The organism is Kitasatospora sp. NPDC049285 (assembly GCF_040678815.1).
Classification (GTDB): Bacteria; Actinomycetota; Actinomycetes; order Streptomycetales; family Streptomycetaceae; genus Kitasatospora.
Genome location: NZ_JBFAQR010000046.1, coordinates 1 through 56496, shown reverse-complemented (window position 1 = coordinate 56496; position 56496 = coordinate 1). Strand labels below are relative to the sequence as shown.

Sequence of the window (56496 nt, the reverse complement as noted above, 5' to 3'; positions counted from 1 at the left end):
CGGCGCGCAGCCCCGCACCACCGCGTAGTCACTGCGGTACACCCGGGCCACCAGCACCGGCGCACCGGTCAGCCAGGCCAGCCGGGCCACCAGCGGATCGTCGACCAGCTCCTCGCCGTACGGGCGCACGGTCAGCACCCGCCAGCCGTCCGGGCAGTCCACCGGGTCGCCGACCCACATCTCGACCGACTCCGGCACCGCCAGCAGCTCGGTCGCGCTCGCACGGGTGCGAGCCAGGATCAGCGAACCGTTGAACCCCATGAAGTCCCCCTCCGGACACGTCGGTTGACCCGAACCCTATCGACCGCCGCCCACATCCGGGTCGCTCCGACGCAGCGCCAGGGTGACGAAGCCGAAACCGCTCCGGTAACCCGTCAGCCAGTCCTCGCGGTGCGCCGCGGAGGCGGTCAGCGCCTGCTCGCGCTCGGGGCCCGGCGGCCGGTCGAGCGCCCAGTCGGCGAGCGAACCCGTCCACGCCCACTCGTACGCGTCCAGCTCGGAGCGGGACGAGGTGTGCCCCGCGACCGGCAGCCAGCCCGCCGCGGTCACCCGCGCGACCGTCTCCGGCAGGTCGGCGATCCCCTCGCCGAACCACTCCCGCGCCCGGGCGTCCGGCTCGCCCTCCCAGTACGCCTCCCCGACCAGCGCCACGCCGCCCGGCGCGAGCAGTCCGCCGATGTGCGCCAGCGCGGGCGCCAGCCCGCCGAAGGCGTACGCGGCGCCCACGCAGAACACCGCGTCGAACGGCTCCCGGTCGGTGAACGCGCCGGCGTCCAGGTGGTGCAGGCCGAGCCGCCGCACCACCCCGAGCCGCTCCGCCGCCGACCGCGCCGCGGTCAGCGCCCCCGCGTCGAGGTCCACCCCGACGGCCCGCAGCTCCGGGTGAGCGGCCAGCGCCCGCAGCAGCCACGCGCCCTCCCCGCACCCGAGGTCCACCACCCGCCCGGCCGGCCGGTCCCGCAGCACCCGCGCCAGCAACCGGGCCACCGACTCGTCCGAGAGCGGCGCCGCCACGGGGTGGTCGCGGTGCGCGATCCGTGAGATCTCCTGACGTTCCATTGCCCGATCATGCCCGCCCGCGGGCGGATTTCACCCCGGATTGTCGACAGATCGTCAGTTCTGCTGCGGGCGCGGGTACGTCCGGCCCTTCCACGCCGCGCCGCGGCCGCGCCAGTGCTGCACCGCCGAGTCCACCGTCATCAGCAGGTACAGCAGCGCGGTGAACGGCAGCGCGAGGGCCGCCACCGGAGCCTGGCCGTAGTAGCGCAGCATCGGCAGGTAGGTGCCCGCCATCAGCGCCCACGCCGCGAGGCCCGCCGCCGCCGTCCCCCACGACCCGGTCAGCAGCCCCGCCACGGCGGCCACCGGCGGCACCAGGTAGACCAGGGCCAGCCCCAGCACCGTGCCCGCCAGCAGCAGCGGCGAGTGCTTGAGCTGCGCGTACGCGCTGCGCGACACCATCCGCCACAGCGGCGCCAGACCCGGGTACGGGCGCACCGAGTCGACCCGCTCGGCCAGGCCCAGCCAGGTCCGGCCGCCGGTCCGCTTCACCGCGCGGGCCAGCGACACGTCGTCGATCACCGCCCCGCGGATCGCCGCCACCCCGCCCGCCCGCTCCAGCGCCGTCCGCCGCACCAGCGAGCAGCCGCCCGCCGCCGCCGCGGTCCGCGCCCCGGGCCGATTGCTCCAGCGGAACGGGTAGAGCTGCGCGAAGAAGTACACGAAGGCCGGCACGATCAGCCGCTCCCAGCCGGACGCCACCCGCAGCCGGGCCATCTGCGACACCAGGTCCAGGCCGTTCGCCTCGCCCGCCGCGACCAGCGCCCGCAGCGACCCGGGCCGGTGCGCGATGTCCGCGTCCGTCAGCAGCAGCCACTCCGCGTCGCCCGCCAGCGCGACCCCGTGCCGCAGCGCCCAGAGCTTCCCCGTCCAGCCGGCCGGCAGCTCCGGGGGAGTGGTCACCGTCAGCGGCAGGCCGCCGCCACCGGCCAGCGCCGCCGCCAACCCGCCCGTCCCGTCCGCACTGTGATCGTCCACCAGCACCACCCGGGCCGGGCCCGGATACTCCTGCGCCAGCAGGCTCGGCAGGCTCTCCGGCAGCACCTCGGCCTCGTCCCGGGCCGGCACCACCGCCACCACGGACGGCCACCGCTCGGGCTCCCCGCCGGTCCGCGGCAGCCGCACGTCCGTCCGCCAGAACCCGCCCTGCCCGATCGCCAGCCACACCCAGGCCGCCAGCGACACCACCGACACCCACCAGAGCACCGTCACCCCGGCAGTCTGCCCCACCGCGCCGGGCCCGCACCGCAACGCGGCCCGGGTGTCGGCTCAACCCTTCCCACCCCTCGGCGGCCGGCGTCCGGACCGGGCGGCGCGAGGCGGGGGAGGTAGAGTCGTTGCTCGTGAAGATCGCCCTCGTGGACTCCGGAATCGGACTGCTCGCCGCCGCCGCCGCGCTGCGCCGCATGCGGCCGGACGCGGACCTGATCGTCTCCTGCGACCCCGACGGCATGCCGTGGGGACCGCGGACCCCCGAGGACATCACCGAGCACGCCCTGGCCTGCGCCCGCGCGGCCCTCGCCCACCGGCCCGAGGCGCTGGTGGTCGCGTGCAACACCGCCTCGGTGCACGCGCTCGCCCGGCTGCGCGAGGAGTTCGAACCGGACCTGCCGGTGATCGGCACCGTCCCGGCGATCAAGCCCGCCGCGGCGCTCGGCGGCACCGTCGCCATCTGGGCCACCCCGGGCACCACCGGCAGCCCGTACCAGCGCGGCCTGATCGCCGAGTTCGGCGGCGCCGCCGAGGTCCACGAGGTCGCCTGCCCCGGTCTCGCCGAGGCGGTCGAGCACGCCGACGAGCAGGCGATCGCCGCCGCCGTCGCCTCCGCCGCCGCCCGCACCCCCGCGCACACCACGGACGTCGTCCTCGGCTGCACCCACTACGAACTCGTCGACGAGCGGATCGCCGCCGCGCTGGCCGGCCCGGCCCGCCTGCACGGCTCCGCCGACGCGGTCGCCGCCCAGGCCCTGCGCCGCCTCGGCCCCGACGCCGCGCCTGGCACCGGCAGCCTCACCGTCCTGCACACCGGCCGCCCCGCCACCCTCCAGCCCGCCGCCCTGCACTACCCGCAGGGCCACCTGCTCACCGCCGCCACCGTCTGAGACTCCCCGCCACGGTGTGAGACCCCGCCACCGCGGTCCGGGGTCCCTGACCTCGTGCGTTGCGATAGGCAGGCAAACACCTGCATAATCGAGGAGTGAGCCCCGACCCCACTCCCACCGACCTGGACGCGGCGTTCAAAGCCCTCGCCGACCCCACCCGCCGGCTGCTCCTGGACCGGCTGCGCCGGCAGAACGGCCAGACGCTGCGCGAGTTGTGCACGCAGCTGGCGATGGCCCGCCAGTCGGTGACGCAGCACGTCGACCTGCTGGTCGCCGCGAACCTGGTCACCGTGGTCCGCCGGGGGCGGGAGCGCCTGCACTACCTCAATCCGGCGCCGATCCACGAGATCGAGCAGCGCTGGATCGCCGACTTCGACCGGCCCCGGCTGGACGTGCTCGGCGCCATCAAACGACAGGCCGAGGAGTACGCCATGGACAGCGCAGCGGAGACCGTCCCGACCTACGTGTACGTCACGTACATCCGGGCCACCCCGGAGCAGGTGTGGCGGGCCCTCACCGATGCCGACCTGACGGCCCGTTACTGGGGCCACGCCAACGTCTCGGACTGGCAGCCCGGCTCCACCTGGGAGCACCGCCGCCTGGACGGCTCCGGCCAGTCGGACGTCACCGGCCGGGTGCTCGCCGCCGAACCGCCGACCCGACTGGTGATCACCTTCGAGGACCGGCCCGACCTGGCGGGCACCGAGGACGCGGCGACCGTGACCTTCCTGGTCGAGCCGCACGAGGAGATCGTCCGCCTGACCGTCACCCACGAGAAGCTGCGCGACCGCACCGCCCTGGACGCGATCTCGCACGGCTGGCCGGCCGTCCTGGCCAACCTCAAGTCGCTGCTGGAGACCGGCGAGACGCTCCCGCAGGCGCCGTGGGAGATGTCCCCGCGCCACGGCTGAACCGCGCCACCGCTGAACCGCTGAACCGCCGAACCGCTGAACCGCCGAACCGCTGAATCGCCGAACCGCACGCCGCACCGCCGCTCACCCGTACCGCTTCCGACCGAGCCCGAGGAGACCCGCGCGATGTTCGACCCCGCCCCGCTCCGCCAGGCGTACCGGGACCTGCTCACCGGTGCCGAGGAGATCGCCGACGCACCGCCCGCCCCGCTGCCGCCCGGCGAGTGGACCGCCGAACAGGTCCTGGCGCACGTCGCCCTGGTGACCTCCGGCACCCTCGCCGCGGTGGCCACCGTCGCGGCGGGCGCCCCCGCCGGGTACGACAACCGCGCCGCGCTGGACACCTGGACCATCGACCGGGTCATCGCCCGGACCGGCGGCGGGGCGGCGCTGCGCGAACGGGTCCGGGCCCAGGGGGAGGCGCTGTGCACCCTGGCCGCCGCCCTGGACCGGGCGGAACTCGACACGCCCGTCCCGGCGCTGCTGCTCTCCGGCGGCAGGCTGATGTTCGAGGGCCAGCTGCCGGTCGGCGACCTGGTCGGCGGCCTGGCCGCGGTCGAGCTGCCCGCCCACACCGCGCAGCTGCTGGCCACCGCGGCCCGCTGACGCCCCGCCCGCCGGCTTCACCCTGACCTTCCGGGCGCGGAACCTGATCGCGCCGCCGGCCGACGACTTCGACAGGACCCTGCACATGTCATCCGGGTCCCGCTCGGCGCGCTGACGGACCGTTACGGCGCGCTGCCGGCGGTCGGGTTCCTGCTCGGCGTCGGCGGCACCACCTTCGCGATCGGCGCGCCGCTGGCCCGACGCGGGTACCAGGGCCGCCGGGTTCGCGCCGGTCACGGTGGTGTTCCACCCGAGCGGCGGTCGGCTCTCCGACCGGATCCACCCGGCGGTCGTCACCGCCTGGGCGGCCGGAGACCTCCTCGGAGACCGCTCAGGCGTACGCGCCGAGCAGTCGCTGGACGGCGGGTTCGAGGCCGGAGAGGATCGTGTCGAACCGGCGGGTGCTGGTCGACGAGTCGACCTGCAGGCGGCTGATCCGCAGCGGGTGCGCGGGCAGCCGCGGGCCGAGCCGGTGGTCGGACAGGAAGCCCAGCCGGTAGCCGAGCTGGCGCAGGACGGAGTCGGCGCGCTCGTCGTAGCCGCCGTCGGGGTAGGCGAACGCCGACGGGGGCTCGCCCAGCCAGCGGGTCAGCGCGCCGTGCGCGCCGGTGATCTCGGCGTGCACGGTGGCCTCGTCGCAGCGGCGCAGCGACGGGTGCCCGAGGGTGTGGTTGCCGATCGCGACGTCCGCGTCGCGCAGGGTCCGCAGGTCCTCCGGGCGCAGCTGGTCCTGGGCGGGCGCCCGGCGGGTGGCGGAGACCCGCAGTTCGTGGAGGCTGCGCCGGCGGTCGGGGTCGGGCATCGCCTTGAGCAGGGCGAGCACCCGGGCCGGGTCGGCGCCGGTGGGCACCAGCCGGGCGCGGCCGCCGTTGCGGGCCAGGAACGCGGCCTCGTGCCACCAGAACGGCTGCTCGGTGCCGATCAGCTCGGCGATCACGAAGGCGGCGGCGGGGATCCGGCGGGCGACCAGCTCGGGCAGGGCGTGCCGCAGCACGGTGCGGTCGGTGTCGTCGAAGGTGACCAGGACGGAGCGCGGCGGCAGCGGACGCCCGTCGGCGAGGGCGCGTTCCACGTCGGTGAGGGAGACGGGGGTGGCGAGCCGGCGCAGGCGGTCGAGCTGGGCGCGGAACGAGCCGGCGTCGGTGACGCCGTGGTACGCGAGGACGGCGAGCCGCTGGGCGGCGCGGGCCCGGAACAGCGGCTGTGCGGGCGAGTAGCGCAGCCAGCTGCCCCGGTCGCGCGGTTCGCGCGGGACGGCGGCGGACGCGGGGATGGCCAGGGGATGGGGCGGGGCGCAGACGGCAGCGGCAGTGGTGGCGTACGACACGGTTCCCCCCTCGGTCGCCGACGAGCGGCGTGGCGGTACCGTCGGCAGGCGGAGCCCGGCCTCCGACCCCGGGCGCGGCGGCTCCGCTCCCGAGTGATCTAGCCCGCGGCGGGGACTCCCAACCCCGCTCGTCGGACGGCTCCTGGATCGCTCAATGTAGTGGAGACCTCCGACGCCCCGGGATGGTTGTACGCCGGACGGCGAGTTTTCGCGGGCATTCGGGAACCGTGTCGGTGCGTGCTCGAACCCTCACTTTGGGGGTGTGGCCCGGCCCCGGGTGGCGGGTTACCGTGGATGGCATGGCAGACACCCGAGGTGACCGAACCGCTACCCGCCGGTCCGGCCTGTGGAGCGGCTGCGGGCTGCGCCGTCACCAGGCGCTGCTCGCGCTGGTGGCCGCCGGGTGCCTGGCGCTGGGCATCGTGGTCGCGGTGCTGGTCCCGGAGACCGACGGCCCGGCCTGGGTGATGGCGGTGGCCGGGTGCCTGTCGGCCGGCGTGCTGCTGCTGGCCCGGCTCGCGGTGGGCCTGCTCCGCCCGGGCGGCGGCGCCACTCCGTGATCTCCGGCGGGTTGCCGGGAAACGTCCACCAAACGGACAGGACCGGTCGGACCGGCTGATTTTCGGCCTACCTTCGCACTTCTTTCACGTTTCCACGGCCGTAGCACCACAGTTCCCCCTACTGTGAGTCGCGCCGCCCACCGGGGCGGGCGTTCCGTGTGCGGGTGCCGGGGGGCACCGCGAGGGGGAGCCATGAGTACCACCGCCGTTGCAGCCGGCGGCATCAGGGCGAAGGTCAAGCAACAGCTGGCCCGCGCCGCGGGGAAGGTCCCGGGCGAGGGCGCCACCGTCCTCATCTACCACCGGATCGGCGGCGGCACCGCCGACGAACTCGACCTGGCCACCGCCGACTTCACCGCCCAGGCGGACCTGCTGGCCCAGCTCCCGCCGGGCCGGGTGGTCTCCCTGGACGAGGCCACCGACCGGTTGGCGGCCGGCCTGCGCACCCCGAGCACCGTCCTCACCTTCGACGACGGCTTCGAGGACGTCTACCACCACGCCTGGCCGCTGCTGAAGGAACGCGCCCTGCCGTTCACCGTCTACCTCGCCAGCGGCCACGTCGGCGGACCGATGGCCTGGGAAGGCTCCACCGCCAAGGGTCCCGTCGCACCCGGCCTCAGCTGGGAGCAGCTGCGCGAGATGGCGGACTCCGGGCTGTGCACCGTCGCCAACCACACCCGCAGCCACGCCCGCCCCGAACGACTCACCACCGCCGAACTCGACGCCTGCGGCGACGACGTCGAGGAGCACCTCGGCACCCGGCCGCGGCACTTCGCCTACACCTGGGGCACGCCCGTCCCGCACCTGGACGCCGCGCTGCGCGCCCGGTTCCGCACCGCCGCCACCGGCCAGGTCGGGCGCAACCTGCCCGGCTTCGACCCGGTGCGCTTCCACCGCGTCCCGGTCCGCCGCACCGACCCGATCGACTTCTTCCGCGCCAAGCTGTACGGCCGGCTGGTCCCCGAGCGCGCCTACGCCCGGATCGTCGCCACCGCGAAGGCGGTGGGCGCCCGTGCCTGACCGGCTCCCGCTGAGACTGCGCGGCGAGGGCGGCCGGCCGCTGCGGGTCGCCCACCTCACCACCGTCGACATGTCGCTGCACCTGCTGCTGGCCACCGAACTCACCGTCGACGTCGAGTCCGGGTTCGAGACCTACGGCATCAGCGCCCCCGGCCCGTACCTGGAGCGGATCGAGCGGATCGGTGTCCGGCACCGCGCGCTGCCCTCGCTCACCCGGGCCTGGCAGCCCGCCGCCGACCTCGCCGCCGCCCGCGAACTGCTCGCCGTGCTGCGGGAGCTGAACCCGGACGTGCTGCACACCCACAACCCGAAGACCGGGGTGCTCGGCCGGGTGCTCGGCCGCCTGGCCCGCGTCCCCGTGGTGGTCAACACCTGCCACGGACTCTGGGCGCAGGCCCACGACCCGCTCGCCAAGCGGCTGCTGGTGCTCGGCGCCGAGGCCTTCGCGGCCCGCTTCTCGCACGCCGAGCTGTACCAGAACGCCGAGGACCGGCAGACCCTGTCCCGGTGGTTCGTGCCGGCCCGGCGCTCCCGGGTGGTCGGCAACGGCGTCAACCTCGACCGGTTCCCCGCGCCCGGCCCCGAGCGGGACGCGCTGCGTGCCCGGCTGCGGGCCGAACTCGGCGTCGGCGAGGACGAGTTGCTGGTCGGCGGGGTGGGCCGACGAGTCGCCGAGAAGGGCATCCGGGAGTACGCCGAGGCCGCCCGCGCGCTGGCCGGCAAGGCCCGCTTCGTGTGGATCGGCCCCGACGACCCCGACAAGCCCGACGCCCTGCGCGCCGCCGAACAGGGCCTCGAGTTCCTCGGCAGCCGCGACGACATGCCCGCCGTCTACGCCGCACTCGACGTCTTCGTCCTCCCCTCCTACCGCGAGGGCTTCTCCCGCTCCGGCATGGAGGCCGCCGCCAGCGGCCTGCCCATGCTGCTGAGCGACATCCGGGGCTGCCGCGAGATCGGCGACCACGACGAGCACCTGCTGCTCGCCCCCGCCGCCGACGCCGACGCCCTCACCCGCGAACTGGCCCGGCTCCTCACCGAGCCCGACCTGCGGATACGCCTGGGTGCGGCGGCCCGCCGCCGCGCCCTGGAGGAGTTCGACCAGCGCTCCGTCGCCCGGATCTCGCTGGAGACCTACGCCGCCGTCGCCAAGTCCCGCGGCCTCGCCTGGGTCACTGACTGAGCAGCGCGTCCACGCGCCTTGCAGCGGCGCGTGCCCACAGACAACACCACAACGCACCAACCCAGTTGGGGGAACAATGAAGCGAGGGGGGGACCTCGCGGTCGCCGCACTGGCCGGGATCATCGCCGTCCCGCTCGGCCTGGTGATCGCCCTCCTGATCCGCGCCACCATGGGCGGACCGGTGATCTTCCGTCAGACCCGCTCCGGCCGCCACGGCCGCGAGTTCCAGATCCTGAAGTTCCGCACCATGCGGGACAGGCGCCACCCCGACGAACCGGACGCCCCGCGGATCACCCGCCTCGGCGCCCTGCTCCGCAAGACCAGCCTCGACGAACTCCCGCAGCTGTGGAACGTCGTCCGCGGCGACATGGCCGTCATCGGACCCCGCCCCACCCTGCCCGAACAGGTCGTCCACTACTCGCCCCGCCAGCGCGGCCGCCTCGCCATCCGACCCGGCCTCACCGGCTGGGCCCAGGTCCGCGGCCGCAACTCCATCACCTGGCCCGAACGCATCGAACTCGACCTCTGGTACATCGACCACCGCGGCCTGCTGCTCGACCTGCGCATCCTGGTCCTCACCGCGGGCATGCTGCTGCGCCCCACCGGCATCACCGCCGCCGGCGGCGTCAACCCCGGCTTCCCGATCCCCGCGACGCCCGAACCCGCCGCCCAGCAGCGGATCGTGCTGCCCCGTCAGGCGACGGCCACCGCGCCGCGCCTGGCGGCGGAGGAACTGCGGGGCTGAGCGAGCCCCTCACCGGCACCCCGTCCGTCCGGGCGGGGTGCCGGGCCGTGTCCGGCGGCGCCGATGCACCATCATCGGCGCTGTCGCCATCACGACTGACGCTGTGACGACCTGACGACCTGACACCCGCCGGGCGGCCGCGCCCACGGAGCGAGGAGTGCGGAGCATGCTGTGGATCGCCGGAGCCGGCGGCGTCGGCCGGGAGGCCCTGGACACCGCGATCGCGGCGGGCGTCGAGGTCGCCGGGTTCCTCGACGACCGGTTGGCCGGGGGAGCGGTCCGCGGCCTGCCGGTCCGCGCCCCCGCCGACCTGCCGTCCGGCGCGCGGTACCTGATCGGCATCGCCGACCCCGCCGTCCGGGCCCGCCTCGCCGAACTGCTCGACGGCCGCGGCGGCACGGCCGCCACGCTGGTCCACCCACGCGCGATCGTCGCGCCGGAGACCGAACTCGCCGCCGGCTGCCTGGTGATGGGCGGGGCGTACGTCTCCAGCGACGTCACCCTGGGCCGGCACAGCCAGGTCCACTACAACGCCACCGTCGGCCACGACTCCCGCCTCGGCGAGCGGGTCACCGTCTACCCCGGCGCCAACGTCTCCGGCGCGGTCGTCCTGGAGGACGACACCACCGTCGGCTCGGCCGCCGTCGTCCTGCAGGGCCGCACCATCGGCCGGGCCGCGTTCGTCGGCGCCGCGGCCGTGGTCACCCGCGACGTCGCCCCCGGGGCGGTGGTGGTCGGCTCCCCGGCCCGCCCCCGGCCGTAACCCCGCAGCTCCCGGCAGGACATAGGGTCGGGGCCATGGGAATTCCTGCGTTTCTGGCGGAACTGCGCCAGGTGGTCGGGCAGCGGCCGCTGTGGCTGTCCGGGGTGCTGGCCGTGGTGGTCGACGACGACGGCCGGGTGCTGCTCGGACGGCGGGCCGACAACGGCCGCTGGTCGGTGATCAGCGGGATCATCGACCCCGGCGAGCAGCCCGCCGACGCCGTGGTGCGCGAGTGCCTGGAGGAGACCGGCGTGACCGTGCGGCCCGAGGCACTCACCTCGGTGACGGTCTCGCGGATGCTCAGCTACCCCAACGGCGACCAGGCGCAGTACCTCGAACTGACCTTCCGCTGCCGGCCGCTGGCGGGCGAGGCCCGGGTCAACGACGACGAGTCGCTGGAGGTCGGCTGGTTCGCCCAGGACGCGCTGCCCGACCTGGAGGACAGCATCCGCGAGCGGATCCGCCTGGCCCTGGCCGGAAACGACGCGGCGCACTTCGAACTGACCGAGGTACCGGCGACCTGACGAGGCATCGGCAAGTGCGCCGGGGCACGCGGATGCGCCCGCCCCGGCGCACTGCGCCGACGATGCGTCAGAGCGTCCGGAACCAGGCGGCGGTGCGCTGCAGGCCCTCGGTGAGCGGGACCGGGGTGATGTCCGGGAACAGCTCGCGCAGGCGGGAGTTGTCGGCCTGCGAGTCGCGGACGTCACCCGGGCGGGGGTCGACGTGCTCGGCGGCGACCGGCTCGCCGAGCACCTCGCCGAGCCGGCCGATCAGCTCCAGCAGCGTGGTGCGGGTGCCGAAGGCCAGGTTCACCGGATCGGCGCTGACCACCCGGCGCAGCACCGCCTCGGCCAGCACCTGGGTGACCGTGCCGACGTAGGTGAAGTCCCGGCTCTGCCCGCCGTCCCCGTGCACCGTCACCGGCCGGCCGGCCAGCGCGGCGTCCAGGAACGCCGGGACGACCGCCGCGTAGGCGTGGCCCGCGGGCTGCAGCGGGCCGAACACGTTGAAGAAGCGCAGCGGCAGCACGCCCAGGCCGTAGCAGTGGTGGTAGGCGCCGAGGTACGCCTCGGTGGCGAGCTTGGAGACCGCGTACGGGCTCATCGGGGCGGTGCGCATGGTCTCGCGCTTGGGCAGCTCCCGGTTGGCGCCGTACACCGAGGACGAGGAGGCGGCGGCCACGTACAGGTCGCCGGCCCGGCGGGCGGCCTCCAGCACCTCCAGGGTGCCGGTGGCGTTGGCGTGGTGGCTGGCGAGCGGTGCCGCCACCGAGCGCGGCACCGAGGGCAGCGCGGCCAGGTGGACCACCGCGTCGGCGCCCGTGAACGCGGCGTCCAGCAGCGCCGGATCGAGGATGCTGCCCTCGAAGAACGTGACGTCCACCCCCGTCAGGTTGGACTTGCGGCCGGTGGACAGGTCGTCCACCACCCGCACCTCGGACACCTCCGGACGGGCCGTCAACTCCCGTGCCAGGTTGGCCCCGATGAAACCGGCTCCGCCGGTCACCACCACTCGCATCTCCGCCGCCACCCCTCAGTCCGCGCCCGGGGGCTCCCCCCACCGGTCGACTGGCCCGACAATAGCGGCCGCACCGGCCCGGATGCGGGGGAAAGATGGCGATTCGGGCCCAAACCATCCCATCGGCCACATCTCCCGCACCGACCGCCGAGCCGTACTAGCGCTTCGGCTGACGGCGGGTCTCCTCCGCCGCGTCGAGCACCGCCGCGAGGTCGCCGCCGGCGGTGGCGGTCACCACGGCGGCCACCGCGCCCTCGACGAACGGCGCGTCGGCGAAGCGCACCGGGAAGGGCAGGCCGTGCTCGTCCGCCCGGTCGAGCAGCGCCAGCACCGTCTGCACCGCGCCGTCCAGGTCGCACAGCACCGCCACCCCGTGGCCCTGGTCCACCCGCCGGGCTGCCGCCGCGACCAGCACCGCCGAGGTGCCGAGCCCGTCCGCGATCGCCCCGCCCGCGGCCGCCACCGGCGCGGGATTGTCCGAATCCGCCACCGCCAGCGCCACCGACCGGACCGCGTCGGCCAGTTCGTGGCTGTGCGACACCAGCAGCACCCCCACCCGCCCGTGCCCGGCCGGCCGGGACGGCCGCGGCACCGCGGGCACCGGCGCCACCGCCGTCCCGGCCGACGGGGCGGACGCCGGCGCGGACGGCGCGGTGCTGATCGGGATGACGTCGGCGCGGCTCCGGTCCGGCTGGCCCATCGGCTGCTCCCTGCGGCGAGGCGGCGAGGCTGAGTACTCGTCACCCATCCTCGCCCACCGGCCCCCCGAGGTGCGGTAACCGCCCCGCACCGGGCGCCGCAATAGCACAGCGCCCCGCCCGGCCGGGCCCGATCGCCGCATCTGCGCCACCCCCGGGGCACACCGCGCCGGATCCGCCGATCCCGTGCCGACCCGTGGCTAGGCTGGCGTTCGAACGGGGCTGGACGATCGGGAGGAGCAGCGGCGATGACGGCCGAGACCATCGGGACCGCCGGGGCGGCGGAGCGGCGCAAGATCGAGCTGGACGTGACCGGAGCCGAGTGGCAGTCGGCCGGCGGAGCCGCCGACGGCGTGCAGATCGCCTTCGTCGAGGGCTACATCGCGATGCGGGACGGCACCGACCCGCAGGGCCCGGCGCTGATCTTCACCCCGGCCGAGTGGCGGGCGTTCGTCCTCGGTGCGCGGGACGGCGAGTTCGACCCGGTCTGACGGCCGGATCCGGCCAACCTCGGCGGCGGGACCTCCGCAGACCCGGCGGCCGCCCGCTGAACCGCAGGTGACGGCACGGCATGCACCAGGGCATGCACCGAGGTCACAAATGAATTCTGATGGGCCGAAACTTGTTGACTGTTCGACAAGGGTGACAGCACAGTATGAGCAGGCAGACGCCGTGCCGACCGCCCCCACGCGGTATCGGCACGGCGCCCGCTGTGCTGCCCGTCATCGGCGCCGACGACGAGCCCTCCCGCCCTTCGCCGCACAGGGTGCGGCAGCCGTCGCCATGGGAGCAGTGACCCTGACGGGGAGAGCTACTCCTCGCCCGGGTCGGAACCCGGATTCCGCACGCCCCCACGCGGCGGTGATCCGGGCAAGGTTCGCGAACGCGACGGCACGGGCCCCCGCGAACCTGGTCTTTGGGTTATGTGGATGTGGATGGTGCGTGGACCGCTCTAGGCTCTGCTGGTAGTCATCGGCAGGCTCCCGGAACCGTCGAACAACCATTGAAGCAGCATGTGGAGCTCGGAGTTCGCACGACCGTGTGCGCGGTGAGGGAATACGCGCAACGCACGCTGCGACAGACCGCTCCCTGTGGATCTCGCCCCGGAGCGGCCGTCGTGCTGAACCGAACGTAGCCCGGACGGTTGCTCAGAGTCAACATTGGTCCCTGAGCGTAGATCTCGGCCTGATCGCGGACCCGCCCGCCGGGCCGTGCCCGACAGGCACGTACGATGGTTCCATGTCATTTCTCCGCCGACGCTCCGGCCCGCCCGCCGGCCCGGACTTCGACGTGCTCGCGATGGACCCGGGCGACTGGCCCGGACTGTTCGGGGCCATGATGATGACCGGCTCCGACGGCTCCTGCCAGGGCATCTTCCTGCGCTACGACCTGCTCGGCGGCCGCGGCCCGGCGATGCTGATCGGCAACCTGCCGCAGGGATCGCCCGCGCGCGAGACCGAGGACGAGGTGCCCTTCGAGGTGCGCCAGCTGCTCGCGGCCCTGGAGAACGACGAGCCGGTGGAGTTCGTCTCCGCCGAGGACTTCCCGGTGATGCTCGGCGACGACCTGCTGATCGTCCGCAAGGTCAAAGTAAGCGAGGAGCGGCTCTACTGCTCCCAGTTCGGCCGCAGCGACGACGTCCAGGTCACCATCGCGTCCTGGGACCGACCGATTTCGGACGACCTCTACCAGCTTCTCAAGCCGCTTCCGGCGGAGATGTTCCAGCAGGGCTAGGCGAGATGACCCGGCCGCTGCTGACCCGTCGCCTGCACGTGGACCTGCGGCGTACCGCCGGCGCGGCCTGTCCGGGGTTCTGAGCACCCACGCCCGGACCACCCCGCCGCTCCGACCGGAGGCCAGCCCGCCATGCCGCGTCCCACCGCCCAGCGTCCCGCCGACCAGCCGACCGTTCCGCACCCGGCGGTCGAAGCCCGCGACCCGCTCGCCGAGGCGCTCGGCCGGCTGCCCCGGGTGGTCGACCTGCTCGCCGCCCGCGCCGAGGAGCACGACCGCGACGGCACCTTCCCGTACCAGGGCTTGGAGGCGGTGCACGAGGCCGGACTGCTCACCCTGACGGTCGGTCAGCGCTACGCCGGGCCCGGGGCCTCGCTCGCCGACACCGTCGCGGTGCTCGCCCGGCTCGGCCGCGGCGACGCCTCGGTCGCGCTGCTCACCGCCCTCACCCTGCTGCACCACGCCGAACAGGCCAGGACCGCGCCCTGGCCCGCCGCGCTCTACCGGCGGCTGCTCACCGAGTCCCGGCGCGGGCCCGCGCTGGTCGGCACGCTGCGCGCCGAACCCGGCCGCCCGCCCGCCGTCACCGCCCGCTGGGAGGGCACCGCCTGGCGGCTCGCCGGCCGGGCCGCGCACTGCCCCGGCGCGGAGGCGCTGGCCTGGCTCGCGGTGGAGGCCCGCACCGCCGAACAGCCCTACCGCACCGGGGTGTTCCTGGTCCGCGGGGACAGCCCCGGGCTGGAGATCGACCCCGCCGCCGACCAGCTCGGACTGCGCGCCGCGGCCGGCCACGACGTGCTGTTCGCCGACGTCCAGGTCGGCTCCGACGCAGCGTTGCGGCTCGCCGCCCCCGGCCGCGCGGACGACGAGGCCGCCCGCACCGCCCGGTGCTGGCGGCTGCTCGCGCTCTGCGCCGTCCTGCTGGGCACCGGCCGGGCCGCCCTCGACTGGGCCGCCGGACGACTGCCCGCCGCCGGGCACCGCCGCCCGCTCGGCGAACTCCACGCCCGACTGATCGGCGCCGAGGAACTCGTGCACGGCCTGGCCGCCCGGGTGGACGACGGTCCGGCCCCCGCCGAACGCGTCGCCGCCGCCCAACTACTGGTCGCCCGCACCGTCGGCGACACCGTCCAGCGGGCCCTCACGCTGACCGGCAACGCCGGGCTCAGCCGGCGCCACCCGCTGGAGCGCCACCTGCGCGACGCGCTCAGCCTGCAGGCCCACCTGCCGGCCGAGGACGCCGTGCTGGACGCCCTCGGCGGATCGCTGCCGGAGGCCTGACCCGCCGTCAACGGGCCCCGTGCCGGGCCCGGATCAGCGGGTGCCGACCGCCGCCCGCACCGCGCGGCGGGCCAGCGCCGCGTCGTCGTACAGCCGGCGGATCATGATCCGCTGCTCCTCGCCCGCTCCCGGGACGTCGTGCAGCCGGATCTCCCGCATCAGCACCAGCACCAGGTTCACCAGGAACGCGTCCCGGGCCAGGGTGCCGCCGGACTGGGCGAGTTGGCTGATCTGCCGGCGCGCCGCGGTGTCCCCGGACAGCACGCTCCACAGCACCGCCAGGTCGTAGCCCGGCAGGTACCAGCCGGCCTGCTCCCAGTCCAGCAGCACCGGGCCGGACGGCGCCAGCAGCATGTTGCCGAGCAGCGCGTCGCCGTGGCACAGCTGCCACGGCACCGAGGCGAGGCCGTGCATCAGGCCGCGCAGGTCGCCGGCGTCCCGGTCGGTGAGCAGGCCGACCGAGTGGAACCGGGCGACCTCCAACTGGTAGTCCAGCGGCTTGCCGAAGACGTCCGTCGGCGGGCGCCACAGGTTCAGGGTGCGCACCGCGCCGAGCACCGCCCGCACCTCGCCGGGGGTCGGCGCGTTCACCGGGTGCCGCTCGCGGGAGGCCGGACGGCCCGGCACCCGCTCCAGCACCAGCACGCAGCGGTCGTGGTCGGCCGCCACCAGCCGGGGCAGCCGCACCGGCGGACGGTGCCGCACGAACGCCCGGTACACCGCCACCTCGTGGTGGAAGCGCTCCACCAGCTGCTCCGCCTGCGGGCCGCGCAGCGCACCGGGGGCCAGGCACTTGGCGACCACCGGCGCGCGGCCGATGGTGCCGGCGATCAGGATGTGCCGACTTCCCTCGCGCAGCACCTGGCGCGGCAGGAAGGCGGGGCATATCCGCGCCACGTTGGCGAGCACCGCCCGGACCGCGGGGGTCTGCAGCGCCGCCGGGTCGACCCGGTCGACGAAGGAGTCGACGCCGCGCGCCGGCGCGGGGCGTCCGATGCGCCCCGCCTGCTCCGGCACCGCGCGGGTGACCAGAGTGGTGCGCCCGCGCGGGTCGCGGAGCTCGGCGGCGCGCGGGGCGGGCCGGCCGGAGCCCGCGGTCGGCGGGCGCAGGCCGGTACGGGACTGGCTGGAATGGCGTCCGGCGGCGTCGGCCCCGAGCGGGTTCGACGGGCGGGTACCGGTGCTGGCTGTGGAGTACATGGGTGGGTGAGGGTCCTTCCTGGCCGGCGGCGTGGCTGCGTGGGGCCCGGATGCTGGGGGTCGGGCCGCCGGGTGGGGCGCGAGCGCCGGGCGCGGAGCGGTTCGGCGGAGCCGTTCGCACCCTGGGGAATGCGTCCCGCTCCGACTGTCGTGCCGTGCCCGGCGCCCCCGCGCCACCCGGTCGCGCCACCCCCCGTTCCGCTCGGCCCGGACCGTCCGCTGACGGGCCGTCGGGTCGAGGTCCGGGCCGGTCGTGGACGGATCCGACGCGAAGTCGGGGTGGCGCATTCCTACCTGACACCCGGTCGGCACTGGCACACCACGTAGCGGACCCTGGCGAACCATGGCGAATGGTCGCTTGGCATGTGACAGAGCCATTAGTGTCGAATCAGCCGAGGAACCTGGGGGCTTCAGTTGAGCAAGGGGCCGAACACCAGACTGGCCGACCACTTCGCCCTGACCGGATGGTCGAAGGGCGAGCTGGCCCGGTTGGTCAACCGGCGGGGTGCGGCACTGGGCGAGCAGCAGCTGTCCACCGACACCTCCCGGGTCCGGCGCTGGATCGAGCAGGGCGAGATCCCGCGCGACCCGGTGCCGAGGGTGCTGGCCGCCGTGTTCACCGAGCGGCTCGGCCGTGTCGTCACCACCGAGGACCTAGGTCTCGAACGACACCGGCCCACCAGGTCCGGCAGCAGCACGGCTACTCCGCCGACCGACCCCTGGGCACCGGATCGGACGGCCGCGGTCCTCACCGAGTTCACGGGAATGGACCTCATGCTGAACAGACGTGGACTGGTCGGCGGCTCCGCAGCCGTCGCCGCCGGCGCCGTGATCGCCGACAACCTGCACGACTGGCTGACCGGCGGCTCCGTCGCCGAAGCCGTCGGCCGCCCCGGCCCCCGCCAGGTGATCACCCAGGGCGGCCCCCGCCCGGTGATCGACGTGTACGAGGCCGGCCCGGTCGGCAACGACGAGGTGACCGCGCTCGAACGCTCGGTCGAGGTGTTCCGCGCCTGGGACGCCTCCCGCGGCGGCGGCCTGCAGCGCAAGGCCGTGGTCGGCCAACTCAACGAGGTCGGCGGGCTCCTCACCCACGGCCACCCGCCCGCCCTGGAACGCAGACTGTGGACGGTCGCCGCCAACCTCGCGGTGCTGGCCGGCTGGATGTCCCACGACGTCGGCCTGGAACCCACCGCCCAGCGCTACTTCGTGATCGCCGCGCAGGCCGCCCGCGAGGCCGACGACCGTCCCCGGGCCGGCGAGGCGATCTCCCGCGCGGCCCGCCAGATGCTCCACCTCGGCCGCGCCGACGACGCCCTCGAACTGATGCAGCTCGCCCGCGCCAGCGCCGGCCCCGAACACGGCGCCCTGCCCCGCACCCAGGCCATGCTGCGCACCGTCGAAGCCTGGGCGCAGGCCTCGGTCGGCCGGGCCGAGGCCACCCGCCGGGTGCTCGGCGAGGCCGAGGAACTGTTCGTCCAGGACACCCAGGAGCCCACCCCGAGCTGGATGCAGCTGTTCAACGAGGCCGAGCTGCACGGCATGCAGGCGCTGGTCTACCGCACCCTCGCCGAGCACGACCCGGGCGCGGTGCCGCTCGCCACCCGGCACGCCCAACTCGCCATCCGGCTGCGGCAGAAGACCGGCCGGGAGCGCTCGGCCCTGCTCGACCGGATCACCCTCGCCTCGATCTACTGGATCTCCGGCGAACCCGACGAGGCGCAGGTCCAGGCCAAACTGGCGCTGGCCTCCATCAACGACACCTCCTCCAAGCGCACCTGGGACCGGCTGCGCGAGATGTACCGGCTCTCCGGCCGCTACCAGGGCCTGCCGGCCGTCGCCGAACTCCGTGAGCAGATCCACTCCTCGCTGCCCGGCCGGCCCGGACCGGTCTGACGCACCCCGCTCCCACGGCACGCCCCACCCGGCACCGTCTACCCGGGTCCGCGGGCCGTAACCGACATCACGCACGATTTCGGCCGATGTCAGATTCGTGAAATCCGGCCGGTCCGGGCCGTTGCGGAGTGGTTCGATCCGATACGGACGGGCCGGGCCTGGCGGGGGCCGACCGGTCATTTCCGTCGCCCTGTGTGCGGATCGTGGCCCCAGGCGGTAACCTTCGGTGATTCCGGCGCCCGGGCGCCTGAGCTGTGCCAACCGACCCCGGCGACGGAAATCCCGTTGCCACGACGACCGCCGCAACGGATGCTGACCTCATGTTCGAGCCAGTGATAGCGCCCAGCGCCAGCCTCCTCGGCCTCCTGCAGAGAGGCCGCGGAGACGGGCAGCTGCATGCGTTGGCCGCAGACCGCGACGAGGCGATCGCCGCCGTCGAGACCTGCGTGACCAACGACCCCCGCGCCGACTGGCAGGTCGAGAACCGCTCCTTGTACTACGCGCGGCTCTACATGGAGCTGGAGGCCCCCCTCACCGGCCTCGAGCTCCACCTCCACTCGATCGAGGACGCCACCGACCCCGACGAGGCCCGCACCGGCCTCGCCCTCTCCGTGCTCGGCCACCTCGCCGGGTACGGCCGCCGGGACGCCCTCGACCTGCTGCGCGGCTACACCGCCACCGGAACCAACTGGGCCTGGGCCCTCGACGAGCTCGCCCTGCGCGACGGCGACGACGCCCTGCTCGCGCTCGCCCCCGCCGTGCTCGGCCGCTTCCCGGCCACCGCCGAGGGCGACGCCGAGCTGCGCGCCGCGATCCGCTCCGCGTACGAGCCGAAGCCCTGGCGGCTGTGGGCCGCCCACCACCCCAGAGTGGCCGCCGCGAGTGAGCAGTCACCCTTCGACCTGTGGCAGCGGCAGATGAACCGCCCCGGCGTCACCCCCGGCTGGTCCACGGCCGACGTGCTCGCCTGGGCCGACCAGGGCGAGAGCCCGGAACCGGCCGCCATCGCCCGGCGGGCCGCCGCGGCCGCCCGCTGTCTGACCGCCGTGGTCCGCCCCGAGGACGGACCGCTGCTGCACCGGGCCGCCGCCGAAGGACCGGTCGGCGCCCGCTCGGCCGCCCTGCGCCACCTCGTCGAGCAACGCGACCCGGCCGCCGCCGGACTGATCGAGACGGCCGCCACCGACGTCGACCACCGGGTCGTCGACGCCGCACTGGAACTGCTCGGCCGGATGCGCGGTCCGGAGGCCCTCGCGCACGCCCGCCGCTGGGCCGACCCCGCCACCGGCGGCGCCGACAGCGCCCTCGGCGAGGCCGCGGTCCGCCTGCTCGCCGACGCCGGCGACCCCTGCGACTCCCCGCTGGTGGTCGCCGCCCTGCACCACTGGATCTCGCTGCGCGGCGTCGAGGGCGCCGGACTCGCCAGCCTGGTCGACGGCGCGGGCCGGCTGCGCGCCCACACCGCCGTCTCCGCCCTGCGGCACGTCTACGGCGAGACGGTCTCCTCCGAGCTGCGGGGCCGAGCGGCCCACGCGCTGGCCGCCACCGACCCGTACTTCGGGCAGGGCCCCGCCGTCGAATGCCTGTGGGACTGCGAGGAGTCCACCCGCGAGCTCGCCGCCACCCACGTCACCACCACGGGCGACGCCCGGGTGCTGGAGCGACTGCGCCGACTCGCCGCCGACCCGGCCGAGGAGGCCGAGGTGCATGCCGCCGTACGCGGCCGCCTGACGGCCCGTGAACGGTAGGGTTCCGCTCATGCAGCGATCCCGTGTGCTCCGTCGTGCCCTCCCGCCGGTCCTCGCCGTAGGGCTCGCCCTCGGGGCGGCCGGCACCGCCGCCGCGCACGTCGAGGTGGAGTCGACCACCGCGCAGGCGCTGGCGGTGGACGCCCAGGTGAGCTTCTCCGCCGAGGGGGAGTCCTCGTCCGCGGGGATCACCGACGTCAAGGTCGCGCTGCCCGCGGGCATCGCGCCCTCCGACGTCACCCTGGTCAAGGCGCCCACCGGCTGGACGCTCGCGGTCACCGCGGACGGCTACGCGGTGGCCGGCCCGGCCCTCGCGCCCGGGGCGAGCGCCGACTACAGCGTCAAGGTCCGCCAGCTGCCGAACGCGCAGAGCGTCGCGTTCAAGACCCTGGTCGACTACTCGGACGGGCACACCGACCGGTGGATCGAACTCCCGCAGGGCGACACCAAGCCCGAGCACCCGGCCCCGGTGCTGGCCCTCCGCCCCGCGGCGGCCGGCGCCACCCCGCTGGCCCCGGCGTCCGCCTCGCCCGCGGCCTCCGCCTCGCCGTCGGCGTCCGCGTCCGGGTCGGCCTCCGCCTCGGCCGCGCCGTCCGTCACCGCCCCGTCCAACCCGCCGTCACCGTCCCCCGCCGCCAAGGCGGATGACGGCAACGGCGGCAACACCACCGCGATCGTGCTCGGCGCCCTGGCCGGCGTCGCCGTCCTCGCCGCGCTGATCGTGCTGGCCGTACGCCGCTCCCGCCGCCCCGCGCGGTAGCCGCCGCAGGCGGACGGCGGCCGGGGACGGCCGCCGTCGGCGGGCCGTGCCAGGATGCGGGCCCGTGAGCGTGATTGGCAGCTACTTCCGGCTCAAGGCCGCCGACCTCGACCGCGCCCTCCGGGAACCCGGTTGGGCCCGGGAGTTCATGCGCGAGCAGGCCGTCGACGAGCCGCGCCGTTCGCCGTCCGAGCGACGCTTCCACGACACCGAGAAGTCCTGGGCCGCCCTCGCCCACCTGCTCGCCCTGCGCGGTCTCCCGTCCGAGATCGTGCACGGCGACCGCCCGCTGCCCGGGGACGAGGACTGGGGCTACGGCCCGCCCCGGACTCTGACTTCCGATCAGGTCGCCGCCGCAGCCGGGCAGTTGGCCGACGTCCGGTTCGCCGACCTGGCCGCCGACGTCACCCCCGCCGACCTGGCCGCCGCCGAGGTCTACCCGACCGGCCTGTGGTCCGACCCGTACGCCCTCGACTACGTCGGCGCCCACTACGGCGAACTGCTGGCGTACCTCACCCGCACCGCGCGGTACCGGCACGGGCTGCTGGTCTGGTACTCGTAGCCCCAAGGCCCCGCGCCGTGGAGGCGGACCAGGTTGACGGTGCGTCAGGCGGCGCAGAACTCGTTGCCCTCGGGGTCGCGCATCACCCACCAGTGGCCGACCGGGCCCTGGTCGTGTTCCTGGACGCGGGTGGCGCCGAGGGATTCGAGGCGGGCGACCAGGGCGTCGAGGCCCTCCTCGCCGGAGTGCACGTCGATGTGGAGGCGGTTCTTGCCCGTCTTGGACTCGGGGACGTCCTGGAAGAGGATCCGGCGGCCCTTGCCGATGTCGCTCGCCGGGTCGAACGGGTCGTCGGGGTGGCGGACGGCGGAGTAGCCGCGGAACAGCTTGCGGCCGCCGTGCTCGGTGACCGACTCGGCGGGCAGGCGGCCGGCGGCGAGCAGGGAGTCGATCAGGGCGGTGGGGTCCTCGACCCGGTAGCCGAGGGCGGCGGCCCAGAACTCGGCGATGGCCGGGGCGTTCGCGCTGTCGATGACCAGCTTCCAAGCGAGTGTCATGGCAACCGATCCAATCGGACCGCGGATCGGCTGACAATCATCCCGGCGGCCGGTGTGTCGCAGCCCGCCTTGCCTCCAGCCACGACGAAGGGGACGGGCCCCGGCCGCTGCCGGTACCCGTCCCCTTCGCCGAGGCGTTCGCGTCGCGCTAGTGCACCGCGCCCGCGTCCGGGGCGAGGACGCCCGCGGTGACCAGGCCGATGATGGTCAGGCCGAGCAGGACGCGGTAGATCACGAACGGCATGAAGCTGTTGTGCGAGATGTACTTCAGGAACCAGGCGATCGCGGCGTAGCCGACCACGAAGGCGATCAGGGTGGCCAGGATGGTCGGGCCCCAGGCGGGGGCCGGGCCCTCGCCGATCTTGAGGAGCTCCAGGCCGCCGGAGGCCAGGACGGCCGGGATGGCGAGCAGGAAGGAGTACCGGGCGGCGGCCTCGCGGCTGTAGCCGAGGAACAGGCCGGCGCTGATGGTGCCGCCCGAGCGGGAGACGCCGGGGATCAGTGCCAGCGACTGCGCGGCGCCGTAGATCAGGGCGTGCGGGAAGGTCAGCGAGCTGATCTGGCGGGCGTTGCGGACCGCGCGCGAGCGGTCGGCGACGGCGAGGATCAGACCGAAGACGATCAGCGTGGTGCCGATCAGGCGCAGGTCGCGCAGGGTGGTCTCGATGGTGTCCTGGAACAGCTTGCCGAGGATGCCGATCGGCAGGGTGCCGACGATCACGTACCAGCCGAGCTTGGCGTTCGGGTCGCCCCGCCACTCCTTGCGGAACAGCGACAGCGTCCACGCCTTGATGATCGCGCCGATGTCGCGGCGGAAGTAGATCAGCACCGCGGACTCGGTCCCCAGCTGGGTCACCGCCGTGAACGCCGCGCCCGGGTCGTCCCAGCCCATCAGGGCGGAGAACACCCGCAGGTGCGCGCTGGAGGAGACCGGCAGGAACTCGGTGAGGCCCTGCACCAGGCCGAGGACGGCCCCGTGGATCCAGTTGATCACCGGGCACCCGCCGCGGATATGGCTCGCTGGCTGCGCATCGCGTCTTTCCTGTTCGTTCGTGGGGTGGCCCGGGGTCCTCGGGGGCGCCGACCGGTCTGCCAGATGATAAAGGGTCAAGGTGTCCCCGCGTTCGCGGCAGGTCACCCGGAGGCTCGCAGCAGGTGCGAAGGTCTTCGCGCCGTACGGGAGTTCACCCTTCGGGCGGCCCTTGAGCGGCGGCCGGGGGAGGAGCAGAATGCGGGCGGACCAGGGGGGAAGCATGATCGGAACGATTCGTCGTGCCGCGGGGGCGGGCCTGGCGGCACTGCTGCTCGCGGCCTCGGCGGCCTGTACCTCGGACGGGACCGCGCACCAGGTGGTGCTCACCGTCGACAACGCCACCGCGGACAACACCACCGCGCTCGCCGACCAACGGGTGCACCTGCGGGTGACCGGGCTGAAAGCCGACCAGCCGGTGACCCTCACCGCCGAGGCGGACGACTACGGGGGCAACCGCTGGAGGTCGACCGCCGACTTCCGTGCGGACGGTGCCGGCGACGTCGACCTCGACCGCGCGGTGCCCACCGGGGGGACGTACCACCAGGCGGACGGGATGGGCCTGTTCTGGTCGATGAAGGTCGACGGGGCCGCCGGCCTGTTCCAGCCCGGCCACGTCGGCTCGACTGACACCAGCCGGATCCGGATCACCGTGCGGGTGGCCGACCGGGCGGTCGCCGACCGGACGGTGATCCGGTCCTGGGTGGGCGACGGCGTCACCGTCCGGCAGTTGACCATGGCGGCCGACAAGATGATCGGCCGGCTCTACCTGCCGCCCGCCGGGTCCGCGCCGAAGGCCCCGGTGCTCCTGCTGGGCGGCTCCGAGGGCGGGATCGGCCTCGGGCCCACGGCCGAGCTGCTCGCCGCGCACGGCCACCCGGCGCTCGCGCTCGCCTACTTCGGCCTGTCCGGCCTGCCCCCGACGCTGCAGGACGTCCCGGTCGAGTACGCGGCCGCTGCGGCCGGCCTGCTCGCCGCCCTGCCGGGCACCGACCCGTCCAAGCTCGCCGTGATCGGCTACTCGCGAGGCAGCGAACTCGCCCTGCTGACCGCCCAGAACCGGCCGGACCTGGTACACCGCGTGGTGGTGTACGCGCCGTCCGCGCAGGTCAACCCCGGGCTGGGGGGCGGGGTCGCGTGGACCCTGGGCGGTGCGCCGGTGCCCGCCGGACCCATCCCGACCGACCGGATCGGCGGCCCGCTGCTGGCTCTCGCCGGGGCGGACGACCAACTGTGGCCCTCCGAGCGATGGGCCAGGCAGCTCGGCGCGCCCAGCCCCGCCGCACCCCTCCGGCAGGTCGTCGTCTACCCGGCCGCCGGCCACTCGGTGGGCACCTACCCATACCTGCCCTCGCCCACCACGGTGACCACCATCCAGCGCCAGGTCCTTGCCCTCGGCGGTACCGACGCGGGCAACGAGGCCGCCCAGGTGGACGGCTGGGCCAAGGTCCTGGCGCTGCTGGACTCCTGACGGGCCGACGGCAGGCGGCCGGGGCGGGTGCTTCGGATGGTGCCGGGCGGTCGGCGCCGGGGCACGCTCCTCGAACGCGTCTCGTCAGTTGCCCCGGCCCCGGCCCCGGCCGCCATGGCGCTGGCGAGGCGCCCGCCGGTCCGAAGCGGTCCGACGAGACACGCCCTTGCTAGGCCCGCTCGGCGCGGGTCAGGCGGTACACCACGTCGCCGTGCTCGGTGCCGGGGATCGGGTCCGGCCAGTCGGCGAAGAAGGTGTCGACGTGGCGCAGCCCGGCGCGTTCCAGCACCCGGCGGGAGGAGGTGTTCACCGCCATGGTGGTGGCGACCACCTGCTCGGCGGCCAGCTCGTCGAAGGCGGCGGCGACCAGCGCGCGGGCGCCCTCGGTGGCGTAGCCGTGGCCCCAGGCGGCGGGCAGCAGCCGGTAGCCGAGTTCCAGCCCACCGTTCGGGCCGGTGTCCAGGCCGAGCGAGTGCGCCGGGCGCAGGGCCAGCCAGCCGAGGAACCGCCCGTCGTGCTCGGCCGCCCAACAACCCAGCCCGGCCGGCAGCTCCCCGTACTCGCGCAGGACGGCGGGCAGGACCTGCGCGGCGACCTGGTCCGCGGGCATGGGACGGCCGTCCTCCAGGTACCGCATCACCGCCGGATCGCCGCACAGCGCGGTGACGGCGGGCAGGTCGGCGGGGGTGAAGCGGCGCAGAACCAGGCGCTCGGTGCACAGCCGGAGGCCGGGGGAGAAGTCGTCCATGGATCGAGCAGAACACCCCGCGCACGCGTCCGGCAAACGGTTTCCGCATGCGCGTGGCAAGCGGTTTCCGCAGCCATCGGGCAAGCGGTTTTCCGTACCTGTGCGGCAAGCGGTTTCCGCACGCACCCGGCAGACGGTCTCCGCACCCGTCCGGGCGGCTCCGGGGCCGGCTGCGGCCGCCCGTACGGCGGTTGACACTCCGCCAGCGGTTGCCGATCATCCGTCGCCGCCATCGACTGGCAGCAGCCGCCGCGATACACCCTCACCACCGGAGCGCCGCCGTGCAGCCAGTCGCCCTCTCCCCGCAGGCCCGTCAGGACGCGCTCGACGCGCTCGGCTCCGGGCGGGAGCTGGACGTGCTGGTGGTCGGCGGCGGCGTGGTCGGCGCGGGTTGCGCGCTGGACGCGGTGACCCGCGGCCTGACGGTGGGTCTGGTGGAGAGCCGGGACTGGGCGAGCGGCACCTCCAGCCGCTCCAGCAAGCTGATCCACGGCGGCCTGCGCTACCTGGAGATGCTGGACTTCCGGCTGGTCCGGGAGGCCCTGCAGGAACGCGGCCTGCTGATCCAACGGCTCGCTCCGCACCTGGTCCGCCCCGTCCCGTTCCTCTACCCGCTGACCCGCCGCTTCGTCGAGCGCCCGTACGTGGGCGCGGGCGTGCTGCTGTACGACACCATGGGCCTCACCTCCGGCACCTCCCGCGGCCTGCCGCTCCACCGCCACCTGACCCGCCGTCAGGCTCTGCACGAGGTTCCGGCGCTGCGCCGGGACGCGCTGGTCGGCGCGGTGAAGTACTACGACGCGCAGGTGGACGACGCCCGGCACACCCTCACCGTGGTGCGCACCGCTGCCGCGTACGGGGCGCAGGTCGCCAACCGGGCCAAGGTCGCCGGGTTCCTGCGGCAGGGCGAGCGGGTCACCGGGGCGCTGGTGGTGGACCTGGAGAGCGGCCGCGAGTACCGGGTGCACGCCAAGCAGGTGATCAACGCCACCGGGGTGTGGACCGACGACACCCAGGCGCTGGCCGGCACCCGCGGCCAGTTCCACGTCCGGGCGTCCAAGGGCGTGCACATCCTGGTGCCGCGGGACCGGGTGAACGCCCGCTCCGGGCTGATCCTGCGCACCGAGAAGTCGGTGCTGTTCGTCATCCCGTGGGGCCGGCACTGGCTGATCGGCACCACCGACACCGCCTGGGACCTGGACAAGAACCACCCGGCGGTCAGCTCCCGCGACATCGACTACCTGCTCGACCACGTCAACGCGGTGCTCGCCACCCCCCTCTCCCGGGACGACGTCGAGGGCGTCTACGCCGGCCTGCGCCCGCTGCTCGCCGGGGACGCCGCCGACACCAGCAAGCTCTCCCGGGAGCACCTCGTCGGCCACCCCGTCCCCGGCCTGGTGGTGATCGCCGGCGGCAAGTACACCACCTACCGGGTGATGGCCAAGGACGCGGTCGACGAGGCGGTCCGGGTCCGCGACGGCCACCGCCCCGGACCGTCCGTCACCCACGACATCCCGCTGCTCGGCGCCGAGGGCTACCGGGCGCTGTGGAACCGCCGCGAGTCGCTGGCCGCCGAGTCCGGACTGCACGTCGCCCGGATCGAGCACTTCCTGCAGCGCTACGGCTCGCTGATCGGCGAGGTGCTCGACCTGGTCGCCGCCGACCCCGCGCTCGCCGAACCGCTGCCCGGCTCCGACGACTACCTGCTCGCCGAAGCCGTCTACGCCGTCACCCACGAGGGCGCCCGCCACCTCGACGACGTGCTCACCCGGCGCACCCGCGCCTCCATCGAGTCCTGGGACCGCGGCCTCGCCGCCGCCGACCCCGTCGCCCGCCTGATGGCCACCCCGCTCGGCTGGGACGACGAGCAGATCGCCCACGAGATCGAGCACTACCGCAAGCGCGTCGAAGCCGAACTCGAGGCCCAACGCCAGCCCGACGACGCCACCGCCGACGCCGCAAGGCTCGGCGCCCCGGACATCGTCCCCCTGCACTGACCCCCACCGGTGCCGGGAACACATCCGGGTCGGGAACACATCCGGGTCGGGAACACATCCGTCGAGCATTCTGTTGGTCTGTGCGGTACATCCTGATGTACCGTTCCGGTCGTCCGCTCGACCCTCGGGAAGCTCTCATGATCGCTCTGCTGCTGGCGCTAGGCAGCTCGCTCGCGTACGGCTGCGCCGACTTCCTCGGCGGTCTAGGCTCCCGTCGGGCCCACGTGCTGCGTACGGTGCTGGTCGCCGCGCCGGCCAGCCTCGCGGTGGAGCTCGCCGTCTGGCCGTTGCTCGGCGCCTCGTTCGGTGCGGGGGCGGTCGGCTGGGGTGCGGCTTCCGGGCTGGCCTCGGCGGGGGCGTTCGCGCTGCTGTACCGGACGCTGGCGATCGGGCCGATGAACGTGCTCTCCCCGGTGACCGCCCTGGTCTCCGCCGTGCTGCCGGTCACCGTCGGGCTGCTGCAGGGCGAACACCTGGGCGCCGCCGGTCTGTTGGGCCTGCCGCTGGCGCTGCTCGCGGTGGTGCTGGTGAGCGCGGGCGGCGCCGGCGACGGCCGGGCCCGGGTCACCCGTACCGCGCTGCTGCTGGCATTCGGTGCGGGCGCCGCCATCGCCGTGCAACTGGTCTGCCTGCACCAGGCCCCGACGGGCAGCGGCATCGCCCCGCTGATCGTCGGACGGACCGTCACCTCCGCGGTCACCGTCGTCGCCGCCGTGCTGCTGCGCCGTCGCCTCGGACCCGAGCGCCCCGCGTACGCGTTGTCCGTCGCGGCCGGGGTGCTGGACTCCGCCGCCAGCGTGCTCTTCCTGCTCGCCGCACACAGCGGCGACCTCACCGTGGTCGCCGTGATCACCGCGCTCTACCCGGCCGGCACCGTGCTGCTGGCCCGCGCCGTCCTGGCCGAACGGATCCACCGCGGCCAACTCGCCGGCCTCGGCGCCGCCGCCGTCGCGGTCAGCCTGCTCGCCCTGGCCTGACCCCACCCGTCCGGCCTCCCGCACCCGTCCGGCCTCCTCCACCTGCCGACCCGACCCCGCCCCCGCCGCGCCCTGCCGACCCCGCCCGGCCGAGCCCGCACTGAACGGAGCCCCGCCCGCCATGCCCCTCCTCCGCCTCGACGCCGCCGTCGCCGACGCCTTCCCGAACACCCTGATCGCCCTGGTCGTCGCCGAAGGCATCCGTGGCACCGAACCCTGGCCGCGGACCGCCGCCGCGCTCGACCTGTTGGAGCGTCAGCTCGCCGAGGGCTCGTGGCGGCCCGCCGACGAGAGCGACCCGCGGATCGACGCGTGGCACGCCGCCTACCGAGGCTTCGGCACCAACCCCCGCCGGATCCGCCCGAGTGTGGACGCGCTCGGCCGCCGCCTCGCCAAGCAGGGCGCGCTGCCCCGGATCAACCCCGCCGTGGACTCGTACAACGCGGTCTCCGTCCGCCACGGGCTGCCCGCCGGCGCTTTCGACCTCGACGCCGTCGAGGGGGACGTGGTGATCCGGTACGCCGACGGGAGCGAGGAGTTCACCCCGCTCGGGGAGCCGGACGCCGTCGAGCGGCCCAAGCCCGGCGAGGTCGTCTACGCCGACGCGGACGGCGTCCTGACCCGGCACTGGAACCATCGCGACGCCCACCGCACCCGGGTCACCGAGCACTCCACCCGGGTGGTCTTCGTGCTGGAGACCCTGCACGCCACCCGCGACGGCCACCACCTCGACGCGGCGGCCGAGGAACTCCGCGCCCTGCTCGCCCCGCACTGCGCGCGGGTGACGGTGCGCCACCTCGGGGCGGGGGAGCGGGAGGCCGTGCTCTGACTACAGGTCAGCCACGGTCCACGCGTTCCGCCTGCCACCCGCGAAGCCGCTCCTCGACGGCCTCGGCGACGCACTCGCGGACCGCGGCGTTACCGAGACGGCGGCGCGTGCAGCCCTCGAACTCGGGGCGGTCCAGCTTCACCGACACCACCGCGGTGAGGCCCGCCCGCTCGGCAACGGCCGAGTCCGAGACGGTGGCCAGCCCGGTGGCCAACCCGTCCCGGAAGCCCTCCAGGTGTGAACCCTCGTCCGTGGGGCGGCCGTTGACGAAGGTTCGGATCCGCTCCTCCGGTGCCCCGGACCAGCCGAACGCGACCTCCAGGCGGCCCGCCATCCGGGAGTCCTCCCGCTCGACGGCGACGATCTCTGCGGAGCGGCCACCCAGCTGGGCGACGAAGTCCCGTACCCCGCCCGGGAAGTGCAGCCGCTCGTTGCGCGCCTCGGCCGAGCGGCGGTCGGTCAGGGTGAGGTCCAGGCCGGGGTAGAGGAAGGCCAGTTCGCGCAGGCGCTCCACCAGCCTCGGGTACGAGACCTCCACCGTTTCGAAGACGGCGGCGTCCGGCCAGCAGGTGAGGCTCGTGCCGGAGCCGTCCGCGGCCCCCTCGTCGGTGTGCGGGCCGACCGGGACGCCGCGCACGTACTCCCGCCGCCGGCAGCGGCCGTCCCGCCGCTCCACTGCGATCAGGCGGCTGGAGAGCGCGTTCACGACGGCCAGGCCCACTCCGTGGAGAGCGGCGAGCCTGGTGCGGTGCTCGGCCCTCGAGCCGCCCTGCAGCACGGTCAACTCGACTTCCAGGTCCGTCCCTTCATCGGCGTCCCCGTCGTGGTCGACCTGGAAGCCGCCGTCCGGCAGCAGCGTCACCTCGACCGCCCGGGCCCGCCCGTCGAGCACCGCGTCGACCGCCCGCTCGACCACCTCGACCACCAGGTTGTGCAGGCCCCGTTCGGTGGTCGATCCGATGTACATCCCCGGGCGCTTCCGCACCGCGTCCAGGCCCTCCAGCACCACGATCCGACTGGCGTCGTACTCGCTCACGCGTGTCCCCTCCACAGGAGTCCGGCTGAGCTCCCCGCCCTAGGCGAAATCGAGGAAAACGCCAGGTCAGAGGTGGTGTAGCGAAGCCCTGGGCGCGCTCTGGCGGGCCACTTCGGAGGGGGTCCGCCGCCGCGGTCCCGGGCCCGCCCCGGGCAGCCGCCACGCCCCCGTCGGGGCCGCGCAAGCGCCGTCTCCGGGGCTGCGCGGAGCAACTTTCTCCACGAATTTCCCGACGAACTCCGCCACGAATTCCCGGCGCTGGGCGACCGTCAGGTGAAGGCCTCGACACGGACGCCCGCCGAGGCGAGTGCCCCGCGTACGCGCCAGGCGAGTTGGGCGGCGCCGGGGGTGTCGCCGTGGACACAGAGCGAGCGGGCCTGGACGGTGATGCGCTCGCCGCCGATCGCGGTCACGGTGGCGTCGCGGGCGATGCCGACCGCGCGGGCGATCACCGCCTCGGGGTCGTGCAGGACGGCGTCCGGCTCGCGGCGGGGGACCAGGGTGCCGGTCCAGGTGTAGGCGCGGTCGGCGAACGCCTCGGTGACGACGGGCAGTCCGACGCCCTCGGCGACCGCGAGGAGCCGGGAGCCGGGCAGGCCGAGCAGCGGGAGCGGGCCGTCGCAGACCGCGCCGGCCCGCAGCACCCCGGAGACCACCGCCTCGGCCTGCTCGTTGTCGGTCACCACACGGTTGTAGAGCGCGCCGTGCGGCTTGACGTAGGAGACCCGGGACCCGGCGGCGCGGGCGAAGACCTGGAGCGCGCCGATCTGGTAGGCGATCTCGTCGGCGAGTTCCTCCGGCGGGACGTCCATGGCGCGGCGGCCGAACCCGGCGAGGTCGCGGTAGGAGACCTGGGCGCCGATCCGCACGCCGCGCTCGGCGGCCAGCGAGCACACCCGACGCATGGTGGACGGGTCGCCGGCGTGGAAGCCGCAGGCGACGTTGGCGCTGGTGACCACGGACAGCAGTGCCTCGTCGTCGGTCAGGCTCCAGCGTCCGAAGCCCTCGCCGAGGTCCGCATTGAGATCGATCACCGCTTCGGCCACGCCTGGTCCGCCTTCCGACTCGCCCGGCTTGCCTGGGCGCCGCTCCTGGGGGTGATCGTAGGGCCTGATCGTTTCGGCGGGTGCGGCGCGGGGCGGCCCGCTGCCAGGTTTTACCCGGCCGGTCGCGGCCGCTGCCACCCGCTCGGCGCAGTCGCCTGCGGGGGAGCGGCGGGGGGCGGGAATTGACGGCGGTTCAGTGCGTGACGGGTGGTCAGACCCGCGGCCAGGGGCGGCCCTGGAGGTGTTCGATGTCGCGGTTGAAGCGCTCCAGCACCTCGGCGAAGGAGGCGAGTTCGGCGGGCGTCCAGTCCGCGACCACCCTGGCCAGGCCCTCGATGGACCACTCCCGGTCCTGGTGCAGCCGGCGCAGGCCCTCCTCGGTGATCTGCAGCTTGCGGGCCAGCCCGCCGTCCGGGTCGGGGATCCGGTCGACCAGTCCGGCGCGCAGCATCGCGGCGGTCTGCCGGTTGACGGTGGAGGTGTCCAGGCCGAACGCCTCGGCGAGTTGGCCGATGGTCAGCGGGCCCTCGGTCTCGATCCGGCTGAGCAGGGTGTAGGCGCTGCGCTCCAGGCTGTCCGGGGCGGCGGTACGGGCGGTGGCGAGCACCTGGTGGCGGTTGAGCAGCATCATCTCCCGCTCGATCAGGGCCAGTTCCTTGTCGGGGCGCATACTCCTCCGTCCGGTGCGTGGATTTTCGGCAGCATATCCCGCGAGGGGTCGATATGTATGGTACACATTATGTGCATCATGCATATCTAGAGAATGGGAAGACCCCATGAGTCAGGCACGCACCGGCCCCGTCGTCGGAGTGCTCGCCGGGGCGGGAATCGTGGTCTCGCTGATGCAGACCCTGGTGGTCCCGCTGATCCCCGACCTGCCGAACCTGCTGCACACCGACGCCGCCAACGCCTCCTGGGCGATCACTGCGACGCTCCTGGCCGGCGCGGTCGCCACCCCGGTGCTCGGCCGGCTCGGCGACATGTACGGCAAGCGCCGGGTGCTGCTGATCAGCCTCGCCCTGCTCGTCGTGGGCTCGCTGGTCTGCGGCTTCAGCAACTCGCTCGCCCCGATGGTGATCGGCCGCGCGCTGCAGGGCGTCGGCGCCGGCGTCATCCCGCTCGGCATCAGCATCATGCGCGACGAACTGCCGCCACAGAAGCTCGGCTCCTCGATGGCGCTAATGAGCTCCTCGCTCGGCATCGGCGGCGCCTTCGGCCTGCCGCTGTCCGCCGTGATCGCCCAACACGCCAGCTGGCACGCGCTGTTCTGGATCTCCGCCGCACTCGGCCTGGTGGTCGCCGCCGCCGTGGTGCTGCTGGTCCCGGAGTCCCCGGTCCGCTCCGGCGGCCGCTTCGACCTGGTCGGCACCGTCGCGCTCACCATCGGCCTGGTCGCGCTGCTGCTCGCCGTCTCCAAGGGCGGCGACTGGGGCTGGGCGTCCGGCTCCACCCTCGGCATGTTCGCCGCGGCCGCCGTGGTGCTGCCGGTCTGGGGCTGGTGGGAGCTGCGCACCGAGCAGCCGTTGGTCGACCTGCGCACCACCGCCCGCCGCCAGGTGCTGATGACCAACCTGGCCTCCGTGGTGATCGGCTTCGCGATGTACGCGATGAGCCTGGTCTCCCCGCAGCTGCTGCAAATGCCGACCGCCACCGGCTACGGCCTCGGCCAGTCGATGGTCGCCGCCGGCCTCTGGATGGCCCCCGCCGGCCTGGTGATGATGCTGCTGTCGCCGTTCTCCGCCAAGCTCTCCGCGGCCCGTGGCCCCAAGGTCTCGCTGCTGGTCGGCGCCGTGGTGATCACCGCCGGCTACCTCTCGGCGCTCGCCCTGATGGGCCACGCCTGGGGCGTGCTGGTCTTCTCCTGCGTGATCAGCGGCGGCATCGCCTTCGCCTACGCCGCCATGCCCGCCCTGATCATGGGCGCGGTGCCGGCCTCCGAGACCGCCGCCGCCAACGGCCTGAACGCGCTGATGCGTTCCATCGGCACCTCCAGCTCCTCCGCGGTCATCGGCGTCGTGCTGGCCCACATGACCACCAGGTTCGGCACCCACACGCTGCCGTCGGAAACCGGTTTCCGCACCGCCTTCCTGATCGGCGCCGGCGCGGCCGTGGCCGCCGCCCTGGTCACTCTCGCCATCCCCGGCATCCGCCGCGCCGTCGTCCCCGGCCAGGCCGCCCCCGCGGACGGCACCCCGGACGCGGTCGCCGCCGCCAAGTAGCCGCCGGTGCGCTGACGAGTCGTCCGTTCCCTCGGCAGGCGCGGGCGGCTCGGTCCGCTGCGCACCATGGCTGGTGCGCCGGTCACGGCAGTAGGGTGCGCGGATGGCGACCCGTGAGCGTGAGATCACCGCACCCGTCGAGCTGTGCCGACCGGACGGGCGGCTCGACCCGGCGGCGGTCGGCTGGTCGCGCACCCCACTGCACCGCGGCAACCTGCGCGGTTGGGGACGCACCAAGCGGTGGGAGTACTGGTGCGTCACCACGCCCACCCACCTGATCGCGCTCACCGTCAGCGACCTGGACTTCCTCACCCTGGACACCGTCTACTTCCTGGCCTGGGACGAGCGCGGCGTCCACGAGGACCACGAACGCACCGCCCTCGCCCCGGGGCTGCCGTTCGGCGCCACCGCCCTGCCGGAGGGCATCGCCGGCTCCGGGGGCCCGTACGGCGGTGACCTCGTCGTGGGGCCGGAGCGTCCGAGCCGCCGTCGGGTGCGGGTGTCGATCCGTCAGGAACCCGGCGGCACACGGCTGCGGGCCCGTGCGCTGACCGCCGACCGGCGTCCGCTGGAGGTCGACCTGCTGGTCGCGCTCCCCGCCGGCCACGAGACGCTGAGCGTGGTCGTGCCCTGGGACGAGCGCCGCTTCCAGTACACCTCCAAGCACACCGCGCGCCCCGCCACCGGCACCGTCCGCCTCGGCGACCGCAGGTACGCCTTCGACGCCGACGCGTGGGGCGTCCTCGACCACGGCCGCGGCCGCTGGCCCCGCGCGGTCTCCTGGAACTGGGGCGCCGCCTCCGGCCGCACCGACGGCCGCACGGTCGGCCTCCAGTTCGGCGGCCGGTGGACCGTCGGCACCGGGGCCACCGAGAACGCCCTCTGCGTCGACGGCCGCCTCAGCAAGCTCGGCACCGAACTCACCTGGCAGTACGACCTGGCCGCCCCTCTCTCCCCCTGGCGGATCCGCACCCCCGACTCCGACCAGGTCGACCTCACCTTCACCCCCTTCCACCACCGCCACACCCGCACCGAAGCCGGCCTGATCGCCAACCGCACCGACCAGTGCTTCGGCCACTACCGCGGCACCATCCGCCCCGACGACGGCGCGACCGTCGCCGTCGACGGCCTGCTGGGGTGGGCGGAGGACGTCCGGATGCAGTGGTAGCCGCCTCCGTCGGCCGGTGCGGGGCCCGTTCGTTGGTGGACCGACCGGCCGCCGGGCTACCGTCCGTCCCGTGAACCCCGCTGCCCCGCACTCCTGTCCGCTGCACGGCCCGGGCCTGGACCCCGCCGTGCTGGTCGGCCGTCGACTGACGGGCGTGGTGGCGTCCTGGTACAGCTACGAGGGCGAGCGCGCGGCCGACCCCGTGGTGGTCTGGCTGCGCGACGACCGCGGTGGGTGCACCTTCGTCGCGACCGGCAGTGACTGGTGTCTGATCGTCAGGGACGAGCAGCCCCACCAGGACGTGGACCTGGGTGAGTGGGGCCGTCTGGACGTCCGGCCCGCACCCGTCGAGACCCCGTTCACCCCGCACCTGGGCCGACCCGTCCTGGCCGCCCGGGCGGAACACGACCCGTGGACCGGCCGCATCGCTCTCGAACTCACCTTCGCCACCGGCACCGTCCGATGCGACGCCTGGGAGGGCGACCTGCGCCTGACCGCCGTCGACGTGGCGTGACCGGCTTCCCGGGACGGTCCGGCCCCGTGCCCCGGTGGTCAGGAGGAGGGGACGACCCGGGCGAAGTCGTGGTGGGCGGTGAGGGCCTGCTGCCATTCGAGGCGGCGGATCAGGCGGTGGACCACCAGGAGCGGGATGACACCCAGGACGCCGAACGACATGTCGATGAATTGCCAGAAGAGCGGGATGCCGCGGAGCGGTCCGCAGACCAGGGCGAGCGGGATGACCGCGCCGCAGGCGATCATCGCCCAGCGGATCACCCAGACGTTGCGGACCGGGTCCTTGAGCGGGCCCCAGAACGCGAGCGCGATCACCAGGTGGGCGAAGGCCAGCCAGTCGGTGCCGTAGGCGAGGAAGGGGTGGCGGCCGTAGCCGTCGGCGACGCCGGCCTGGACCCGGTCGACCCAGGAGCCGAGGGCGGGGAGCGCCTCGGCCAGGCCGAGGTGGTGGGTGAGGGAGCGGAGCAGGCCGGTCTCGGTCCGGAGCGGGAAGGCGGTCAGTCCGGCCAGTACCAGGCAGGCGATGAAGAGCCAGAGCCAGCGGCGGATGCGGCGGCGGGTCAGGGCGGTCTCGGTGACGGGCGCGGTGGCGGCGGCGTCCGTGGGACCGGTCAGGACGGCGGCAGTGCGGGACAAGGTGGAACTCCCCCCTCGATGCCGGTGCCGGAATGGCACTCGGTGTCACGCAAGGACTCTAGACCTGAATTTGAACACGTTCAATAGCGCTGGACAGCTCCCCCGAAAGGGGGCGTTTCGGACCTGTCCGCGGAAACCTCTAATCTTGTCCACCGTGACCGCCATCGCAGACCAGCCCACCCGGCCCGCCCCCGGCCCGGCCGCCGACGAGGGACTAGCCCGTCGGCTCAAGGCGCTGGCCTGCACCGCTCCGCTGCACGACCTGGACAGCCGGAAGGTCAACCTGGCCGGTGAGTACGCCTCGTACACGATGGCGGAGATCGGTCTGGCCGCGATCGACCTGGTCACGCTCAACATGGACTTCGACACGGGGGCCGACCGCGACATAGTGCTGGGCCGGCTGCTGCCCCGGATCGCCGCCCAGAACCCGCGGCGGACGGGCGCGGAGCACGAGCGGGTGGCCCGCTGGGTGCTGGAGTCGCTGATCAACGTCGGCAGCGTGGACCGCGGCTTCCGCGCCGTCTACGGCACCTTCGGGCCGGACGGCGAGTACACCCGCCGCGACTACGACTTCAAGCTGATCGAGGAGGTCCCCGGCCAGGACGGCGGGGTCTACCTGCGCACCACCGACGAGGCGGTCAACGTCCTGGTCGGCGCCCTCGACACCGACGTCACCTCGGCGCAGATCGCGGCGGAGGTCAAGCTCGAGGTGCTGATCCGCCGCGGCCGCCTCGCCGACGCCCAACTCGCCGCCGAGCAGGCCCGGTACCGCACCGTCCAGTACGCCGAGACGCTGCGCCGCGCGCTGGAGGCGACCCGCCGCAACGTCCGCGCGGTGGACTGGATGGAGACCGTCCCGGACCTGATCGACGAGGCGCTCGACCACATCGCCGACCGCTACCGGCACGAGAACGCGATCCTCACCAACATCCGCAAGGCCCGCGACGAGAGCGTGGACGCCGAGCACAAGCGGCGCGCCGCCGAACTGGTCGACATCGTCAAGGACTGCATCCGCCGGCACACGCAGCTGCAGACCAGGCTGCTGGAGGCCGGTCCGCTGTTCCGCGCCGAGCAGGACCGGCAAGCGTTTTCCGCACCCACCGCGCGCACCGGCATCGACCTCTACGGTCAACTCCTCGCCCCGGTCCTCACCCTGCCGCTCGCCGACGCGACCCGGCCCACCGACGCGTTCTTCGCCCGCGGCACCGGACTGCGCACCCCGGTGTCCGTCCGGGTCGCCGACCTGGTCGACCTGCTGCTCACGCCGCCGGTGGAGCGCGAGCACCTGGGCGCCGAACTGCCCGAGCCCGACCTGGTCGCCACCCCTGACGACAGCCGCTTCTCCGAGGCCCAGCTGGAGAGCGCCCTCGACCTGCTCGACCTGCCCGCCGACGCCCCCCGCCGGCTCTCCGGCCTGCTCGCCGACGCCCGCAAGCGGGGCGCCGACCAGGGCGAGGACGGCGAGGAACTCGCCTACCTGGTCGCCCTGCTGGCCGTCCACGCGGCCAGCCCCCCGGTCGGCACCGCCTACCGCCAGGGCGAGCAGCGCCTGCTCTTCGCGGTCGACGACGGCACCCGCCTCGACGACCCGGGCTTCGGCGGCGCCGACCTGATCGTCGGCAGCGCCCAGCTGGACGCCGCCGGCATGGCCGCCGACCGCAAGGACGCGGTGTGACCCGCCACCGCCACCGCCTCCGGCGCACCCGCCCTGATGTCACGTCAGCCCGCCACCGCCGGCGCACCTGCCCTGAGGCCACGTCAGCCCGCCACCGCCGGCGCACCTGCCCTGAGGCCCCGTCGCCCCACCGCCTTCGGCGCACCCGCCCTGACGCCCCGTCACCCCGTCGCACCGCGACGACCCCTCACCCGCCCGGCCGCCTCCGTACCCCCACGTCCGGTGTCCGAGCCGCCCGTACCTCCCGTGCCGCAGGCACCCCTCGTACCACCCGCACCGAAGGAGCCCCGTCATGACCACCAGCAGCGAGGCGTGGGCGCCGCAGGAGACCGAGTCGCCCGCCGCGTCGGCGGCGCTCAGCCCGGCGGACGTCGCCGAGGCCGCCCGGCTGGTCTCCTTCGGGCTGCAGGCGAAGCTGCTGCCGGCCCGGGACGCGGAGTACGCGGAGCTGGTCCGCCGCTACCGGGAGGACCCGTCGTTCGGGCGGCTCGCGGACGCGGTGGCCACCGGCATGGGCCTGGTGGTGCTGGAGGTGTCGCCGCGGGCCGGCATGGCCGTCGCGGCCGCCGAGGACTCGCTGTTCGCCGTCCGGATGGGCGACTACTCGCGGCGCGCCGCCTCCGAGTCCGCGGACCGCTTCCTGCACGGCCTGGCCCACCTCGCGGTGGCCGCGCTGGCCTTCCCCCGCCCGGAGGACCTCGCCGACGACGGCTACCTCGGCCGGGTCACCGTCAACGGCGTCGACGCGTTCGTCCGGCAGGCCTGCCGGCGGCTGGAGGAGCGGGCCGAGGAGCAGGGCAGCAACACCGACCCGGCCAGCGACGCGCCCGGGCTGGAGGCCGCCTGGCGGGTGTGGTCGCGCCGCTCGGCGACCGGCGCGACCAAGGACGCGCGCCGGCTGGCCGGCTCCACCACCGGCATAGTCTCCAAGGCGGTGTCCTTCCTGGTGGAGTCCGGGTTCCTGCAGAAGACCTCCGACGACGCCGGCGGCACCTACCGCACCACCGCCCGTTACCAGTTGCAGGTCCGCGACCTGGCGGGCGGCGCCGCGATGGCGGAGCTGCTGGACCTGGGCGTCGTCCCGGTCAGCGACGGCAGCGCCTCGCTGCTGCCGCCCGACGAGAGCGAGGAGCTGGTGGCCGACGCCGGCCTCCCGTTCCACGCGCTCTGACCCCCCTGTCACCCCAGCTGAGACCGCTCCAGGAGAACCGCCGCACATGTACGAGCTGAACCGGGTCCGCCTGTACTCGATCGGGCCGGCGGGCGCCCGCTACGCCGACACGGTGCTCGACCTGCGCGGGGTCGGCGAGCCGGTGGCGCAGCCGCAGCCCCAGCAGATCGGGCTGTTCGGCGAGGAGCCGGAGGGCCCGCAGCGGCGGCCCGCGCCGGCCGGCGTGCTGTTCCTGGAGAACGGCGGCGGCAAGTCGGTGCTGCTGAAGCTGATCTTCTCGGTGATGCTGCCCGGCCACCGCAACACCCTGGGCGGCGCCTCGTCCGGCGTGCTGCGCAAGTTCCTGCTCGCCGACGACTGCGGGCACGTCGCCCTGGAGTGGCAGCACACCGTCACCGGCGAGCTGATCGTGGTCGGCAAGGTCAGCGAGTGGCGCGGCCGCCAGGTCTCGTCCGACCCGCGGAAGTTCGCCGAGCTCTGGTACTCCTTCCGGCCCGGCCCCGGCCTCACCCTGGACTCGCTGCCGGTCGCCGAACGGATCAGCCTGGCCGGTGACCAGCAGGCCCGCGGCCGGCGCCGCACCATGAAGGGCTTCCGCGACTCGCTCACCGAGGCCGCCAAGGCGTACCCGTACCTCGACGTCACCTTCGAGGAGATCCACGACCGCTGGAACGAGCACCTCGGCGCTCTCGGCCTCGACCCCGAACTCTTCCGCTACCAGCGGGAGATGAACGCGGACGAGGGCGAGGCGGCGGGCCTGTTCGCGGTCCGCAACGACGCCGACTTCACCGACCTGCTGCTGCGCGCCGTCACCGACACCCGGGACACCGACGGTCTCGCCGACCTGGTGCACGGCTTCGCCGCCAAGCTCGGCCGGCGCGCCGAACTCACCGCCGAACGGGACTTCACCGCCGGCTCGGTCGACCTGCTGCAGCGGATCGTCGACGCCACCGCCGCCCGGGAGACCGTCCGCGAGGGCCACCGCGCCGCCGAACGCCGCACCCGCAAGCTCGCCTGGTCGCTCAGCGCCCGCTCCACCGTCGAACGCGACCGGGCGCACGACCTGGCCGTCGAGGTGGCCGCCGCGGCGGGCGCCGTCACCGCCGCCGAGACCGACCGCACCCGGCACTCCCTGATCGTCTCCGAGCTCAGCTACCGGCACGCCACCCTCGGGCTGGAGGCGGCGACCGCCGACGCAGCCCGGCTGCGCCGCGAACTCACCGACGCCCGCGCCCAGTTCGCCGCCTGGCAGGCCGCCGAGGCGGTGCTGCGGCACCGGGCCGCCGCCGACCGCGCGGCCCGGGTCGCCGCCGCCATCCGGGAAGCCGAACTCGACGCCGCGCCCGCGCTCGCCGCCCGCGCCCAGGCCGCCGGGGCGCTGGCCCGCGCGCTGGAGGCCGCCGCCGCGTCCGCCGAGGCCCGCGCCGACCAGGAGGAGCTGCGCGCAGGGGAGTTGCAGGAGGACGGGGCCGCCGCGCAGGCCGAGGCGACCGCCGCCGCCACCGCCGCGCAGAAGGCCCGCTCCGAGGCCGAGCACCTGCGCCAGCGGCTCGCCGAGGTCGAGCAGGAGACCGCCGCCGCGGTCGAGGCCGGCTGGATCGACGACTCCGGCGCCGAACCCGACCCGGCCCGCGCCGCGCTGCACGCCGCCGACGCCGAACGCGCCGCCACCGAGGAGCTGGAGCAGGCCCGCACCGCCGCCGAGCAGACCGCCGTCCGGGTCCGCGAGGCCGGTGCCGCCGAGGCCCGCGCCGAACTCGCCGCCGCCCGCGCCACCGACGCCCGCGCCGCCGCCGAGCGCGCGCTGGCCGCCGAACACCGCACCGCCGCGCAGCTCGCCGCCGAGGACCGGCTCGCCGAACTCCTCGCGCTGAGCCCGTACCAGGACGGCGGCGAGGAGACCGAGGGATTCCTGACGCCCCGTCAACTCGACGCCAGCGCCGAGGACCTGCGCGAGCTGCTGGACCAGTCGGTGGCGACCGCCGAGCGCACCCTGTTCGACCTGCGCACCGCCGCCGCCGACGACTCCCGGATCCTCGCCGCGCTCGGCGACGGCGGCCTGCTGCCGCCCGGTCCGGACGTCCTCGCCACCGTCGAGTACCTCGGCGAGCACGGCATCCCGGCGCTGCCCGGCTGGCGCTACCTCGCCCAGTCCGTCGACCCCGCCGACCACGACGCCATCCTCGCGGCCCGGCCCGAACTCGTCGACGGCGTCGTGGTCACCGACCCCGCCTCGCTCGACCGGGCCCGCGAGGCCCTCGCCGCGGCCGCGCTACTGCCCCGCTCCACCGTGGCGGTCGGCACCTCCGCCGCGCTGATCGCCCCCATCGAGGGCGAGCCGGGCTTCTTCCTGGTGCCGCCGAACCCGGCCATGCACAACGAGATCGCCGCGGACGACGAGCGCCGCGAGCTGCGCGCCCGCGCCACCGCCCGCGAGGAGCACATCCGCGAACTCGCCGCCCGCCTCGGCGGCGACCGCGCGCTGGCCGCCCGGCTCGCCTCCTGGCACGCGAGCAGCCCGCCCGGCACCCTCGGCGACCTCGCCGAAGCCGCCGCCGCGGCCGCCGAGCACGCCGCGGTCGCCGCCGCCGAACTCGCCACCCTGCGCGCCGACCACACCGAGGCCGAGGCCGAACACGCCGCCGCCGCCGCCCGCCACGAGGAGTGCCGGGAGACCGCCCAGCGCACCCGCCGCCGCGCCGACGCCCTGGCCGGCCTCGCCTTCCGGCTGCGCGAGCGCGCCAACTGGACCCGCCGGCAGCGCGAACTCGCCGACGACGCGGCCGAGTGCGAACGCCGCCAGGCCGTCTGCGCCGAACGAGCCCGCACCTGCGACGAGGACCGCCGCGCCGCCCAGCGCGCCGCCGACGACGCCCGCCGCACCGGCCGCACCCTGCGCGGAGAACGCGCCGAGATCGCCGCCGTCGACGCCGCCGACCTCGCGGACACCCCGGCGGACGCCCCCGCCTCCTCGCTGCCCGCGCTGCGCGAGGCCTACCGGGCCGCCGCCCAGCTGTACGAGAAGGTCGGCGTCGGCGCCGACCTGCGTGCCGAGCAGGCCCGCGCCGAAGGCGACGAATCCGCCGCCGCAGCCGAGTTGGACCGGCTCAGCAACAAGGTCAAGGCCCGCGCCGAGGAACTCCTGGTCAGCCCCGACGGCGCCGACGGCCCCGCCCGGCAGGCCGCCGCCGCCCGCGCCGAGGAACTCGTCACGCTGATCGAGGCCCGGTCCGGCGCCGCCTCCGAGGAGGTCGGCCGCCTGCGTGGTGACGCCGAGCGCTCCGCCCCCGTCAATGGCGACGCCCACACCGAACTCCCCGAGGACCTGCTCCCCGCCGACCCCGAGCACGCCCAGGCCCTGCTGCGCACCGCCACCGCGCTGCTCGCCGAGCGGCGCGAACGCGTCGACCACGCCCGCACCGAGCACGCCGAACTCCAGCGGGCGCTGGAGCAGGCGCAGGCCGCCGCCGCCGACTTCGAGGAACTCGCCGGGCAGCTGCGCGACTCGCTCCGCGACGCCGGCGAGGAGCACGACCAGGCCGCCGACGCCTACCTCGGCGGCCTGGCCGCGGCCCGCTCCGCCGTCGCCGACACCCGGCGCGCCATGCGCGGCGCCGCCACCGAACTCACCGGCGCCGAACTCGCCGTCCGGGACGCCTCCGACGCCCTGGTCCGGCACGCCAACGCGGCCCGCTACGAGGCCGTCCGCACCCCCGCCCGGCAGCAGATCCGCGAACTGCCCGCCGCCGCCCTGCCCGACCACGCCGCCGCCTGGGCCGCCGCGTTCGCCCCCCGGCTGCGCGTCCTCACCGACGAGCTGGCCCAGCTGGAGCGCAACCGCAGCTCGATCGTCGACCGGCTGCGCGGCCTGGTCGAGTCGGCCCTCGCCACGCTGCGCGCCGCCCAGCGGCTCTCCCGGCTCCCCGAGGGCCTCGGCGAGTGGTCCGGCCAGGAGTTCCTGCGGATCCGCTTCGACGACCCCGACCACGCCGTCCTGGTCGAACGCCTCGGCGAGGTCATCGACGAGGCCACCCGAGCCGCCGTCAAGAAGAACTCCGACCTGCGCCGTGACGGCATGTCACTGCTGCTGCGCGGCGTCGCCGCCGCGATCGGCCCCAAGGGCGTCTCGGTGGAGATCCTCAAGCCGGACGCGGTGCTGCGGGCGGAGCGGGTGAGCGTCGGCCAGATGTCCGACGTGTTCTCCGGCGGGCAGCTGCTCACCGCCGCCATCGCCCTCTACTGCACGATGGCCGCGCTGCGCGCCAACGACCGCGGCCAGTCCCAGCTCCGGCACGCCGGCACGCTCTTCCTCGACAACCCGATCGGCCGCGCCAACGCCACCTACCTGCTGGAGCTCCAGCGCGCCGTCGCCGACGCGCTCGGCGTCCAACTCATCTACACCACCGGCCTGTTCGACACCACCGCGCTCGCCGAGTTCCCGCTGGTCATCCGCCTGCGCAACGACGCCGACCTGCGGGCCGGCCTCAAGTACATCTCCGTCGAGGAGCACCTCCGCCCCGGCCTCCCCACCCCCCAGGACCCGGACGGCCCCACCATCCACGGCGAGATCACCGCGACCCGGATGTTCCGCAAGCCCGAAGAAGCCTGATAGGGGCGCCAGGGGAGGTTCCCCCAGCGCCCCCGAGGGCGTCTCTGACGGAGCGTCAGTTCCGGGTCGAGACGGTCACCGAGGCGACCCGCAGCGGGTGGCCCGGTTCGGTGGCCGGGCTGAGCGGACTGCCGTACGCGGTGGGCAGGTTGCCGCCCACCGCCAGGTTGAGGATCAGGAACATGCCGTGGTGCACGGCCTGGTCCCAGGCGGCGGGGTCCACCTGTGCGGAGGTGACCTCGTGGTACTCGCGGCCGTCCACCAGCCAGCGCACCGTCTCGGGGGTGACCGAGCGGTCCACCTCCACCGTGTAGGTGTGGAACGCGCCCCAGCAGTCGGCGCACGGCTGCTCGCCGGAGCCGAGGCCGTTCGGCTCCCGGCAGGGGCCGCCCGGGGTGGTGCCGCAGTGCAGGGTGCCGAAGCCGCCGTGCCCGCCGACCGACTCCAGGACATCCAGCTCGCCGACGCCCGGCCAACCGGTGTACCCGTCGCGGAGCTTGCCGCCCAGCGCCCAGAACGCCGGCCAGTAGCCGCCGGCCGCGGGCCCGGACACGGCCGGGAGCGCGAGCGAGGCCTCGATCCGCAGCACCCCGCCCGCCGGCGCCGCCAGGTCCGCACGCCGGGTCTCGATCCGCCCCGACGCCCACCGGCCGTCGGGGCCCCGCGTCGGCACGATCTCCAGCGAACCCCGGCCGTCCAGGCGGACGTTGGCGGTCGAGTCGGTCATCGTCTCGACCTCGCCGGTGCCCCACTGCGCGGCGGGGCAGCCCGGGTAGCAGGTGCCCAGGTCGTACTGCCACAGCGCGGGGTCGGGCCGGGAGCCCGCCGGGCCGTCGAACTCGTCGTGCAGCAGCGTCGTCCACCCGCTGCCGAACACCCCGTCCTCGGCCAGGAGTTGGTCGAGTCGCGGGGCGAGCACGACGGCCGCCGTGTTGGTCAGGTGCGAGTCGTCGCGGTACAGCAGGACGTGCTCCAGCACCGCCGGGCAGCTGCGGCCCGCGCCGGGGCAGAGCACCGGGTTGACGTCCAGCACCCGCACCCCGGGGAGCCGGCCGGCGGCGACCTCGTCCGCCACCGGGTCCGTCCACAGGGCGTCGGCCCGCGGGAACTCGCAGGCGGACGGCGCGTCGGGGTGGCCGGAGACGCAGGCGGGCACGTCCCGCCCGGGGATCGGCGTGTCCTTCAGGTAGACGATCGGGACGCCCAGCTCCCGCAGCGGGGTCAGGGTCTGCTGCCAGCCGCGGAGCAGCGCCTCGCGGTCGCCGGTGTACCGGTTGAGCGAGGAGACGACGATCAGCTTCGGCTTCGGGCCGTCCTTCAGCCGGGCCAGCGCGGCCGTCCGCCAGCTGTCGCACTCGTGGTAGGTGCGGCCCAACTGCGGGTTGGTGACGGTGAGTTGCGGCAGCGGGCAGCCCTGCTTGACCAGCTCCTCCAGTGCCAATCGGTGCTGGGCGGCGACCCCGAGCAGCGGGGAGAACCACTGGCCGGCGTGCGAGTCGCCGAGCAGCACGATCCGGTCCTCGCCGGCGCCGAAGCGGCACGGCGGGCTGGTGACCGCCTCCGGGGCGACCTCGCAGGCGCCGTCCGGCGGGAAGTCCTGCCGGGCCTGCACCGGGTTGGGCACCGTCGGGGCGCTCGCGGGCGGCGGAGCGAGCAGCAGGCTGCGGCCGTCGCGCGCGCCGGGCGGCAGGCCGGCCGGGTCCGGGGGAGTGGCGGGGCCGAGCGCCCGAATGGTGCCACTGCCGACCACCAGGGCCAGCAGCACCGGGAGGATGACCGCGGTGAGCCCCAACGACAGTCCGCGGCGCGGGATTTCACCGAGCACCCGGCTGCTGCGCAGCGGCTGCTCCAGCCAGTGCAGGGCGGCCAGTGCGGGCAGCGCGGCGGCGGCGGTGAGCGCGACCTTCACCGGCCAGTCGAGGGTGCCCCAACGGGCCTCGGCGAGCACCAGCACCGGCCAGTGCCACAGGTAGAGGTTGTAGGAGAGCCGTCCGATCGCCCGCGGCGCGCGCAGCGCCAACAGCCGTCCCACGGTGTGCCGTTCACCGGCCAGCAGGACGGCCGCGGTGCCGAGGGTCGGCAGCAGCGCCGCCCAACCGGGGTACGGCGTCCGGGAGTCGAAGAGCAGCACCCCGGCGAGCACCGCCGCCATGCCGCCCAGGCCGCACAACTCCCGTACCGCCCGCGGCAGGCGGCGCACCGGCAGCAGGGCGATCAGGGCACCGGCGGCGAACTGCCAGGCGCGGGTCGGGGAGGAGAGGTAGGCGCCGGCGCTCCAGTGCAGGGAGAGCCAGAAGGACGCGGCGGCGAACAGCGTGGTCAGCGCGAACAGGGTGCGTCGGCGCCAGGCCCAGCGGGCGGCGAGGGCCAGCAGCGGCGCCCAGAGCAGGTAGAACTGCTCCTCGACGGCGAGCGACCAGAAGTGCAGCAGCGCGCTCGGGTCGCGGCCGGCCGCCAGGTAGTCGGTCTGTTCGCTGATGAACCGCCAGTTGGCCAGCGACAGCGCGGAGGCGAGCACGTCGCGTTCCAGGTCGGCGCGGCGCAGCGGGGCGGTGAGCAGGGCGCCGAGGACGGCGACGACGGCGAGCAGGACGGCGGCCGAGGGCAGCAGCCGGCGGGCCCGGCGGGAGTAGAACTCGGCGAGCCGGACCCGTCCGGTGGCGAGGGACTCGCCGCGCAGCAGGCCGGTGATCAGGTAGCCGGAGATGACGAAGAAGACGTCGACGCCGACGAAGCCGCCGGCCATCCCGGGGACGGCGGCGTGGAAGCCGAGGACGGCGAGCACGGCGACGGCCCGCAGGCCCTCGACGTCGGGTCGGAACGCGGGCCTGGCGGGCGCGGGTGGCGCCGCCAGGACGGTGAGCGGGGCGGTGCTGGTGGACACGGGTTCGTGGACCTTTCAGCCCAGCCAGGGCAGCATCGGCGCCGCCCAGCCGGAGGCGAGAACGGCGATCAGGGCGAGCGTGCTGGTCACCGCGAGGGCCTCCGGCCAGCGCCGGGGCCGCATCGCCGGGCGGCTGCCCGACTCGCCGAACTCGGCTTCACGGGGCCGCAGTTCGGCGTACAGGTCGCGGATCAGCGGCAGCCCGAGGTGGAGTTGCACCGCGAGGTAGAGGCCCAGCCCCCAGGTGGTGGTCCAACCGTGCCGGGAGGTGGCGACGGCCAGGCCGAGCGCGGTCGCGGCGAGCGTGCCGGTGGTCCAGAGCAGCGAGACCTGCAGCACCCGCCGGGCCATTCCGCCGGACGAGCCCGGCTTCGCGGCGCCGGTCGGCACCCACGCGGCGCTGCGGCCGCGCAGGGTGTGCCAGAACGCGGCGCCCGCGGCGAAGCTCATCAGCACGTTGGCGCGCAGCACTTCGGAGCGCCAGCGGGTGCGGCTGACCCGGGGCAGCAGCACGTGCCACAGCCACAGCAGGGAGAGCATCGGCAGCACGTACCAGGCGCGCACCTCGCCGGGGAAGCCGAACAGCATGACCAGCGGCGGCAGCGGGGCGGTGAGCACGTTCACCGCGGCGGCCAGGTAGCCGACGATGCCCTCGTCGAAGCAGCGGCGCATCCGCCAGGTCATGGCGCGGCGGGTGGGCCGGTCGCCGATCAGGTGCAGGTTGCCCATCGCCCAGCGGTACTGCTGGTTGACGAAACTGGTGGTGGACTCCGGCGAGGTGCCCTTGGCGACCAGCACCGGCACGTACCGGGTGGTCCAGCCGCGCTGGTGCAGGGCGAGGCCGGTGTACATGTCCTCGCTGTGGTCGAGCCGGGCGAAGCCACCGGCGGCATCGATCGCGGCGCGCCGGTAGACGGCGTTGGAGCCGCAGCAGATCGCCGCGTCGCTGGCGTCCCGGGAGGGCTGCACCCAGCGGAAGAACCACTCCTGGGCGGCGCCCGCGGCGCGCTGCACCCAACCCATCGAGGCGTCGGTGTCGAAGCACTGCGGGCTCTGCACGATGCCCACCCGCGGGTCGCCGAAGTACGGCAGCAGGTGGCGGAGCAGGTCGGCGCGCGGGGCGAAGTCGGCGTCCAGGATGGCGATGTACTCGGCGCGGCTCAGGGTGAGCGCGTGGTTGAGGTTGCCCGCCTTCTTGAACTCGCCGCGGTTCGGCCGGACCACGTAGTGATATCCGAACTCGGCTGCCAGCTCGGCGACTTCGGCCCGGTCGCCGTCGTCGAGCACCCACACGTCCAGGCGGCCGGGGTGCTCCAGTCGGGCCACCGCGCGGTAGGCGTTGGCGAGGACGTCCAGCGGTTCGCCGCAGGTCGGCAGGTAGAGGTCGACGGACGGCGGTTCGGCGGGCCGCCAGGCGGCGGCCAGCAGTTCGTGGCCGGCCCGCGTGAAGCGACGACGGCGCAGCCCGTTCAGGCAGGTCAGCGCGAGCGCGACCAGGTTGACGCCGAGAACGGCGAGGAACGGCCAGAGGACGGGCGTGCGCAGCGAGAAGGTGAACATGGTGCCCGCGCTGAACAGGAAGGCGAGCGAGGAGAGCAGCGGGACCCAGCGGCGCTGTGGTCCGAAGTACCAGTAGAGCTCCTGGTCGGATGGTGGTGACGGAAGGTGATTGACAGTCATAAGGCCCCCCACGGCCAGTCATTGACACCTGTCACCGCCAGGCTACCTGATTGGTATAGACCAAATCGCCACGCAGGATGAACACTGGCGCAACGCGGATGAAGCCCGCGTGACCAGGCATGATCGCGTCAACAAGATCGCAGACCGGCCCCTGGCCCGCCCCGTGCGACCCCGCGACCAGGCATGGCGAACTCCGCGCTCGGGTTCCCGCCTTCGGCGCATGCTCGGGCTTCCGCCTTCGGCGTTCGGGTTCCTGCCTTCGGCGTTCCGTGCCTTCGGCGTTCCGTGCCTTCGGCGTTCCGTGCCTTCGGGTTCCCCGCCTTCGGGGTCCCGTGCCTTCGGGTTCCCCGCCTTCGGGGTCCCGTGCCTTCGGGTTCCCCGCCTTCGGGGTCCCGTGCTCGGGCTTCCGCCTTCGGCGTTTCGTGCCCGGGCTTCCGCCTTCGGCGTTCCGTGCTCGGGTTCCCGCCTTCGGCGTTCGGCGCCCGGGCTTCCGCCTATGGCGTTCGGGTTCCCCGCCTTCGGCGTTCCGGGCTCGGGCTTTCGCCTTCGGAGTTCCCTGCCTTTGGCGTCCCTGCTCGGGCTCCCCCCGACCGGAGTCCCGTGCCCGGGTTCCCTGCCTTCGGCGTTCCCCGCCTGCGGTCGGTGTCGCGGGTCTGTCCGGAGCGGTTAGTGGGCTGCGTCGGTGCGGGCGGCGGTGACGATGGAGTCCAGGAGGCCGGGGAAGCGGGTGGCCAGGTCGGCGGTTCGCAGCGAGTTCATCTTGGAGGTGCCGCGGCGGCACTGCCGGATCAGGCCGGCCTCGCGCAGGACCCGGAAGTGGTGGGTGAGCGTCGACTTGGTCACCGGCACCTCGAAGGCGAGGCAGTTGAGCTCGGTGCCGCCGGCATCGGCCAGTTCGGCGACGATCCGCAGCCGGCTCGGGTCGGCCAGTGCGTGCAGCACGCACTCCAGTCGGAGCTCGTCGGTGGCGGGCTCCGGCAGTCGGCCGGGGGGCTCCTCGTGGGCAGCGGTCACCGGGCCATTGTACGAAAGGTCTCGTAGTTTGACAGCCGTCGTAGTACGGCGCGTATCGTACGACTGGAAACCGCCCCTGGACCGCAGGAAGGACGGGCTGCCGTGAGCGTCCTGTTCGAGCCCATCACCCTCCGCTCGCTGACCATCCCCAACCGGGTGTGGATGAGCCCGATGTGCATGTACTCCGCGCTCCCCGAGGGCCCGGACACCGGCGCGGCCACCGACTTCCACCTCGCCCACCTGGGCTCCCGGGCCGCGGGCGGCGCCGGACTGGTGATGGTCGAGGCCACCGGCGTCCGCCCCGACGGTCGGATCTCCCCGTGGGACCTCGGGCTGTGGAACGACCGCCAGCAGGAGCAGCTGGCCCGGGTCGCCGCGCTGATCAGCGCGCACGGCTCCGTCCCCGCGATCCAGCTCGCCCACGCCGGGCGCAAGGCCGCCACCAACAAGCCGCTGCTGGCCGGCGGTCCGCTGACCGCCGAGGAGGGTGGCTGGCCGGTGGTCAGCGCCTCCGCGGTGCCGTTCAAGGACGACTACCCCGTCCCCGCCGAGCTGACCGAGGCCCAGATCGCCGAACTGGTGCAGGACTTCGCCGCCGCGGCCCGCCGCGCAGCCGAGGCCGGCTTCCAGGTCGTCGAGGTGCACGGTGCGCACGGCTACCTGATCCACCAGTTCCTCTCGCCGCTCAGCAACCGCCGCACCGACGGCTACGGCGGCGACTTCGCCGGTCGCAGCCGCTTCGCCCGCGAGGTCGCCGCTGCCGTGCGCGCCGTCTGGCCCGCCGACCTGCCGGTCTTCTTCCGGGTCTCGGCCACCGACTGGGTGCCCGAGGAGCCCAGCTGGACCGTCGACGAGGCGGTGCTGCTGGCCAAGGAGCTGCAGGCCATCGGCATCGACCTGATCGACGTCTCCTCCGGCGGCCTGGTCCCGAACGCCCAGATCACCATCGAGCCCGGCTACCAGGTTCCGCTGGCCGAGCAGATCCGCCGCGAGGCCGGCCTGCCGGTCAACGCGGTCGGCCTGATCACCGAGCCCGCCCAGGCCGAGCGGATCATCACCGAGGGCAGCGCCGACGCCGTCATGCTCGGCCGTGAGCTGCTCCGCGACCCTTACTGGCCGCTGCACGCCGCCCGCGAGCTCGACGTCCCGCGCCGGTGGCCCGCCCAGTACGGCTTCGCGGTCGAACCGCGCCGCTGACCCGCCGTCACCTGCGCGCCGCCGTCCGGTCCCTCCGGGCGGCGGCGCGCAGGCGCGTGCCGGTCAGGCCGCGACCGGGTCGACGTCCGGCTCCGGCACCGGCTCGACCATGAACGCGCCCAGCGCCACCCCCGGCAGCGGCACCGCGGGCAGCAGCGCCAGCACGCCCTGCGGGCCGTGCGCCTGCGCGACCAGGCCGAACAGCGGAGCCAGCAGCCCGCCCACGCTCACCGCCAGCCCCAGCGTCACCCCGGCCGCGGTGCCCGGACGGTTCGGCAGGTAGTCCTGGCCCAGCTTCACCAGCACCGCGAACGGCAGGTTCAGCATCGCCCCCGCCAGCGCCGCGAACAGCAGCGGTGCCCACTGACCGGGCGTCAGCCGCAGCAACAGCAGCGCCGGAGCGGCCAACACGGTGCCCCACTGCGCGGTGCGCACCATGCCGATCCGGTCCGCCAGCCGCCCGCCGCCGAGCGTCCCGGCCACCCCGCCCAGCAGGAAGCTGGTCAGCGCCGCGCCCGCCAGCAGGTGCGAGGCGTGCAGGTGGCGCAGCCAGTACAGCTCGATGAAGGTGCTCACCCCGAAGAACGCCACCGAGCGGACGATCTCCACGCCCGTCAGCACCATGAACGGCCCCCAGCGGTCCTTCCCGGCCCGCCGCGCCCCGCCGCCGACCTGCGCGTGCGTCCGGTGCCGCGCCCGGAACAGCACCGCTGCCATCACCAGCGCGGGCAGCACGAACACCGCCGTCGCCCGCACGCCCCACGCCGCCAGCAACGGAGTTGCCAGCACCGGCGCCAGGAAGAACCCGGCGCTGCCACCCGCCGCGAAGACGCTCATCGCCCCGGCGCTGTCGCCCGCCGCCTCCCGCGCCGAGCGTCCCGCCGCCGGGTGGAACGCCGCCACGCCCAGCCCCGAGAGCAGCACCAGCGCCCACACCAGCGGATAGCCGTCCGCCAGCCCGCTCAGCCCCACGCCGACCCCGGCCAGCGCCAGCCCCGCCGCCGCCAGCCACGGCAGCCGCCACCGGTCCACGGCCAGGCCCACCAGCGGCTGCGGCACCGCACTGCCCAGCGTCGCCGCCAGCGTCAACCCGCCCGCCGCCACGTACCCGTACCCGCGCTCCAGGACGAAGTACGGCACCACCGCCGGCACCAGGCCCTGGTACAGGTCGTCGACGGCGTGCGCCGTGCCCCACATCCGCATCCGCCGCCACACGCCGGCCGTCCCGTTAGCCGCGTTCGTCCTACCAGTCGTACCGGTCGTACCCGTCGTACTCGTCGTACCCGTCCCGCTCGTCATGCGCCCAGCCTGGCGGCAGCCGCCCCGTGCGGGCTTCCGATACTCTGCCAATCCCTGTCGCCAACCCGCCACGCTTCCGGGAGCCGCCGATGGACGCCGCCCCGCGGCAGGAGACCGGACCCAGCCGGCACCCGCTCTCGCACCGCGAACGCATCGACTGGCACTGGCACGACGTCAACCAGCTGATCACCCCTGGGCTCGGCGTGCTCCGGGTCAGCACCCCGCACGGCGACTGGGTGGTGCCGCCGCACCGCGCCGTCTGGCTCCCCGCCGGCGTCCCGCACACCCACCAGGCCCACGGGCCCAGCGAGTTGCGCTGCCTGATCTACCCCGCCGCCACCAACCCGCTCCGGCTCACCGCGCCGGCCGTGCTCGCCGCCACCCCGCTGTTGCGCGAGATCATCGCCCACCTCACCGGCCCCGACGCCCCCACCGGACGGCCCGCCCGCACCCTCGAACAGGCCGCGCTCGACCAGCTCTCGCACGCCCCCGAACTCCCGCTCGGCCTCCCGCAGCCCACCGACCCCCGGCTGCGCGACCTCGCCGCGCTGCTCACCGCCGACCCCGCGGACGACCGCTCGCTCGCCGACCTCGGCCGCATCGTCGGCGCCGCCGAACGCACCCTCAGCCGGCTCTTCCGCCGCGACCTCGGCCTGAGCTTCCCGCAGTGGCGCACCCAACTGCGGCTCCAGCACGCCCTGGTGCTGCTCGCCGAGGGCCGCTCCGTCACCGCCACCGCGACCGCCTGCGGCTTCCACACGCCGAGCGCCTTCATCGAGGCCTTCCGGCACGCCTTCGGCACCACCCCGGGCCGCTACCGCCAAGGTGGAGCAAGCCCCAACTAGACAGCAGTCAGGCCGCCGCACCGCGGCGGTAGGACGAGGGGCGGTCGTTCCGCGGCTTCTCGCGGCTGCCGTCCAGCGGGCCCGCCGAGTTCGGCTCGCGGCGCCGGGAGGCCGCCACCTGGCGGGAGACCACCACGTCGATCAGGCACCAGGCGGTCACGAACACGCCGGCTCCCATGGCGGTCAACGCCGGTGTCAGCAGGCCGGTGTGGGACCACGAGGCGAGTACCGCCACGATCACCGTCACCACCGTGAACGCGAACGCCAGGCCGGCCCGCACCGCTGCGGCCCGCACCTCGTCCGGCAGCCGACCGCGCCGCCGTCCGGCCATCGCCAACCCCCCGTCGCCCGTGCGTACTTCGCACGCTCCCCAAGCGTGCCCGATCGGGGCGAGGCTATTCCGCCATTGCGCTGAATCCCGCGCAAAGCGGGCGTGTCGATCTGACGGCCGATCAACTCCGGGGCCGGGCGGTGCTACCGGGGCAGGGTGGCGTCCAACTCCTCCAGCGCACCCACCACGATCGTCCGCATCGCCTGCTCGGCCAGCTCCGGGCGGCCCGCGCAGATCGCGTCCGCGACCTCGCGGTGCAGCTGCACCGCGTACTCGCGCGGCCGGTGCGGCATCAGCCGGTGCTCGGTGCGGCCGGTCAGCACCGCGCCGACGGTGTCCTTCAGGTGCGCGAACATCTCGTTGCCGGAGGCCCGCAACACCGTCGCGTGGAAGGCGATGTCGTGCTCCAGGAAGCGTTCGAGGTCCGCCGCCCGGGCCGTCACCGTCAACTCCACCGCCAGCGCGCTCAACTCCCGCCGGTCGTCGTCGCTCGCGTGCCGGGCCGCCAGGGCGGCCGCCGCGGGCTCCACCGCGACCCGTAGGGACCCCAGCGAGCGCAGCTGCGCCGACCGGTCCGCCCCCGCCAGCCGCCACCGGATCACCAGCGGGTCGAAGACGTCCCACTCGGCGCGCGGTTGCACGGTGATCCCCACCCGCCGCTTCGGCGCGACCATCCGCATCGACTCCAGGATCCGCACCGCCTCCCGGACCACCGTCCGGGAGACCCCGTGCCGCTCCTCCAGCTCCTCCGCCCGCAGCACCGTGCCCGGTGCCAGCTCCCCGGAGGCGATAGCCGGCCCGAGCTCCCCCAACAACCGCCCCGCGAGCCCCTGGATCTCCATCGGCCCAGCCTATCGGGCCCACCCGGCGGGGCAGTCTGACCGGCCGGAGCGGTAAAAGTATGACGATTATGTTGCGGCCGCTTGAATAAGTCATATCTTTGCGCCAAGGTTGCGCACGGAACAGGCAAGAACAGGAGCACCACCCATGGCTCTCAGCGCCGAGAACCAGCCGCCCGTCATCGTGGTGATGGGCGTCTCCGGAGTCGGGAAGACCACCGTCGCCCAGCTGCTCGCCGATCGCCTCGGCCTCCCGTACGGCGAGGCCGACGACTTCCACCCGGCGGCGAACATCGCCAAGATGAGCGCCGGCATCCCGCTCGACGACCAGGACCGCACGCCGTGGCTGCAAGCCCTCGGCAGCTGGCTGGGCGAGCGGAACCGGGCGGGCACCGGGGGAGTGGTGACCTGCTCCGCCCTCAAGCGGAGCTACCGCGACATCCTGCGCGCGGAGTGCCCCGACGCCTTCTTCCTGCACCTGAGCGGCAGCCACGACCTGGTCGGCGACCGCATCGCCCACCGGACCGGGCACTTCATGCCGCCGTCCCTGCTGGACTCCCAGTACGCCGTGCTCGAACCGCTGCAGACGGACGAACGCGGCGCCGTGCTGGACGTCGGCGCCGACCCCGACACCCTGGTCGACCAGGCCGTCGCCGCGCTCCACCACTAATCGTCACCCCGCCGCTCCCGCCCTCCCCCGGGCGGCAGTGGCGCCCGTCAATGGAGACCTCGCGTGACCCCCACCCTGCTGGCCGCCGGCGCACCGGCGCTCCCCCACACGTCCAGCAACACACAGCTGCTGGTCGCGGTGCTGCTGAGCATCGGCGCGATCGTGCTGCTGATCACCAAGCTGAAGCTGCACCCCTTCCTGGCCCTGACCCTCGGCTCGGGCCTGCTCGCCGCCGTCGCCGGCGCCCCGTTCGACAAGCTGCTGAGCAGCTTCTCCACCGGCTTCGGCGCGACCGTCGCCAGCGTCGGCCTGCTGATCGGCCTCGGCGCGATGCTCGGCAAGCTGCTCGCCGACTCCGGCGGCGCCAACATCATCGCGGACACCGTGCTGGCCCGGACCGGCCCGAAGATGCTCCCGTGGGCGATGGCGCTGATCGCGGCCGTGCTGGGCCTGCCGCTGTTCTTCGAGGTCGGCGTGGTGCTGCTGATCCCGATCGTGCTGCTGGTTGCCCGCCGCGGCAACGTCCCGCTGATGCGGATCGGCATCCCCGCGCTGGCCGGCCTCTCCGTGCTGCACGGCCTGGTCCCCCCGCACCCCGGCCCGCTGGTCGCGGTCGACGCGCTCAAGGCCGACCTCGGCGTCACCCTGGCGCTCGGCCTGCTGGTCGCCGTCCCCACCCTGATCATCGCCGGACCGCTGTTCTCCCGCGTCGCCCAGCGCTGGGTCGGCCCGCTGGAGATCCCCACCGACACCGCCCCGGTGGAGACCACCAAGCACGAGAAGACCCCGCGCTTCGGCGCGGTGCTGGCCACCATCCTGCTGCCCGTCGTGCTGATGCTCGGCAAGGCGCTCGCCGACGTGGTGGTCGACGACCCGAAGGCCCTGCCGCAGCGGATCTTCGACTTCATCGGCTCCCCGCTGATCGCGCTGCTCGCCGCGACCCTGCTCGGCATGGTCACCCTCGGCCGCGCGGCCGGCTTCGACAAGGCGCGGATCTCCCAGACCGTCGGCTCCGCGCTCGCCCCGATCGCCGGCATCGTCTTCATCGTCGGCGCGGGCGGCGGCTTCAAGCAGACCCTGATCGACGTCGGCGTCGGCAACGCGGTCAGCGAGTGGTCCGGCAAGTGGCACGTCTCCGCGCTGCTGCTCGGCTGGCTGATCGCCGTCCTGATCCGCCTGGCCACCGGCTCCGCCACCGTCGCCACGATCACCGCCGCGGGCATCGTCGCCCCGCTGGCCGCGAACATGTCCTCCACCCACTCCGCGCTGCTGGTCCTGGCGATCGGCGCCGGCTCGCTGTTCTTCTCGCACGTCAACGACGCCGGCTTCTGGCTGGTGAAGGAGTACTTCGGGATGAGCGTCGGCCAGACCCTGAAGTCCTGGTCGACCATGGAGACCGTGATCTCGGTGGTCGCGATCGCCCTGATCCTGCCGCTCAGCCTGATCGTCTAGCCGACTGACGGCACGTCACCCCGCAAACCGCGACGCCCTCCGGATTCCCGCTTCTCACCGGAGGGCGTCGCCGTGCGTTCCCGCCGCCGCTCAGCGCCGCAGCAACTCGCCCGTGCGCTCGCGCACCTCCGCGGTGTCCAGCCCACGCACCGTCAGCGTGGTCCGCCGCCGCAACACGTCGTCCACCGTGTACGCCCACTCCTGCTGCGCCGCGTACACCACCTGCGCCCACACGTCCGGCCCGTCCGGGTGCACCCGCTCGCCGAGTTCGGGCCGCTCCGCGATCAGGCGGGCGATCTCGAACGAGAGCGTGCCGTAGTGGGAGGCGAGGTGGCGGGCGACCAGCGGGTCCATCCGGGAGCCGGGCTCGTGGTCGATCATCAGGCGGTGGGCGACGGCGTTCGGGGCGCCGATGCCCGGCAGCGGGACGGTCGCCGGGAAGGCCGACACGTCCTCGGCCAGGCCGACGCCGGGGGCGTGCTTGAGCTTGTCGAGCACGACGCGGCCGATGTGCCGGTAGGTGGTCCACTTGCCGCCCGCGACGGAGAGCATCCCGCCGCGGCCCTCGGTGACCACGGTCTCGCGCTTGGCGGCGGCGGTGTCGCCGGGTCCGCCGGGCAGCACCCGCAGGCCCGCGAAGGAGTAGGTGATGTCCTCGCGCCTGAGGTGCTCGTCGCGGATCGCGTGCCCGGCCTCGCCGAGGATCTGGTCGATGTCGGGCTCGGTGGCGCGGACGTCCAGCGGGTCGCCGGTGTACTCCTCGTCGGTGGTGCCGAGCAGGACGTGGTCCTCCCACGGTATGGCGAACGAGACCCGGTACTTGTCGATCGGGATGGTCAGCGCCGCGCGCCAGGGAGCCTGACGGCGCATCACCAGGTGCGCACCCTTCGACAGCCGGATCGACGGGGCGGCGCCCGCGTCCTCCAGGCGGCGCAGGTGGTCGACCCAGGGGCCGGTGGCGTTGAGGACGAGGCGGGCGTCGATGCCGAA

General features: G+C 74.6%; 52 protein-coding genes (1 of these 52 only partly in view). 31 read left to right on the top strand and 21 right to left on the bottom strand.

All coding sequences use genetic code 11. The annotated features are described in order from the left end of the window. The 3 genes in view from AB0K51_RS25245 to AB0K51_RS25235 are tightly spaced (at most 54 nt apart) and all read right to left on the bottom strand, a layout consistent with a single transcriptional unit that may run on beyond the window. Positions 1-261, bottom strand: partial view of a hypothetical protein gene (locus AB0K51_RS25245; protein ID WP_363459277.1) — the 5' portion only. 315 nt of this gene lie to the left of the window's left edge; only the first 261 of its 576 coding nucleotides appear in the window; it begins with the start codon at positions 259-261; its stop codon lies off the left edge, out of view. Between the two features lie 36 nt (positions 262-297). Beyond that, positions 298-1059, bottom strand: coding sequence for a class I SAM-dependent methyltransferase (locus AB0K51_RS25240; RefSeq protein ID WP_363459276.1), 762 nt, complete (start codon positions 1057-1059; stop codon positions 298-300). 54 nt (positions 1060-1113) lie between these two features. Then, entirely contained in the window at positions 1114-2271 is a 1158-nt protein-coding gene (locus AB0K51_RS25235; RefSeq protein ID WP_363459275.1) for a glycosyltransferase, read from the bottom strand. Between the two features lie 131 nt (positions 2272-2402). On the opposite strand from AB0K51_RS25235, the gene AB0K51_RS25230 reads away from it, so the two are divergent. The 3 genes from AB0K51_RS25230 to AB0K51_RS25220 all read left to right on the top strand — a co-directional run bounded on the left by AB0K51_RS25230 (position 2403) and on the right by AB0K51_RS25220 (position 4678). Next, the gene (locus AB0K51_RS25230) at positions 2403-3161 is read left to right on the top strand and encodes an aspartate/glutamate racemase family protein (protein WP_363459273.1); all 759 of its coding nucleotides are present in this window, start codon (positions 2403-2405) and stop codon (positions 3159-3161) included. A 122-nt stretch (positions 3162-3283) separates the two neighbouring features. Continuing rightward, positions 3284-4072 (top strand): SRPBCC domain-containing protein, encoded by a 789-nt coding sequence (locus AB0K51_RS25225; protein ID WP_363459287.1) that lies wholly within the window; start codon positions 3284-3286, stop codon positions 4070-4072. A gap of 126 nt (positions 4073-4198) precedes the next feature. Beyond that, complete coding sequence (locus AB0K51_RS25220; RefSeq protein ID WP_363459271.1) at positions 4199-4678, top strand: DinB family protein; 480 nt, start codon at positions 4199-4201, stop codon at positions 4676-4678. Positions 4679-5009: 331 nt separating this feature from the next. Here the strand turns inward: AB0K51_RS25220 and AB0K51_RS25215 are convergent, their stop codons facing one another. Further along, the gene (locus AB0K51_RS25215) at positions 5010-6005 is read right to left on the bottom strand and encodes a polysaccharide deacetylase family protein (RefSeq protein WP_363459270.1); all 996 of its coding nucleotides are present in this window, start codon (positions 6003-6005) and stop codon (positions 5010-5012) included. A 299-nt stretch (positions 6006-6304) separates the two neighbouring features. On the opposite strand from AB0K51_RS25215, the gene AB0K51_RS25210 reads away from it, so the two are divergent. From AB0K51_RS25210 to AB0K51_RS25185, 6 genes are all read left to right on the top strand, one after another. Continuing rightward, a complete protein-coding gene (locus AB0K51_RS25210) occupies positions 6305-6565 on the top strand; it encodes a hypothetical protein (protein WP_363459268.1) in 261 nt (86 codons plus the stop codon). Between the two features lie 192 nt (positions 6566-6757). Next, entirely contained in the window at positions 6758-7585 is an 828-nt protein-coding gene (locus tag AB0K51_RS25205) for a polysaccharide deacetylase family protein (protein WP_363459266.1), read from the top strand. Beyond that, positions 7578-8765 carry a glycosyltransferase gene (locus tag AB0K51_RS25200; RefSeq protein ID WP_363459264.1) on the top strand — a complete coding sequence of 396 codons (1188 nt, stop codon included), beginning with the start codon at positions 7578-7580 and terminating at the stop codon, positions 8763-8765. The genes AB0K51_RS25205 and AB0K51_RS25200 overlap by 8 nt, the downstream gene beginning before the upstream one ends. A gap of 76 nt (positions 8766-8841) precedes the next feature. Continuing rightward, positions 8842-9510, top strand: a complete 669-nt coding sequence (locus tag AB0K51_RS25195; protein ID WP_363459262.1) for a sugar transferase — start codon at positions 8842-8844, stop codon at positions 9508-9510. 166 nt (positions 9511-9676) lie between these two features. After that, entirely contained in the window at positions 9677-10273 is a 597-nt protein-coding gene (locus AB0K51_RS25190) for a NeuD/PglB/VioB family sugar acetyltransferase (RefSeq protein WP_363459260.1), read from the top strand. 35 nt (positions 10274-10308) lie between these two features. Next, positions 10309-10797: an NUDIX domain-containing protein gene (locus AB0K51_RS25185; protein WP_363459258.1), complete on the top strand. Its 489-nt coding sequence runs from the start codon at positions 10309-10311 to the stop codon at positions 10795-10797. Between the two features lie 67 nt (positions 10798-10864). Here AB0K51_RS25185 and AB0K51_RS25180 read toward each other — a convergent pair whose 3' ends face one another. Together AB0K51_RS25180 and AB0K51_RS25175 are read right to left on the bottom strand one after the other, a co-directional pair. Beyond that, entirely contained in the window at positions 10865-11794 is a 930-nt protein-coding gene (locus AB0K51_RS25180; protein ID WP_363459256.1) for an NAD-dependent epimerase/dehydratase family protein, read from the bottom strand. Between the two features lie 157 nt (positions 11795-11951). Further along, positions 11952-12494 carry a PTS fructose transporter subunit IIA gene (locus tag AB0K51_RS25175; RefSeq protein ID WP_363459255.1) on the bottom strand — a complete coding sequence of 181 codons (543 nt, stop codon included), beginning with the start codon at positions 12492-12494 and terminating at the stop codon, positions 11952-11954. Between the two features lie 246 nt (positions 12495-12740). Between AB0K51_RS25175 and AB0K51_RS25170 the strand changes: the two genes are divergently transcribed. The 4 genes from AB0K51_RS25170 to AB0K51_RS25155 all read left to right on the top strand — a co-directional run bounded on the left by AB0K51_RS25170 (position 12741) and on the right by AB0K51_RS25155 (position 15507). Further along, positions 12741-12983 (top strand): DUF397 domain-containing protein, encoded by a 243-nt coding sequence (locus AB0K51_RS25170; RefSeq protein WP_363459253.1) that lies wholly within the window; start codon positions 12741-12743, stop codon positions 12981-12983. A gap of 748 nt (positions 12984-13731) precedes the next feature. Continuing rightward, the gene (locus AB0K51_RS25165; RefSeq protein ID WP_363459252.1) at positions 13732-14226 is read left to right on the top strand and encodes a hypothetical protein; all 495 of its coding nucleotides are present in this window, start codon (positions 13732-13734) and stop codon (positions 14224-14226) included. Between the two features lie 5 nt (positions 14227-14231). Continuing rightward, the gene (locus AB0K51_RS25160; protein ID WP_363459285.1) at positions 14232-14309 is read left to right on the top strand and encodes a putative leader peptide; all 78 of its coding nucleotides are present in this window, start codon (positions 14232-14234) and stop codon (positions 14307-14309) included. Between the two features lie 49 nt (positions 14310-14358). Beyond that, the gene (locus AB0K51_RS25155; RefSeq protein WP_363459250.1) at positions 14359-15507 is read left to right on the top strand and encodes an acyl-CoA dehydrogenase family protein; all 1149 of its coding nucleotides are present in this window, start codon (positions 14359-14361) and stop codon (positions 15505-15507) included. Between the two features lie 33 nt (positions 15508-15540). Here the strand turns inward: AB0K51_RS25155 and AB0K51_RS25150 are convergent, their stop codons facing one another. After that, entirely contained in the window at positions 15541-16707 is a 1167-nt protein-coding gene (locus AB0K51_RS25150; protein WP_363459248.1) for an aminoglycoside phosphotransferase family protein, read from the bottom strand. 414 nt (positions 16708-17121) lie between these two features. On the opposite strand from AB0K51_RS25150, the gene AB0K51_RS25145 reads away from it, so the two are divergent. The 4 genes from AB0K51_RS25145 to AB0K51_RS25130 all read left to right on the top strand — a co-directional run bounded on the left by AB0K51_RS25145 (position 17122) and on the right by AB0K51_RS25130 (position 21673). Next, on the top strand, positions 17122-18603 hold the full coding sequence (locus AB0K51_RS25145; RefSeq protein ID WP_363459246.1) for a hypothetical protein: 1482 nt from the start codon (positions 17122-17124) through the stop codon (positions 18601-18603). A 320-nt stretch (positions 18604-18923) separates the two neighbouring features. After that, positions 18924-20351: a HEAT repeat domain-containing protein gene (locus tag AB0K51_RS25140; RefSeq protein ID WP_363459244.1), complete on the top strand. Its 1428-nt coding sequence runs from the start codon at positions 18924-18926 to the stop codon at positions 20349-20351. 10 nt (positions 20352-20361) lie between these two features. Continuing rightward, positions 20362-21111: a DUF1775 domain-containing protein gene (locus AB0K51_RS25135; RefSeq protein ID WP_363459243.1), complete on the top strand. Its 750-nt coding sequence runs from the start codon at positions 20362-20364 to the stop codon at positions 21109-21111. A 64-nt stretch (positions 21112-21175) separates the two neighbouring features. Then, positions 21176-21673 carry a YfbM family protein gene (locus AB0K51_RS25130; RefSeq protein WP_363459241.1) on the top strand — a complete coding sequence of 166 codons (498 nt, stop codon included), beginning with the start codon at positions 21176-21178 and terminating at the stop codon, positions 21671-21673. Positions 21674-21717: 44 nt separating this feature from the next. Here AB0K51_RS25130 and AB0K51_RS25125 read toward each other — a convergent pair whose 3' ends face one another. Both AB0K51_RS25125 and AB0K51_RS25120 read right to left on the bottom strand, forming a co-directional pair. Continuing rightward, positions 21718-22170 (bottom strand): VOC family protein, encoded by a 453-nt coding sequence (locus AB0K51_RS25125; RefSeq protein ID WP_363459239.1) that lies wholly within the window; start codon positions 22168-22170, stop codon positions 21718-21720. 148 nt (positions 22171-22318) lie between these two features. Beyond that, positions 22319-23161: an undecaprenyl-diphosphate phosphatase gene (locus AB0K51_RS25120; protein WP_363459284.1), complete on the bottom strand. Its 843-nt coding sequence runs from the start codon at positions 23159-23161 to the stop codon at positions 22319-22321. A 262-nt stretch (positions 23162-23423) separates the two neighbouring features. Here AB0K51_RS25120 and AB0K51_RS25115 point away from each other — a divergent pair, with 262 nt between their 5' ends. Further along, a complete protein-coding gene (locus AB0K51_RS25115; RefSeq protein ID WP_363459237.1) occupies positions 23424-24671 on the top strand; it encodes an acyl-CoA thioesterase/bile acid-CoA:amino acid N-acyltransferase family protein in 1248 nt (415 codons plus the stop codon). A 169-nt stretch (positions 24672-24840) separates the two neighbouring features. On the opposite strand, the gene AB0K51_RS25110 is transcribed toward AB0K51_RS25115, so the two are convergent. Then, a complete protein-coding gene (locus AB0K51_RS25110; RefSeq protein WP_363459235.1) occupies positions 24841-25419 on the bottom strand; it encodes a GNAT family N-acetyltransferase in 579 nt (192 codons plus the stop codon). A 281-nt stretch (positions 25420-25700) separates the two neighbouring features. Here AB0K51_RS25110 and AB0K51_RS25105 point away from each other — a divergent pair, with 281 nt between their 5' ends. The 3 genes from AB0K51_RS25105 to AB0K51_RS25095 all read left to right on the top strand — a co-directional run bounded on the left by AB0K51_RS25105 (position 25701) and on the right by AB0K51_RS25095 (position 29222). Then, positions 25701-27416, top strand: a complete 1716-nt coding sequence (locus tag AB0K51_RS25105) for a glycerol-3-phosphate dehydrogenase/oxidase (protein ID WP_363459233.1) — start codon at positions 25701-25703, stop codon at positions 27414-27416. A gap of 137 nt (positions 27417-27553) precedes the next feature. Beyond that, the gene (locus AB0K51_RS25100) at positions 27554-28393 is read left to right on the top strand and encodes an EamA family transporter (protein WP_363459231.1); all 840 of its coding nucleotides are present in this window, start codon (positions 27554-27556) and stop codon (positions 28391-28393) included. A gap of 121 nt (positions 28394-28514) precedes the next feature. Next, entirely contained in the window at positions 28515-29222 is a 708-nt protein-coding gene (locus tag AB0K51_RS25095; RefSeq protein WP_363459229.1) for a phenylalanine--tRNA ligase beta subunit-related protein, read from the top strand. Between the two features lie 7 nt (positions 29223-29229). On the opposite strand, the gene AB0K51_RS25090 is transcribed toward AB0K51_RS25095, so the two are convergent. The 3 genes from AB0K51_RS25090 to AB0K51_RS25080 form a co-directional block, all read right to left on the bottom strand. Beyond that, positions 29230-30258 carry a DNA gyrase subunit B gene (locus AB0K51_RS25090; RefSeq protein ID WP_363459227.1) on the bottom strand — a complete coding sequence of 343 codons (1029 nt, stop codon included), beginning with the start codon at positions 30256-30258 and terminating at the stop codon, positions 29230-29232. Between the two features lie 269 nt (positions 30259-30527). After that, on the bottom strand, positions 30528-31304 hold the full coding sequence (locus AB0K51_RS25085) for a 5-oxoprolinase subunit PxpA (RefSeq protein WP_363459225.1): 777 nt from the start codon (positions 31302-31304) through the stop codon (positions 30528-30530). A gap of 211 nt (positions 31305-31515) precedes the next feature. After that, positions 31516-31974 carry a MarR family transcriptional regulator gene (locus AB0K51_RS25080; protein WP_363459223.1) on the bottom strand — a complete coding sequence of 153 codons (459 nt, stop codon included), beginning with the start codon at positions 31972-31974 and terminating at the stop codon, positions 31516-31518. Between the two features lie 106 nt (positions 31975-32080). Here AB0K51_RS25080 and AB0K51_RS25075 point away from each other — a divergent pair, with 106 nt between their 5' ends. From AB0K51_RS25075 to AB0K51_RS25065, 3 genes are all read left to right on the top strand, one after another. Next, complete coding sequence (locus tag AB0K51_RS25075; protein ID WP_363459222.1) at positions 32081-33523, top strand: MFS transporter; 1443 nt, start codon at positions 32081-32083, stop codon at positions 33521-33523. Between the two features lie 103 nt (positions 33524-33626). After that, positions 33627-34691: a DUF2804 domain-containing protein gene (locus AB0K51_RS25070; protein ID WP_363459220.1), complete on the top strand. Its 1065-nt coding sequence runs from the start codon at positions 33627-33629 to the stop codon at positions 34689-34691. A 70-nt stretch (positions 34692-34761) separates the two neighbouring features. Continuing rightward, a complete protein-coding gene (locus tag AB0K51_RS25065; RefSeq protein ID WP_363459219.1) occupies positions 34762-35205 on the top strand; it encodes a hypothetical protein in 444 nt (147 codons plus the stop codon). Positions 35206-35243: 38 nt separating this feature from the next. Here AB0K51_RS25065 and AB0K51_RS25060 read toward each other — a convergent pair whose 3' ends face one another. After that, complete coding sequence (locus tag AB0K51_RS25060; RefSeq protein ID WP_363459217.1) at positions 35244-35840, bottom strand: hypothetical protein; 597 nt, start codon at positions 35838-35840, stop codon at positions 35244-35246. 154 nt (positions 35841-35994) lie between these two features. Between AB0K51_RS25060 and AB0K51_RS25055 the strand changes: the two genes are divergently transcribed. The 3 genes from AB0K51_RS25055 to AB0K51_RS25045 all read left to right on the top strand — a co-directional run bounded on the left by AB0K51_RS25055 (position 35995) and on the right by AB0K51_RS25045 (position 43295). Continuing rightward, entirely contained in the window at positions 35995-37515 is a 1521-nt protein-coding gene (locus AB0K51_RS25055) for a hypothetical protein (protein ID WP_363459215.1), read from the top strand. Positions 37516-37807: 292 nt separating this feature from the next. Beyond that, positions 37808-38686, top strand: a complete 879-nt coding sequence (locus AB0K51_RS25050) for a hypothetical protein (RefSeq protein WP_363459213.1) — start codon at positions 37808-37810, stop codon at positions 38684-38686. Positions 38687-38732: 46 nt separating this feature from the next. Continuing rightward, a complete protein-coding gene (locus tag AB0K51_RS25045; RefSeq protein WP_363459212.1) occupies positions 38733-43295 on the top strand; it encodes a hypothetical protein in 4563 nt (1520 codons plus the stop codon). 55 nt (positions 43296-43350) lie between these two features. On the opposite strand, the gene AB0K51_RS25040 is transcribed toward AB0K51_RS25045, so the two are convergent. The 3 genes from AB0K51_RS25040 to AB0K51_RS25030 form a co-directional block, all read right to left on the bottom strand. Then, positions 43351-46179 carry an SGNH hydrolase domain-containing protein gene (locus AB0K51_RS25040; RefSeq protein WP_363459210.1) on the bottom strand — a complete coding sequence of 943 codons (2829 nt, stop codon included), beginning with the start codon at positions 46177-46179 and terminating at the stop codon, positions 43351-43353. Positions 46180-46194: 15 nt separating this feature from the next. Continuing rightward, on the bottom strand, positions 46195-47859 hold the full coding sequence (locus tag AB0K51_RS25035) for a glycosyltransferase (protein WP_363459209.1): 1665 nt from the start codon (positions 47857-47859) through the stop codon (positions 46195-46197). A gap of 666 nt (positions 47860-48525) precedes the next feature. After that, entirely contained in the window at positions 48526-48873 is a 348-nt protein-coding gene (locus AB0K51_RS25030) for a metalloregulator ArsR/SmtB family transcription factor (protein WP_363459207.1), read from the bottom strand. 102 nt (positions 48874-48975) lie between these two features. On the opposite strand from AB0K51_RS25030, the gene AB0K51_RS25025 reads away from it, so the two are divergent. Continuing rightward, positions 48976-50070, top strand: a complete 1095-nt coding sequence (locus AB0K51_RS25025) for an NADH:flavin oxidoreductase/NADH oxidase (RefSeq protein WP_363459205.1) — start codon at positions 48976-48978, stop codon at positions 50068-50070. A 63-nt stretch (positions 50071-50133) separates the two neighbouring features. Here the strand turns inward: AB0K51_RS25025 and AB0K51_RS25020 are convergent, their stop codons facing one another. Beyond that, positions 50134-51267: an MFS transporter gene (locus AB0K51_RS25020; RefSeq protein WP_363459203.1), complete on the bottom strand. Its 1134-nt coding sequence runs from the start codon at positions 51265-51267 to the stop codon at positions 50134-50136. A 191-nt stretch (positions 51268-51458) separates the two neighbouring features. Here AB0K51_RS25020 and AB0K51_RS25015 point away from each other — a divergent pair, with 191 nt between their 5' ends. Next, on the top strand, positions 51459-52214 hold the full coding sequence (locus AB0K51_RS25015; protein ID WP_363459201.1) for a helix-turn-helix transcriptional regulator: 756 nt from the start codon (positions 51459-51461) through the stop codon (positions 52212-52214). 7 nt (positions 52215-52221) lie between these two features. On the opposite strand, the gene AB0K51_RS25010 is transcribed toward AB0K51_RS25015, so the two are convergent. Beyond that, positions 52222-52545 (bottom strand): hypothetical protein, encoded by a 324-nt coding sequence (locus tag AB0K51_RS25010; RefSeq protein WP_363459199.1) that lies wholly within the window; start codon positions 52543-52545, stop codon positions 52222-52224. 143 nt (positions 52546-52688) lie between these two features. Next, entirely contained in the window at positions 52689-53387 is a 699-nt protein-coding gene (locus tag AB0K51_RS25005; RefSeq protein ID WP_363459197.1) for an FCD domain-containing protein, read from the bottom strand. A 145-nt stretch (positions 53388-53532) separates the two neighbouring features. Between AB0K51_RS25005 and AB0K51_RS25000 the strand changes: the two genes are divergently transcribed. Together AB0K51_RS25000 and AB0K51_RS24995 are read left to right on the top strand one after the other, a co-directional pair. Beyond that, on the top strand, positions 53533-54054 hold the full coding sequence (locus tag AB0K51_RS25000; protein ID WP_363459195.1) for a gluconokinase: 522 nt from the start codon (positions 53533-53535) through the stop codon (positions 54052-54054). Positions 54055-54117: 63 nt separating this feature from the next. After that, positions 54118-55506, top strand: a complete 1389-nt coding sequence (locus AB0K51_RS24995) for a gluconate:H+ symporter (protein WP_363459194.1) — start codon at positions 54118-54120, stop codon at positions 55504-55506. A 90-nt stretch (positions 55507-55596) separates the two neighbouring features. Here AB0K51_RS24995 and AB0K51_RS24990 read toward each other — a convergent pair. Next, the coding region (locus tag AB0K51_RS24990; RefSeq protein ID WP_363459192.1) for an FAD-dependent oxidoreductase at positions 55597-56496 on the bottom strand (900 nt) is incomplete at its 5' end.

Excerpts from the sequence above, each read along its gene's own strand:
- AB0K51_RS25240 (WP_363459276.1), bottom strand. The coding sequence starts at position 1,059 with ATGGAACGTCAGGAGATCTCACGGATCGCGCACCGCGACCACCCCGTG.
- AB0K51_RS25220 (WP_363459271.1), top strand. The coding sequence starts at position 4,199 with ATGTTCGACCCCGCCCCGCTCCGCCAGGCGTACCGGGACCTGCTCACC.
- AB0K51_RS25210 (WP_363459268.1), top strand. The coding sequence starts at position 6,305 with ATGGCAGACACCCGAGGTGACCGAACCGCTACCCGCCGGTCCGGCCTG.
- AB0K51_RS25205 (WP_363459266.1), top strand. The coding sequence starts at position 6,758 with ATGAGTACCACCGCCGTTGCAGCCGGCGGCATCAGGGCGAAGGTCAAG.
- AB0K51_RS25195 (WP_363459262.1), top strand. The coding sequence starts at position 8,842 with ATGAAGCGAGGGGGGGACCTCGCGGTCGCCGCACTGGCCGGGATCATC.
- AB0K51_RS25190 (WP_363459260.1), top strand. The coding sequence starts at position 9,677 with ATGCTGTGGATCGCCGGAGCCGGCGGCGTCGGCCGGGAGGCCCTGGAC.
- AB0K51_RS25185 (WP_363459258.1), top strand. The coding sequence starts at position 10,309 with ATGGGAATTCCTGCGTTTCTGGCGGAACTGCGCCAGGTGGTCGGGCAG.
- AB0K51_RS25180 (WP_363459256.1), bottom strand. The coding sequence starts at position 11,794 with ATGCGAGTGGTGGTGACCGGCGGAGCCGGTTTCATCGGGGCCAACCTG.
- AB0K51_RS25175 (WP_363459255.1), bottom strand. The coding sequence starts at position 12,494 with ATGGGCCAGCCGGACCGGAGCCGCGCCGACGTCATCCCGATCAGCACC.
- AB0K51_RS25170 (WP_363459253.1), top strand. The coding sequence starts at position 12,741 with ATGACGGCCGAGACCATCGGGACCGCCGGGGCGGCGGAGCGGCGCAAG.
- AB0K51_RS25165 (WP_363459252.1), top strand. The coding sequence starts at position 13,732 with ATGTCATTTCTCCGCCGACGCTCCGGCCCGCCCGCCGGCCCGGACTTC.
- AB0K51_RS25160 (WP_363459285.1), top strand. The coding sequence starts at position 14,232 with ATGACCCGGCCGCTGCTGACCCGTCGCCTGCACGTGGACCTGCGGCGT.
- AB0K51_RS25155 (WP_363459250.1), top strand. The coding sequence starts at position 14,359 with ATGCCGCGTCCCACCGCCCAGCGTCCCGCCGACCAGCCGACCGTTCCG.
- AB0K51_RS25150 (WP_363459248.1), bottom strand. The coding sequence starts at position 16,707 with ATGTACTCCACAGCCAGCACCGGTACCCGCCCGTCGAACCCGCTCGGG.
- AB0K51_RS25140 (WP_363459244.1), top strand. The coding sequence starts at position 18,924 with ATGTTCGAGCCAGTGATAGCGCCCAGCGCCAGCCTCCTCGGCCTCCTG.
- AB0K51_RS25135 (WP_363459243.1), top strand. The coding sequence starts at position 20,362 with ATGCAGCGATCCCGTGTGCTCCGTCGTGCCCTCCCGCCGGTCCTCGCC.
- AB0K51_RS25125 (WP_363459239.1), bottom strand. The coding sequence starts at position 22,170 with ATGACACTCGCTTGGAAGCTGGTCATCGACAGCGCGAACGCCCCGGCC.
- AB0K51_RS25115 (WP_363459237.1), top strand. The coding sequence starts at position 23,424 with ATGATCGGAACGATTCGTCGTGCCGCGGGGGCGGGCCTGGCGGCACTG.
- AB0K51_RS25110 (WP_363459235.1), bottom strand. The coding sequence starts at position 25,419 with ATGGACGACTTCTCCCCCGGCCTCCGGCTGTGCACCGAGCGCCTGGTT.
- AB0K51_RS25100 (WP_363459231.1), top strand. The coding sequence starts at position 27,554 with ATGATCGCTCTGCTGCTGGCGCTAGGCAGCTCGCTCGCGTACGGCTGC.
- AB0K51_RS25095 (WP_363459229.1), top strand. The coding sequence starts at position 28,515 with ATGCCCCTCCTCCGCCTCGACGCCGCCGTCGCCGACGCCTTCCCGAAC.
- AB0K51_RS25080 (WP_363459223.1), bottom strand. The coding sequence starts at position 31,974 with ATGCGCCCCGACAAGGAACTGGCCCTGATCGAGCGGGAGATGATGCTG.
- AB0K51_RS25075 (WP_363459222.1), top strand. The coding sequence starts at position 32,081 with ATGAGTCAGGCACGCACCGGCCCCGTCGTCGGAGTGCTCGCCGGGGCG.
- AB0K51_RS25070 (WP_363459220.1), top strand. The coding sequence starts at position 33,627 with ATGGCGACCCGTGAGCGTGAGATCACCGCACCCGTCGAGCTGTGCCGA.
- AB0K51_RS25050 (WP_363459213.1), top strand. The coding sequence starts at position 37,808 with ATGACCACCAGCAGCGAGGCGTGGGCGCCGCAGGAGACCGAGTCGCCC.
- AB0K51_RS25045 (WP_363459212.1), top strand. The coding sequence starts at position 38,733 with ATGTACGAGCTGAACCGGGTCCGCCTGTACTCGATCGGGCCGGCGGGC.
- AB0K51_RS25035 (WP_363459209.1), bottom strand. The coding sequence starts at position 47,859 with ATGACTGTCAATCACCTTCCGTCACCACCATCCGACCAGGAGCTCTAC.
- AB0K51_RS25020 (WP_363459203.1), bottom strand. The coding sequence starts at position 51,267 with ATGTGGGGCACGGCGCACGCCGTCGACGACCTGTACCAGGGCCTGGTG.
- AB0K51_RS25015 (WP_363459201.1), top strand. The coding sequence starts at position 51,459 with ATGGACGCCGCCCCGCGGCAGGAGACCGGACCCAGCCGGCACCCGCTC.
- AB0K51_RS25010 (WP_363459199.1), bottom strand. The coding sequence starts at position 52,545 with ATGGCCGGACGGCGGCGCGGTCGGCTGCCGGACGAGGTGCGGGCCGCA.
- AB0K51_RS25005 (WP_363459197.1), bottom strand. The coding sequence starts at position 53,387 with ATGGAGATCCAGGGGCTCGCGGGGCGGTTGTTGGGGGAGCTCGGGCCG.
- AB0K51_RS25000 (WP_363459195.1), top strand. The coding sequence starts at position 53,533 with ATGGCTCTCAGCGCCGAGAACCAGCCGCCCGTCATCGTGGTGATGGGC.